This is a genomic window from Sulfurimonas sp., assembly GCF_023229025.1.
In the GTDB taxonomy this organism is placed as follows: Bacteria; Campylobacterota; Campylobacteria; order Campylobacterales; family Sulfurimonadaceae; genus Sulfurimonas.
On record NZ_JALOAA010000015.1, the window covers coordinates 1 to 51,351 of the forward strand.

The 51,351-nt window shown below is 36.5% G+C and carries 57 protein-coding genes and 1 pseudogene; 39 read left to right on the forward strand and 19 right to left on the reverse strand.

Annotated elements, in window-relative coordinates; genetic code table 11:
• Positions 1–353 (forward strand): annotated as a pseudogene (locus M0Q20_RS05165) (bifunctional phosphoribosylaminoimidazolecarboxamide formyltransferase/IMP cyclohydrolase PurH); the annotation flags it as partial.
• Between the two features lie 91 nt (positions 354–444).
• On the opposite strand, the gene M0Q20_RS05170 reads toward M0Q20_RS05165, so the two are convergent.
• Entirely contained in the window at positions 445–648 is a 204-nt protein-coding gene (locus tag M0Q20_RS05170) for a hypothetical protein (RefSeq protein WP_295059104.1), read from the reverse strand.
• Between the two features lie 127 nt (positions 649–775).
• Between M0Q20_RS05170 and htpX the strand changes: the two genes are divergently transcribed.
• The 3 genes from htpX (at position 776) to M0Q20_RS05185 (ending at position 3,052) form a co-directional block, all read left to right on the forward strand.
• Complete coding sequence (gene htpX / locus M0Q20_RS05175) at positions 776–1,651, forward strand: protease HtpX (RefSeq protein ID WP_295059105.1); 876 nt, start codon at positions 776–778, stop codon at positions 1,649–1,651.
• 78 nt (positions 1,652–1,729) lie between these two features.
• Positions 1,730–2,626 (forward strand): J domain-containing protein, encoded by an 897-nt coding sequence (locus M0Q20_RS05180; RefSeq protein ID WP_295059106.1) that lies wholly within the window; start codon positions 1,730–1,732, stop codon positions 2,624–2,626.
• A 48-nt stretch (positions 2,627–2,674) separates the two neighbouring features.
• A complete protein-coding gene (locus tag M0Q20_RS05185; protein ID WP_295059107.1) occupies positions 2,675–3,052 on the forward strand; it encodes a helix-turn-helix transcriptional regulator in 378 nt (125 codons plus the stop codon).
• Between the two features lie 12 nt (positions 3,053–3,064).
• Here M0Q20_RS05185 and murA read toward each other — a convergent pair whose 3' ends face one another.
• Complete coding sequence (gene murA, locus M0Q20_RS05190) at positions 3,065–4,342, reverse strand: UDP-N-acetylglucosamine 1-carboxyvinyltransferase (RefSeq protein WP_295059108.1); 1,278 nt, start codon at positions 4,340–4,342, stop codon at positions 3,065–3,067.
• 86 nt (positions 4,343–4,428) lie between these two features.
• Here murA and M0Q20_RS05195 point away from each other — a divergent pair, with 86 nt between their 5' ends.
• The 11 genes from M0Q20_RS05195 to M0Q20_RS05245 all read left to right on the forward strand — a co-directional run bounded on the left by M0Q20_RS05195 (position 4,429) and on the right by M0Q20_RS05245 (position 11,998).
• Entirely contained in the window at positions 4,429–4,857 is a 429-nt protein-coding gene (locus M0Q20_RS05195; protein ID WP_295059109.1) for a hypothetical protein, read from the forward strand.
• Entirely contained in the window at positions 4,850–5,389 is a 540-nt protein-coding gene (locus tag M0Q20_RS05200) for a hypothetical protein (RefSeq protein WP_295059110.1), read from the forward strand. Before M0Q20_RS05195 ends, M0Q20_RS05200 begins: the two co-directional genes overlap by 8 nt.
• Positions 5,383–6,102, forward strand: a complete 720-nt coding sequence (locus tag M0Q20_RS05205; protein WP_295059111.1) for an exonuclease domain-containing protein — start codon at positions 5,383–5,385, stop codon at positions 6,100–6,102. Before M0Q20_RS05200 ends, M0Q20_RS05205 begins: the two co-directional genes overlap by 7 nt.
• Before the next feature lie 35 nt (positions 6,103–6,137).
• The gene (locus M0Q20_RS05210) at positions 6,138–6,503 is read left to right on the forward strand and encodes a hypothetical protein (RefSeq protein WP_295059112.1); all 366 of its coding nucleotides are present in this window, start codon (positions 6,138–6,140) and stop codon (positions 6,501–6,503) included.
• Positions 6,493–7,083 (forward strand): 16S rRNA (guanine(966)-N(2))-methyltransferase RsmD, encoded by a 591-nt coding sequence (gene rsmD, locus M0Q20_RS05215; RefSeq protein ID WP_295059113.1) that lies wholly within the window; start codon positions 6,493–6,495, stop codon positions 7,081–7,083. Before M0Q20_RS05210 ends, rsmD begins: the two co-directional genes overlap by 11 nt.
• A 46-nt stretch (positions 7,084–7,129) precedes the next feature.
• Complete coding sequence (locus tag M0Q20_RS05220; protein WP_295059114.1) at positions 7,130–8,173, forward strand: flagellar basal body P-ring protein FlgI; 1,044 nt, start codon at positions 7,130–7,132, stop codon at positions 8,171–8,173.
• 17 nt (positions 8,174–8,190) lie between these two features.
• Positions 8,191–8,475: a rod-binding protein gene (locus tag M0Q20_RS05225; protein WP_295059115.1), complete on the forward strand. Its 285-nt coding sequence runs from the start codon at positions 8,191–8,193 to the stop codon at positions 8,473–8,475.
• A gap of 166 nt (positions 8,476–8,641) precedes the next feature.
• The gene (locus M0Q20_RS05230; RefSeq protein ID WP_295059116.1) at positions 8,642–8,851 is read left to right on the forward strand and encodes a flagellar biosynthesis anti-sigma factor FlgM; all 210 of its coding nucleotides are present in this window, start codon (positions 8,642–8,644) and stop codon (positions 8,849–8,851) included.
• 31 nt (positions 8,852–8,882) lie between these two features.
• A complete protein-coding gene (locus tag M0Q20_RS05235) occupies positions 8,883–9,311 on the forward strand; it encodes a hypothetical protein (protein ID WP_295059117.1) in 429 nt (142 codons plus the stop codon).
• Position 9,312: 1 nt separating this feature from the next.
• Positions 9,313–11,196 (forward strand): flagellar hook-associated protein FlgK, encoded by a 1,884-nt coding sequence (flgK, locus tag M0Q20_RS05240; protein WP_295059118.1) that lies wholly within the window; start codon positions 9,313–9,315, stop codon positions 11,194–11,196.
• Between the two features lie 7 nt (positions 11,197–11,203).
• On the forward strand, positions 11,204–11,998 hold the full coding sequence (locus M0Q20_RS05245) for an ABC transporter permease (protein ID WP_295059119.1): 795 nt from the start codon (positions 11,204–11,206) through the stop codon (positions 11,996–11,998).
• On the opposite strand, the gene trpA is transcribed toward M0Q20_RS05245, so the two are convergent.
• Positions 11,995–12,735, reverse strand: a complete 741-nt coding sequence (gene trpA / locus M0Q20_RS05250) for a tryptophan synthase subunit alpha (protein ID WP_295059120.1) — start codon at positions 12,733–12,735, stop codon at positions 11,995–11,997. The genes M0Q20_RS05245 and trpA overlap by 4 nt on opposite strands.
• Complete coding sequence (locus M0Q20_RS05255) at positions 12,732–13,136, reverse strand: Hpt domain-containing protein (RefSeq protein WP_295059121.1); 405 nt, start codon at positions 13,134–13,136, stop codon at positions 12,732–12,734. The genes trpA and M0Q20_RS05255 overlap by 4 nt, the downstream gene beginning before the upstream one ends.
• Positions 13,137–13,216: 80 nt before the next feature.
• On the opposite strand from M0Q20_RS05255, the gene panB reads away from it, so the two are divergent.
• Genes panB through M0Q20_RS05270 form a run of 3 tightly spaced genes read left to right on the forward strand, consistent with a single transcriptional unit; the run spans position 13,217 to position 16,070 of the window.
• Complete coding sequence (panB, locus tag M0Q20_RS05260) at positions 13,217–14,008, forward strand: 3-methyl-2-oxobutanoate hydroxymethyltransferase (protein WP_295059122.1); 792 nt, start codon at positions 13,217–13,219, stop codon at positions 14,006–14,008.
• 8 nt (positions 14,009–14,016) lie between these two features.
• Positions 14,017–15,030: a Holliday junction branch migration DNA helicase RuvB gene (ruvB, locus tag M0Q20_RS05265; protein WP_295059123.1), complete on the forward strand. Its 1,014-nt coding sequence runs from the start codon at positions 14,017–14,019 to the stop codon at positions 15,028–15,030.
• Positions 15,027–16,070: an AI-2E family transporter gene (locus tag M0Q20_RS05270; protein ID WP_295059124.1), complete on the forward strand. Its 1,044-nt coding sequence runs from the start codon at positions 15,027–15,029 to the stop codon at positions 16,068–16,070. Before ruvB ends, M0Q20_RS05270 begins: the two co-directional genes overlap by 4 nt.
• A 3-nt stretch (positions 16,071–16,073) precedes the next feature.
• Here M0Q20_RS05270 and M0Q20_RS05275 read toward each other — a convergent pair whose 3' ends face one another.
• Positions 16,074–16,958, reverse strand: a complete 885-nt coding sequence (locus tag M0Q20_RS05275; protein ID WP_295059125.1) for a lipid A biosynthesis lauroyl acyltransferase — start codon at positions 16,956–16,958, stop codon at positions 16,074–16,076.
• Positions 16,959–17,057: 99 nt separating this feature from the next.
• On the opposite strand from M0Q20_RS05275, the gene M0Q20_RS05280 reads away from it, so the two are divergent.
• The 7 genes from M0Q20_RS05280 to M0Q20_RS05310 all read left to right on the forward strand — a co-directional run bounded on the left by M0Q20_RS05280 (position 17,058) and on the right by M0Q20_RS05310 (position 23,342).
• Positions 17,058–17,963, forward strand: coding sequence for a PDC sensor domain-containing protein (locus M0Q20_RS05280; RefSeq protein WP_295059126.1), 906 nt, complete (start codon positions 17,058–17,060; stop codon positions 17,961–17,963).
• A complete protein-coding gene (hisH, locus tag M0Q20_RS05285; protein ID WP_295059127.1) occupies positions 17,960–18,571 on the forward strand; it encodes an imidazole glycerol phosphate synthase subunit HisH in 612 nt (203 codons plus the stop codon). Before M0Q20_RS05280 ends, hisH begins: the two co-directional genes overlap by 4 nt.
• A 103-nt stretch (positions 18,572–18,674) precedes the next feature.
• On the forward strand, positions 18,675–19,385 hold the full coding sequence (hisA, locus tag M0Q20_RS05290) for a 1-(5-phosphoribosyl)-5-[(5-phosphoribosylamino)methylideneamino]imidazole-4-carboxamide isomerase (RefSeq protein ID WP_295059128.1): 711 nt from the start codon (positions 18,675–18,677) through the stop codon (positions 19,383–19,385).
• A 79-nt stretch (positions 19,386–19,464) separates the two neighbouring features.
• A complete protein-coding gene (locus tag M0Q20_RS05295; RefSeq protein WP_295059129.1) occupies positions 19,465–19,839 on the forward strand; it encodes a response regulator in 375 nt (124 codons plus the stop codon).
• Positions 19,839–20,672 (forward strand): 50S ribosomal protein L11 methyltransferase, encoded by an 834-nt coding sequence (locus tag M0Q20_RS05300; RefSeq protein WP_295059130.1) that lies wholly within the window; start codon positions 19,839–19,841, stop codon positions 20,670–20,672. Before M0Q20_RS05295 ends, M0Q20_RS05300 begins: the two co-directional genes overlap by 1 nt.
• Before the next feature lie 2 nt (positions 20,673–20,674).
• Positions 20,675–22,681 carry an ATP-dependent zinc metalloprotease FtsH gene (gene ftsH, locus M0Q20_RS05305; RefSeq protein WP_295059131.1) on the forward strand — a complete coding sequence of 669 codons (2,007 nt, stop codon included), beginning with the start codon at positions 20,675–20,677 and terminating at the stop codon, positions 22,679–22,681.
• Complete coding sequence (locus tag M0Q20_RS05310) at positions 22,671–23,342, forward strand: phosphatidylserine decarboxylase (protein ID WP_295059132.1); 672 nt, start codon at positions 22,671–22,673, stop codon at positions 23,340–23,342. Before ftsH ends, M0Q20_RS05310 begins: the two co-directional genes overlap by 11 nt.
• Positions 23,343–23,347: 5 nt before the next feature.
• Here M0Q20_RS05310 and M0Q20_RS05315 read toward each other — a convergent pair whose 3' ends face one another.
• Together M0Q20_RS05315 and serS are read right to left on the reverse strand one after the other, a co-directional pair.
• Positions 23,348–25,681: a hypothetical protein gene (locus M0Q20_RS05315; protein WP_295059133.1), complete on the reverse strand. Its 2,334-nt coding sequence runs from the start codon at positions 25,679–25,681 to the stop codon at positions 23,348–23,350.
• Between the two features lie 50 nt (positions 25,682–25,731).
• Entirely contained in the window at positions 25,732–26,979 is a 1,248-nt protein-coding gene (gene serS / locus M0Q20_RS05320; RefSeq protein WP_295059134.1) for a serine--tRNA ligase, read from the reverse strand.
• 115 nt (positions 26,980–27,094) lie between these two features.
• Between serS and M0Q20_RS05325 the strand changes: the two genes are divergently transcribed.
• Positions 27,095–29,188: a GGDEF and EAL domain-containing protein gene (locus M0Q20_RS05325; RefSeq protein WP_295059135.1), complete on the forward strand. Its 2,094-nt coding sequence runs from the start codon at positions 27,095–27,097 to the stop codon at positions 29,186–29,188.
• Position 29,189: 1 nt separating this feature from the next.
• On the opposite strand, the gene M0Q20_RS05330 is transcribed toward M0Q20_RS05325, so the two are convergent.
• On the reverse strand, positions 29,190–30,101 hold the full coding sequence (locus M0Q20_RS05330; protein ID WP_295059136.1) for a methylenetetrahydrofolate reductase: 912 nt from the start codon (positions 30,099–30,101) through the stop codon (positions 29,190–29,192).
• Positions 30,102–30,154: 53 nt separating this feature from the next.
• On the opposite strand from M0Q20_RS05330, the gene serB reads away from it, so the two are divergent.
• Together serB and M0Q20_RS05340 are read left to right on the forward strand one after the other, a co-directional pair.
• Entirely contained in the window at positions 30,155–30,778 is a 624-nt protein-coding gene (serB, locus tag M0Q20_RS05335) for a phosphoserine phosphatase SerB (RefSeq protein ID WP_295059137.1), read from the forward strand.
• The gene (locus M0Q20_RS05340) at positions 30,778–31,098 is read left to right on the forward strand and encodes a hypothetical protein (RefSeq protein WP_295059138.1); all 321 of its coding nucleotides are present in this window, start codon (positions 30,778–30,780) and stop codon (positions 31,096–31,098) included. The genes serB and M0Q20_RS05340 overlap by 1 nt, the downstream gene beginning before the upstream one ends.
• Here M0Q20_RS05340 and M0Q20_RS05345 read toward each other — a convergent pair.
• The 4 genes from M0Q20_RS05345 to rpsF all read right to left on the reverse strand — a co-directional run bounded on the left by M0Q20_RS05345 (position 31,095) and on the right by rpsF (position 34,180).
• Positions 31,095–32,816: an OmpA family protein gene (locus M0Q20_RS05345; protein ID WP_295059139.1), complete on the reverse strand. Its 1,722-nt coding sequence runs from the start codon at positions 32,814–32,816 to the stop codon at positions 31,095–31,097. The genes M0Q20_RS05340 and M0Q20_RS05345 overlap by 4 nt on opposite strands.
• 108 nt (positions 32,817–32,924) lie before the next feature.
• Positions 32,925–33,188, reverse strand: coding sequence for a 30S ribosomal protein S18 (gene rpsR, locus M0Q20_RS05350; protein ID WP_295059140.1), 264 nt, complete (start codon positions 33,186–33,188; stop codon positions 32,925–32,927).
• A gap of 27 nt (positions 33,189–33,215) precedes the next feature.
• Entirely contained in the window at positions 33,216–33,731 is a 516-nt protein-coding gene (locus M0Q20_RS05355; protein ID WP_295059141.1) for a single-stranded DNA-binding protein, read from the reverse strand.
• Between the two features lie 32 nt (positions 33,732–33,763).
• The gene (rpsF, locus tag M0Q20_RS05360; protein WP_295059142.1) at positions 33,764–34,180 is read right to left on the reverse strand and encodes a 30S ribosomal protein S6; all 417 of its coding nucleotides are present in this window, start codon (positions 34,178–34,180) and stop codon (positions 33,764–33,766) included.
• Positions 34,181–34,440: 260 nt separating this feature from the next.
• Here rpsF and M0Q20_RS05365 point away from each other — a divergent pair, with 260 nt between their 5' ends.
• The 4 genes from M0Q20_RS05365 (at position 34,441) to M0Q20_RS05380 (ending at position 38,928) form a co-directional block, all read left to right on the forward strand.
• Entirely contained in the window at positions 34,441–35,448 is a 1,008-nt protein-coding gene (locus tag M0Q20_RS05365) for a divergent polysaccharide deacetylase family protein (protein ID WP_295059143.1), read from the forward strand.
• Positions 35,449–35,478: 30 nt separating this feature from the next.
• A complete protein-coding gene (locus M0Q20_RS05370) occupies positions 35,479–36,255 on the forward strand; it encodes a DNA-processing protein DprA (RefSeq protein ID WP_295059144.1) in 777 nt (258 codons plus the stop codon).
• Between the two features lie 130 nt (positions 36,256–36,385).
• Complete coding sequence (locus M0Q20_RS05375; protein ID WP_295059145.1) at positions 36,386–38,080, forward strand: 2-oxoacid:acceptor oxidoreductase subunit alpha; 1,695 nt, start codon at positions 36,386–36,388, stop codon at positions 38,078–38,080.
• Entirely contained in the window at positions 38,077–38,928 is an 852-nt protein-coding gene (locus M0Q20_RS05380) for a thiamine pyrophosphate-dependent enzyme (protein ID WP_295059146.1), read from the forward strand. The genes M0Q20_RS05375 and M0Q20_RS05380 overlap by 4 nt, the downstream gene beginning before the upstream one ends.
• An 8-nt stretch (positions 38,929–38,936) precedes the next feature.
• Here M0Q20_RS05380 and queA read toward each other — a convergent pair whose 3' ends face one another.
• The 4 genes from queA to hemW are packed head-to-tail and all read right to left on the reverse strand — an operon-like array spanning position 38,937 to position 42,301.
• The gene (gene queA, locus M0Q20_RS05385) at positions 38,937–39,974 is read right to left on the reverse strand and encodes a tRNA preQ1(34) S-adenosylmethionine ribosyltransferase-isomerase QueA (protein ID WP_295059147.1); all 1,038 of its coding nucleotides are present in this window, start codon (positions 39,972–39,974) and stop codon (positions 38,937–38,939) included.
• Positions 39,967–40,779, reverse strand: a complete 813-nt coding sequence (gene tatC, locus M0Q20_RS05390; RefSeq protein ID WP_295059160.1) for a twin-arginine translocase subunit TatC — start codon at positions 40,777–40,779, stop codon at positions 39,967–39,969. The genes queA and tatC overlap by 8 nt, the downstream gene beginning before the upstream one ends.
• Positions 40,772–41,194 (reverse strand): Sec-independent protein translocase protein TatB, encoded by a 423-nt coding sequence (tatB, locus tag M0Q20_RS05395; protein ID WP_295059148.1) that lies wholly within the window; start codon positions 41,192–41,194, stop codon positions 40,772–40,774. Before tatB ends, tatC begins: the two co-directional genes overlap by 8 nt.
• Before the next feature lie 54 nt (positions 41,195–41,248).
• Positions 41,249–42,301, reverse strand: coding sequence for a radical SAM family heme chaperone HemW (gene hemW / locus M0Q20_RS05400; protein ID WP_295059149.1), 1,053 nt, complete (start codon positions 42,299–42,301; stop codon positions 41,249–41,251).
• A gap of 137 nt (positions 42,302–42,438) precedes the next feature.
• Here hemW and M0Q20_RS05405 point away from each other — a divergent pair, with 137 nt between their 5' ends.
• Positions 42,439–43,797, forward strand: a complete 1,359-nt coding sequence (locus M0Q20_RS05405) for an EAL domain-containing protein (protein ID WP_295059150.1) — start codon at positions 42,439–42,441, stop codon at positions 43,795–43,797.
• Between the two features lie 22 nt (positions 43,798–43,819).
• On the opposite strand, the gene M0Q20_RS05410 is transcribed toward M0Q20_RS05405, so the two are convergent.
• Together M0Q20_RS05410 and M0Q20_RS05415 are read right to left on the reverse strand one after the other, a co-directional pair.
• On the reverse strand, positions 43,820–44,935 hold the full coding sequence (locus M0Q20_RS05410) for a methyl-accepting chemotaxis protein (RefSeq protein ID WP_295059151.1): 1,116 nt from the start codon (positions 44,933–44,935) through the stop codon (positions 43,820–43,822).
• An 11-nt stretch (positions 44,936–44,946) separates the two neighbouring features.
• On the reverse strand, positions 44,947–45,330 hold the full coding sequence (locus M0Q20_RS05415) for a PAS domain-containing protein (protein ID WP_295059152.1): 384 nt from the start codon (positions 45,328–45,330) through the stop codon (positions 44,947–44,949).
• Positions 45,331–45,583: 253 nt separating this feature from the next.
• Between M0Q20_RS05415 and M0Q20_RS05420 the strand changes: the two genes are divergently transcribed.
• The 6 genes from M0Q20_RS05420 to M0Q20_RS05445 are packed head-to-tail and all read left to right on the forward strand — an operon-like array spanning position 45,584 to position 50,963.
• Positions 45,584–46,054, forward strand: coding sequence for an RNA pyrophosphohydrolase (locus M0Q20_RS05420; RefSeq protein ID WP_295059153.1), 471 nt, complete (start codon positions 45,584–45,586; stop codon positions 46,052–46,054).
• Positions 46,055–47,266, forward strand: coding sequence for an aspartate kinase (locus M0Q20_RS05425; RefSeq protein ID WP_295059154.1), 1,212 nt, complete (start codon positions 46,055–46,057; stop codon positions 47,264–47,266). It abuts the gene before it with no gap.
• Between the two features lie 40 nt (positions 47,267–47,306).
• The gene (locus M0Q20_RS05430; RefSeq protein WP_295059155.1) at positions 47,307–47,864 is read left to right on the forward strand and encodes a HobA family DNA replication regulator; all 558 of its coding nucleotides are present in this window, start codon (positions 47,307–47,309) and stop codon (positions 47,862–47,864) included.
• Positions 47,851–48,477: a DNA polymerase III subunit delta' gene (locus tag M0Q20_RS05435; RefSeq protein WP_295059156.1), complete on the forward strand. Its 627-nt coding sequence runs from the start codon at positions 47,851–47,853 to the stop codon at positions 48,475–48,477. Before M0Q20_RS05430 ends, M0Q20_RS05435 begins: the two co-directional genes overlap by 14 nt.
• Positions 48,467–49,609, forward strand: a complete 1,143-nt coding sequence (gene folP / locus M0Q20_RS05440) for a dihydropteroate synthase (RefSeq protein ID WP_295059157.1) — start codon at positions 48,467–48,469, stop codon at positions 49,607–49,609. The genes M0Q20_RS05435 and folP overlap by 11 nt, the downstream gene beginning before the upstream one ends.
• Positions 49,610–49,634: 25 nt before the next feature.
• Positions 49,635–50,963: a GGDEF domain-containing protein gene (locus tag M0Q20_RS05445; RefSeq protein ID WP_295059158.1), complete on the forward strand. Its 1,329-nt coding sequence runs from the start codon at positions 49,635–49,637 to the stop codon at positions 50,961–50,963.
• A gap of 53 nt (positions 50,964–51,016) precedes the next feature.
• On the opposite strand, the gene M0Q20_RS05450 is transcribed toward M0Q20_RS05445, so the two are convergent.
• The coding region (locus M0Q20_RS05450) for an Hsp70 family protein (protein ID WP_295059159.1) at positions 51,017–51,351 on the reverse strand (335 nt) is incomplete at its 5' end.

The window sequence follows — 51,351 nt, forward strand, 5'->3', positions numbered from 1 at the left end:
AGAAAAAAGATATGGAGATAGCTTACAAAGTGGCATCTCTTACAAAATCAAACTGCGTTGTATATGTTAAAAACTCTGCTATGGTAGCAGTTGGAATGGGCATGACAAGCCGTGTTGATGCTTCACAGTGCGCCTTGAAAAAAGCTAAAGAGATGGGGCTTGACGTAACGGGTGCCGCACTTGCAAGCGAAGCGTTCTTTCCATTTCGTGATAGCATAGATGCAGCTGCAGAAGCGGGCGTAAAAAGCGTAATAGAGCCAGGCGGAAGTATCCGTGATGACGAGATTATAGAGGCTGCAAACGAGTTTGGCATGAGCTTGTATTTCTCTGAAGTTCGCCATTTTCTACATTAAATATATCTCTAAGTCAAGCACTCTGCTTGACTCTTTAAAGACAAACAAAGCGTATGCAAAAAGCATAGACTCTCTTAAGAATATTAAAAAATTATTTTTCTTTGCTTTCTTCTTCTTGAAATAAATTCCAAAACCATACACTAGGTGCTAATACTGTTTCGATGACCGCACTTACGACCGTTGCAGGAGCATAATAAAATGTTGATGATGCTGTGCCATCTTTTCCCATCTCTTTTACAAATGAAGTTGTAGCCGAATAATATTTAATTTTATCGGCATTAACCGTACTGCTCAATAGTAACCCCACAACCAATAAAAACATTATCTTCCTCATAGCAACTCCATGTAATAATTTTGAGATTATTCTACCATATTATTTACTTATATATCTTAAAATTCTTAAAATTTTAAAGGGGAAAACAATGTTTAAAAGAATAGGGCTTTTTTTGCTCACAAACTTGGGGATAATAATTGTTTTAGGTGTTGTTGTCAATATTTTCGGACTGAACAATTTTTTAAATGAAAACGGACTGGATTTAGTTTCTCTTTTTGTTTTCTCTCTGGTAGTAGGCTTCACAGGCTCAATAATCTCACTTCTTATGTCAAAAAAAATGGCCAAGATGGCGGTGGGAGCGAGAGTTATAATAAATCCAACAAATCAGGAAGAGCTGTGGTTAATGGAGAGCGTTGCCAAGATGTCTGCAAAAGCCGGCATAAAGATGCCAGAAGTAGCGATATTTGAAGATATGAGTCCAAACGCTTTTGCAACAGGAGCTTTTAAAAATGATGCTTTAGTTGCGGTAAGCCGCGGGCTTTTAGGAAGCATGAATAAAAAAGAGGTCGAGGCGGTACTTGGACACGAGATAGGTCACGTTGCAAACGGAGATATGGTAACTCTTACCCTTCTGCAAGGTGTTGTCAATACTTTTGTGGTATTTTTTGCCCGTATTATAGGCTATGTGATTGACAGAGTAATTCTGAAAAACAGAAGCGAAGGAGTAGGCATCGGCTATATGGTTGCAACTATTTTAGCTGAGATAGTATTGGGTGTGCTAGCCATGATGATAGTGATGGCTTTTTCTAGGTATAGAGAGTATAGAGCTGATGAGGCAGGCGCATATCTCTCAACTCGTGATAATATGATAGCCGCGCTTCAAGCACTTGCACGCTCGAAGCAGAAGCCGCATCTTCCGGAGTCAATAAAGGCTTTTGGAATTAATGGTAAAGGGCTCGTGGCACTTTTTAGTACGCATCCTCCACTTGAGGATAGAATAGAGAAGCTAAAAAGAGTGCAATAAAGTTGATTGACTTCCACTCAACTCTTATGATATAATTTTGCTTAAATAAACAGTAATATAAATTTTAGGAAAAAAATAATGAGTAAATCTTTATACGAAACATTAGAGATCTCTGAAGGTGCAAGTGAAGCAGAGATAAAAAAGGCGTACAGAAAATTAGCAAGAAAGTATCATCCTGACGTAAACAAAGAAAAAGATGCGGAAGATAAATTTAAAGAGATTAATGCCGCATATGAGATTTTAAGCGATAAAGAAAAGAAGGCGCAGTATGACATGCATGGGGATAACATGTTTGGCGGGCAGAATTTCCATGACTTTTCGCAATCTTACGGTGGGGGGCAAGCTGATTTAGATGAAATCCTAAGAAGTATGTTCTCAGGCGGCGGTGGATTTGGAAGCAGTGGATTTGGCGGCGGCGGATTTAGTAGTAGAGGTTTTGGCGGCGGCGGTTTTTCGCACCAAGAACAGCCAAATCTTGATATAGAGACAAGCGTTACTATACCCTTTAGTGTCTCGATTTTAGGCGGTTCACACTCTGTTTCGATTAATGCGGATAGATTTGACATTAAAATTCCGGCAGGCGTGAAAAGCGGTGAGAAGATGCGCGTTAAAGGAAAAGGGCATGCGCAGGGTGGAAGAGCAGGCGATCTCTTTTTAAAGATAAATGTTGCTCCGAGTCCGGAATATATTAGAGAAGATGACGATTTGATTAAAAAGTTTGATCTGCCTCTTTATGCGGCGCTTTTTGGCGATAAAGTCTCTATAAAGACTTTGGATAAAGAGATTAAATTAAAAATTCCACAAAATACTAAAAACACTCAGAGATTTCGCGTAAAAGAGATGGGTGCGATGAATCGTAAGACAAAAGTGCGTGGAGATTTATATCTTGAAGCCAATATAGTTCTACCAAAGGTTGAAGATTTGGATGAAAAATTGATAGAATTAATGAAAGAGAAGTTGCCTAAAGATATATAGGCTCATGAGCAGTAATTTTCTGCAAAATAAAATTAAGGAGAAGAAAAGATGATACATCCGTACGACGAACCTGTTTATTTGATTAGTATTGTTGCGAAAGTTTTAGATATACATCCGCAAACTCTAAGGCAGTATGAGAGAGAAAATCTTATAACTCCATCAAGATCAAATGGTAGGATAAGGCTATACTCTCAAAAAGATATAGATAGGATTAAGTTGATTTTGAGGTTGACTCGTGAACTTGGGGTAAACTTGGCAGGGGTTGATATCATTTTAAGATTAAAAGAGAATGTTGATAATATGGAGCAAGATATCATAGATCTTAAAAATGAGGTTTTAAAAGCTAAAAACTCTCAAACAGTCTCTAGTGATAAAGCGTTAGTAACTAAAAAAAGTCTCTATGAGATGATAATTTTTGAAGATTAACTATTTTGTAGACTATTTCTCTTTAAGTCTTTTTATATCTGCTCCAACATTTTGAAGTTTCTTCTCTAGAGAGTCATAGCCTCTATCAAGATGATAAATACGATGTACATCAGTTACCCCATCTGCAACAAGTCCAGCTAAAACAAGTGCACTTGAGGCTCTTAAATCAGTTGCCATAACATCTGTACCGCTTAATTTTGACCTTCCGTTTACGGTTGCTATATTTGCATTTAGTGTTATATCTGCACCCATTCGTTGAAGTTCGCTTACATGCATAAACCTGTTTTCAAAAAGCCTCTCTTCTATGATAGAAGTGCCATTTGCTTGTGTTGCTAGTGCTAAAAATTGAGCCTGCATATCTGTTGGAAATGCCGGATACTCTTGGGTTACTATTTTGACCGGTTTTATAATTTCTGAGGGGTGTATAGTTATCTTATTCTGAGTTATTGTAAATTTACTTCCCATCTCTTGGAGTTTAGATAAAACAGCATCAAGGTGTTTGGCATTTACATCTTTTAGTGTTAACTCTGACCTAGTTATTGCAGCTGCACAGAGATAAGTTCCCGCTTCGATGCGATCAGGGATAACATTAAACTCATCAATATGTAGAAGTTTTCCGGCACTTCCATGAATTTTTAAAACAGCAGTAGCAATTCCCTCTATCCTTATGCCGTTCTTATTTAGAATCTCACAAAGTTGAACGACCTCAGGCTCTCTTGCTGCATTTGTAATTGTAGTTACTCCATCTGCAAGAGCTGCCGCCATTATTATATTTGCAGTACCCGTAACGGTTATTTTGTCAAAAATAATATCACATCCCTTTAGACCTTGCGGGGCAGTTGCATGTATATAACCGGCTTCAATATTAATTATAGCGCCCATCTGTTCTAGTGCTTTTAAGTGCAAATCAACTGGACGTTGTCCTATAGCACAACCTCCCGGAAGTGAGACTTCGCAATGCCCAAACCTAGCTAAAATAGGACCTAGAACAAGGATAGATGCACGCATAGTTTTTACTATGTCATATGTTGCTTTTGTCTGAGTCAGAGTTGTTGTGTCAACTGTTGTTACATTCTCTTCTTGGCTCCATGATGATGAACACTTCGCGCCTAAGTTCGAGAGAAGCTTCAATAGAGTATTTATATCCGCAACATGTGGAAGGTTTTTTATAGTTACACTGTTTTTAGCTAATATTGTCATAGCTATCAGCGGAAGGGAAGCATTTTTAGCACCGGAAATTTTTATCTCTCCACTTAGAGAGGCAACTTTTTTAATCTGTAAGTAATCCATAATAATCTTTTTGTTTTAAATGTGAAATTGTATCTAAAATAGTTTTGCTTTTTGGTATAATCACTTAAGTAGAGCTAGGAGTAGTGATGAGTACAGCTTTAGATAGATTAAAAAGTATTACAAATAAAATCTCTAGTTATGAACGTGCTAGAAAAGATAATTTGCTTCTTTTGCAAAATCTCTATAATGAGCTTGGAATAAATGAGAAAGTTGATGTTTTTAGCGACCTATTTAATTTTAAAGCAATAAACCTCTCCGGAGCTTCACTCCTTAGCGAAAATCTCGGTGAGATTAAAAAAGACAAGTATATGCAGATACTCGCAATTGGCTACGATAAAGAAGCAGTTGTAAAGAGTAAAAATATATCTTTGGGCTACTTTGGAAAAGCTCAAAACGTTGATGAGAAGTTAAAGAACAAAATAGTAGAGTTTATTATCCGTTTTAGGTTTGAAAAGAGCTTTATGACGCTTGAACACTACTACTCCATGCTGGAGTCTTTTAAAGCAAATGAGTAAATTCTACCTTCTACTTTGGCTTATATGGGCATCTCGCCTTACATTTTTTAGTATTTTTTTTGCTGCACTTCTCTCATCTTTAGTAACTATATTTATATATTTTTATAGAGGTATGCCAGAGCTTAGTAGTGAGGTTTACGGTGCACTTTTTGATATTTTTTTATTTTGGTTCCCTATTTTTTGGTCTTTAACAATTCTGCTGACTCTCTTTAGAGGCTTAAAATATATTTTTAATATCTGCTTGGGAGGTTTTGAGCTTAAGCTTTTGACATGTGACGGTAAGAGCGAGATAGAGCAGATAGGTTATGGGGATTTAGTAAAAGTTTGGAGAAAATGGCTCATGTTAATAGTGTGGCTGGTAGGTTCTATTATGATTTTAGCACTTATCTATACAAACCTTTTAACATCATACAGTGGAGTGTTTGAGTGGTTTAACATCTACTGGCTCTACGGTTTCATACTTCTAAGCGGATACTTCTCATTTATCATCATGAGTTCTAAATGTGACAAAATAAAGATTGTTGCATGTTGATATTTTTGGATTTAGAGACAACAGGCTTAGACAGCAGCGACAAAATCTGCTCTATAGGCATAATCGGAGTTCAAAATACTCAAACTACCTCAATATATGAACTTCTAAACGAAGGTAAAAAAATCTCATCTAAAGCTTCAAGCATAAATCATATTACAAATGAGATGATTAAAGGCAAGCCCATGCTAAAACAGAGCAATGCATGGAGATTTCTACAAGAGTTTAATAATGAAAACTCGACAATAGTTGCGCATAAGGCAGGCTTTGATCTTGCTATGCTTCAAGCCTCAGGGTTTACATGGCATGGTAAAATAGTTGATACGCTTAGAGTTACAAAGCATCTTATTGCTGAGTGTGAGCAGTTCTCTTTGCAGTTTTTAAGATATGAGTTAAAACTCTATAGGCATGAGCAAAAAGAGGCTTTGGCTTGCTCCATAGATGAAACTGCTATAGTTGCACACAGTGCACTTGGTGACGCTCTTGTTGTCAAGCTTCTTTACCAGTACCTCTTAGAGATAAAGGATAAAGAGAGATTAATTGAATTAACGCAAAAATATGTAGTGATGCAAAAGTTTGATTTTGGAAAATATAGCGGTCGATATATTGAGGAGATAAGCATGGTTGACAGGGGTTATCTGGAGTGGATGCTTTTAAATATTGCCGACTTGGATGAAGATTTGAGATATACACTTAAAAGATATTTACATGATTGATGTGTTATACTTCAATCAAAAAACAAAGGAGTGTTTTGAGAGTAGCCGTTGAGTGCAAATCCCCTTTAATGCAAAGGTCATTAGAACTATTTTTAGGTAAGTACCTTACTCCCGTCAAAAATTGTGATATTCTTATTAGGGATGCAAAATGTTTTGAAGATGAGAGATGTTTTTATATCTCAAGCGATAAAGAGGCGGATTTAGTTAAACCTTTTTCAAAGTCTCAACTGATTTTAGCGCTTGAAAAAAGATATAAAGAGATGAATATATCAGAGACCAAAGAGAGTGTTTTAGAAGAGGAAACTATTGATTTTGAAATTTTAGAAAAACGTATTGAACAATTAAGTAAAGAGTATCAGGCAAATATTTTAAAAGCAGTGCGCGCATTTTATGAAAAGTAAAGTAATAAATAAAAAAATAATATCGGGAAAATTTAAAAACAAAACTCTAAAACTCCCCTCAAAAACAACTACAAGAAGCTCAAAGGCGATAGTGCTTGAGTCCTTTTTTAACACTCTGCAGTTTGAGATAATTGACTCTACTTTTGTAGAACTCTTCTCGGGTAGCGGCTCTATCGGGCTAGAAGCACTTAGTCGGGGTGCAAAAAAGATTATATTTATGGAGCGTGACCGCCAAGCCCTAAAGATTTTAAAAGAGAACATCGCTCAAACCGACCCCTCTTTATGCGAGATATATAGCGGTGATACATTTTCAAATATCACAAGTGTCGTAAAGTCACTGCAGAAAAAAAATGAGCAGGCTTATTTTTACATTGACCCGCCATTTAATATAAGAGAGGGGATGGAGGATATTTATGATAAAACTATCTCTTTGATAGCCTCTTTGCCAAGCGAGTGTGTAAAGCTTATAATAATTGAGCACATGAGCGGTTTAGAAATTCCTGAAAATATTGGTACCTATAGAATAAAAAAATCTAAAAAATTTGGAAACACCTCTCTGACCTATCTTCAAAGTGAATAAAGTGGAATAAATATTGCTTTAACATCGTTATATTGAAGGATTAGCGATGAGAACGATTATTTTATTTCTACTAACTGCTACTATTATCTATGCTGCTAAGATAAGTGATGTAGCAAGCATTGTTGGAGTTAGAGATAACCACCTTATTGGCTACTCGCTTGTTGTAGGTCTGAAGAAAACAGGTGATGGCACAACTTCAAAATTTACTCTTCAATCAATTGCAAATATGCTAAAAGCTATGAATATAGATATGAACTCTATTGATATAAAATCAAAGAACGTAGCAGCAGTAGTTGTAACGGCAGAACTTGCTCCTTTTGCTAGACAGGGAGATAAGATAGATATAACAGTCTCATCCATCGGTGATGCAAAATCTTTAGAGGGTGGAACACTTCTTATGACCCCTCTTAAAGGGGTTGACGGTAAAATTTATGCACTTGCTCAGGGTGCTATTAGTATAGGTGGAAAAAACTCTCAGGGTGCAAGGGAATCGCATCCGACAGTGGGTTTGATTTATGACGGTGGTCTGGTTGAGAGAGAGATAAGTATAGATCTCTATAATCAAGAGCATGTGACACTATCATTAAGAGATGCCGATTTCAAAAATAGCGTTACGATCCAAAAAACCTTAAATGAGATTTATAGTACTCAGGTTGCGGTAGCTATGGATTCTAAAACAGTAAGGCTAAGAAAACCTAAAAACAGAAGTATGATAGAGTTTTTAGCAGAAGTTCAAGAGATAGACATGGACTATAATGTAAAAGATAGAATAGTCATAAATGAGAGAACCGGGACAATTATTTCCGGAGTCGGTATAGAGATAAAACCAATTGTTATGACGCATGGCGATATAACAATAAAAATCACAGAACAAGATGACTTAAGCAGACCGGCAGGCTCTATAGGTGTGGATGAGAACATGGTAATTGGGCTTAATGAAAATGAGCTATATACAAAAACCGGAACTACGACAGTAGCAAACCTAGTTCGCTCTTTGCAAAAACTTGGAGCCACGCCAAAAGATATTATCTCAATTATAGAAGCAATTAAGAGCGCAGGTAGTATATCTGCCGAGTTAAAGTTAATCTAATGTATGGAGCAGACATCATGAATATAGATACACAGTTTCTTGCACAACAGCATCAACTTCCTAAGATTGACCCAAAAGCTGAAGATGCAAAATTAAGAGAACAGACGGATGCTTTTGAATCTGTCATTTTAAAGATGTTGATGGATGATGCGATGAAGGATGAAAAAAATCTTTTTTCACAGACGAACGACCCAGGTGACAAGATATATAAATCCATGTATAGGGAGGAGCTCGCAAAGGCAAGTGCCGGAGGATTTGGATTTTCTCAAATGCTTTATGATTTTTTGAGCCAAAAGCAGTAGGCTTTCTTTAGAAAAGTAGCGAAAGCGGTTTTGCAAAGCAAAAACTTTCTTCAGAAAAGCAGTAGGCTTTCTTTAGATAAAGTAGCAAAAAAAACTAATATTTTATCTTGTTTTGCCGATATAGTTAGTAGAGAATTATATTTAAAATAGGATAAAAGGATAGATTATGATTTCACAAGTTAATGCAGCAGGTGTTCGTACCGCTTATGCCAATGATTTTGGAGAGAGCAAAGAAGTTTCGAAAAAAGAGAAAACAACAATTTCGCAACAGGGTGATACAAGTAAAGTTGAACGGATAAAAGAGGCTCTTGAGTCCGGTGAATATAAAATAGACCTACAAGCTCTCTCAGAGAAAATAGCTCAAGAGCTGATATAGGTTTTTAAACAAAAAGAGTGAGGAGTATGACATGTTGTCTTACCATTTAAAAAGTGCTATAGGTGATTTAAGAGATTTAGTAAAAATTACGGAATCTGATATAGAAGATATACAGATAGCAAGTCATAATCCTCAATTTGACAGATTAAAGCTAAAAGAGGAGAAGCTTAAGAGCTTTGAGTCAAAAAAAGCAATGATTGACCATGAAATATCTGCTCTTATTCGTCTAAACCCTGAAGCTGAGTTGCCTGCACTATTAAATGAGGAGCAGCATCTTATGTTAAATGAGTTAAAAGTAGAACTCTCAAATCTTCATAACACAAATAAAAAATATGCAAAATTAGTATTGGCAGTTAGTAATTTATACAATACATTTTTAGAAAATTTAATTCCTACTGAGATGCAAGGTTACAATAAAGTCGCCTCAAAAGATTCGACTATATTGAAAGTGAGAGTTTAAAATGGGATCAATATTTAATACATTAAACATTGGCTACAGCGGTCTAGCGGCTGCTCAAGTCGGAGTAGATACTACCAGTCATAATATAACAAATGCAGAGAGTGAAGGTTACACAAGGCAAAGAGTAGTTACAGCCGCAGCAACTCCAATTCACTCCTCTTACGGAAATCTAGGAAACGGTACTCAGATAACAGATATTTCAAGAGTATTTGATAGTTTTGTTTATGATAGATATACAGGTATATCTGCAGATAAAGAGTACTCTGATTTTACAAAATCTACTCTTGAAGAGCTATCTACCTACTTTCCGGAAATTGATGATGTTGGAATAAAATCTGATTTAAGAGAGTACTACAATATGTGGCAAACATTTTCAGATAATCCTGATAATGATGCTATTAAGTTAGCACTTGCAAAGCAGACTGAAACACTCTCAAGTAGTATAACTAGCGTACAAAATAAAATTGTTAATCTCCAAAAAAGCACTAATGATCAACTAACTGCAAATGTAAAAGAGGTAAACACACTTGCTGAGGAGTTGGCAAATGTAAATAAATCCATAGAGGTTGCAGAAGCGGGTGGCGCATATACTGCAAATGATTTAAGAGATAAAAGAAGTTCACTTGAGATGAGCTTAGCAAAACTAATTGGTGCAGAGTCAAATAGCGGTGAGATAAAATCAAATGTCGTAGTCGATAGCTCATCAAATGAGAAATATAGTAGTTATACACTAAGCGTAAACGGATTTAATATAGTAGATGGAGGCTCATTTCATCCTATTCATATATCTAATGATAATAATCCAAACGGCTTTTATGAACTCTCTTATGAGAGACAAGACGGCGTGTTAATACCGATGAATGAGAGCATTAATGGCGGTAGAATAGGTGCTATCTTAGACTTAAGAGGAGATAAGAGAGGGGATGATTTATCCGGTGCTCCAAGTAATGGTGTATTGCAAAAGGTCATAGACCAGATGGACTCTTTTGCTTCAACGTTAATAGAGTCAACAAATAATCTATACGCCTCTAGTGTTACAACCAAGATGGAGTCCAATTCACTTGATATTAACAATACTCAATCATTAGTAAACTCATCCCTTAACATCAAAGAGGGTTCATTTGATGTACTAATGTATGATATTGATGGAAATATAACCGCAAGAAGAACAATAGATATAAATAGTGCTACATCAATGGCAGGAGCTGTGGGTTCTAACTCAATAGAGGGGCAGTTAAAAGCACAAGGCGATGACAACAGTGATGGAAATGCTAATAACGACATTGATGATTTTATACAGTTTAATTGGGCAACATATCCAGATGGCAGCAATGCAGTAGAGTTCATTATGGACCCTGCTTATGCGGCTAAAGGGTATACTTTTTCAATTGAAGATAATTTAAAAAATGAAGATTTTGATTCAGGTACAAACTTTGCAGGAGCTCTTGGACTAAATAGATTTTTTGATGGAAGCAATGCAAAAGATATAGATCTTAATTTTAAACTAAAAGAGAGTCCTACTGAAATATCAGCCGGTAGATCATCGGTTACCGGAGATAATCAACTCTCCCTTGATATGATTCAGCAACAGTTTGAGACATATGACTTTGAAGTTGGGAGTGCAACATATAACTCTACCGTTTATGGAATGTTTGATGTTATCGCGACTGAAGTCGGAGTAAATACTAATCAAGCAATAATTAATAATGAAACAATAACCGCGCAGTACAATGCGATAGAGTTAGAGTACTCCTCTATCTCAAAAGTTAGTATAGATGAAGAGTTGACAAATCTAATAAAGTATCAAACATCTTATAGCGCAGCTTCAAAGATAATTACTACTGTTGATCAGATGATGCAGACACTACTTGGAATGAAACAGTAGCCTATAAATGCCTAAATTTAGTATATTTATACTCTTTTTTGTCTTTGTATTTTCATTTTTTGGTTCACTTTTTTACTCTGCTGATGCCTATTTACTAAATAGCAATGCTATTTTACTACCGCCTTCCGCAGAGAATTTGCTGGGTACCGATAGGCTGGGTAGAGATATTTTAGCACGCTTAATTGAGGGTGGAAAAGTATCACTTCTTATTGGAGTCGGGAGTGCGTTTATTGCCTCAATGATTGGACTTTTTTTAGGCTCAATGGCTGGATATTTTCGTGGAACTATTGATAAAGGTTTTGTTGTTTTAGTAGATTTATTTTTGACTTTCCCTACATTTTTTCTTCTTTTAGCTCTTGTTAGTTATGTTAATGCTTCTGCTTGGGTTTTGATTGTAATTATATCTATAACAGGATGGATGACTACCGCAAGGCTAATACGCTCTGAGAGTTTTCAAATAACATCGCAACCCTATATAAAAATATTAAATGTTGCAAAAGTAAGCAGATTAAAGATACTTTTTAAATATTATGCTCCTCTGCTTGCTCCTATATACTTTGTGAGCTTTACATTCGGTGTAGGAGGCGCAATTTTAGCAGAATCGGGGCTTAGCTTTTTAGGGTTAGGAATTGTTGCACCGCAGATGAGTTGGGGTACGATACTTAGCAGCGGTAAAGATGTTGTAGAGATTGCATGGTGGGTTAGTTTCTTCCCGGGACTTATGATATTTTTGGTTACATTTTCTTTAATAAATATCTCAAACTATCTTCAACAAATAACAAACAAAAAAGAGATAAATTAGCTATTTATTTCACTTTTTATTATTTTTGCAAGTTCGTTACAGCTTTGTATCTTCTGTGTGTAGTTTAAATCATCATTGAGCAGTATCTCAACAAAAGCACTACCGACTATTACTCCATCAGCTCCTTTTACTTTCTCTTTTGCAGTTTTTTGGTTCACGCCAAATCCGACATAAATAGGTGTCTTTGAGTACTCTTTTATAGAACTTAGTGTTGGTTGAAGATCTTCAGATACTCCTGAGCCTGTTATCCCTGCATAAGCTACCATGTATATAAACTTTTTTGAATTCTCAACTATTGTTTTAATTCTCTGTGGAGTGTCTGTCGGTGCAACAAAGCTGATGTTAGATAGATTGCTCGAGTCAAATAGTTTCTTATAAGCCAGAGTCTCTTCATGTGGGAGATCGGGGATTATAAAACCGCTTATGCCAATCTTTTTTGCAAGAGGAATTAGATTATTTAAATCTTGCTGATAAAAACTATTAAAATACCCCATCCATAAGGTATCAACTTTTGGGGCAATCTCTTTAGATATCTCTAAGAGATGTTTAAATTTAAAGCCAAGCTCAAGTGCTTTATAGTTTGCTTTTTCTATTAGCGGACCATCGGCTACGGGGTCAGAAAAAGGCACTCCTAGCTCTACGGCATCAACGCCACTCTCGCCAAGAGAGAGTGCCAAATCAGTACTAAAGGATTTTTCCGGATAACCGGATGTTATATATGCCACTAATTTTTTCAACTGCTCTCCAAATCTGGTAATTTAAGTAAAGAATATTTTATATGTGTCAAATCGTTATCATATTTTAGGTCATCTCTCCAGATTGCAAACATATCACTAATGCTAAGAAGCCAGTTTATAGTCTCTTCATTAACGCTTTTGTGCCTCGTTCTGATTGTCTCAAGAGTATCCTCTACAAAAGCCGAGAGTTTTGACATCTGTGTGATTTTTAAGTAGCTTGAAGCGGATTTGATATTATGAAATACACGAAAGAGCTCATTTATACTTATCTTATACATATCTTTTTTTGACAAATCTATAATCATGACCTCCATGTAGTCAACCATCATGGAGTAGTGGTCTAGAAACTCATCGACTATCTCATAATCAAAGTTGGAATCTAAATCACTTCTTACACCCATACAATATTTCTCCTATATGGCTAAAATTATAGCAATAATTAGTTAAAATACTTTTTATTATTTAAAGAAAGAGTTTTAAGATGACTAAGAAAATGACAATTACTTCTATCAAAAAAACAAAGGGTGTTACCCCTTTGGTTATGATAACGGCTTATGACGCGCTCTTTGCAAAGCTTATGGAACCAAGTTGCGATATGATTTTAGTCGGAGATAGTCTCAATATGAGCTTTGCCGGTAAAGCTGATACACTAAGTGCAACACTTGAGCAGATGATATATCACACTAATGCGGTTGCAATGGGTGCTAAAGATAGTTTTATCATCTGTGATATGCCTTTTGGAACATATATAAACTCTGATGAAGCTCTTAAAAATTCGATAAAAGTTTTTCAGCAAACTCCTGCTTCTGCCGTGAAAATAGAGGGTGGAGAGGATAAGGCTCACATCATAAAACATTTATGCTCAAACTCTATAGCAGTATGTGGACACATAGGACTGCTACCGCAAACTGTTCGTCTAGAAGGGGGCTATAAAGTCAAAGGTAAGACCCAAGAGGAGAGGGAGCAGCTCATAAGGGATGCCAAAGCCGTAGAGAGTGCAGGTGCTTTTTGCATGGTTATTGAGGGCGTAAAGGCTGATGTTGCCAAAGAAGTTGCAGATAGCGTAAATATACCGGTTATAGGGATTGGAGCGGGGAGAGATGTTGATGGGCAAGTTCTCGTGTTTTCCGATATGCTAGGACTATTTGAGGAGTTTACGCCTAAGTTTGTAAAGAAGTATATGGATGGAGCATCTTTAGTCAAAAGCGCATTAAAGAGTTACTCTGATGAGGTTAAAACTAAAGAGTTTCCTCAAGATATACACACTTATTAAGAGCCGACATGGAAAGATTGGTTGAGATAGAAAAATTTGATGCGGATGAGAGCAGTGAGATAACGCTGCGTCCGAGTGCATGGAGTGAATATATCGGGCAGGAGCAGATTAAAAAAAATCTCGGTGTTTTTATACAAGCAAGCAAAAAGAGAGATGAAGCACTTGACCATGTCCTTTTTTACGGACCCCCAGGTCTTGGAAAAACTACCTTAGCTCTTATTATTGCAAATGAGATGAATACAAACATCAAAGTAACAGCTGCTCCCATGATAGAAAAAAGCGGCGATTTAGCAGCACTGCTGACAAACCTTGAAGAGGGAGATATACTCTTTATAGATGAGATTCATCGTCTCTCTCCGGCTGTTGAAGAGATACTTTACTCCTCAATGGAAGATTTCCGCATTGATATCATTATCGGAAGCGGTCCAGCTGCACAAACCGTAAAAATAGACCTTCCACGCTTTACTCTAATCGGTGCTACGACAAGAGCCGGAATGCTTTCTAATCCACTTAGAGATAGATTTGGTATGAATTTTAGAATGCAGTTTTATTCATCTGAGGAGCTTGCAAAAATAATTCTGCAGGCTTCGGTAAAGTTAGATAAAGAGATAGAGCATGAAGCTTGTATAGAGATAGCAAAAAGAAGCAGAGGAACGCCGCGTATAGCCTTAAGACTTCTTCGCCGTGTTAGAGATTTTGCGGATGTGGCAAATGAAAATAGTATAGCACATGCAAGAACAGAGTATGCGCTTAAAGAGCTTGGCATAAACTCGCATGGCTTTGATGAGATGGATATTAAGCTTCTAAATCTTCTTATCGGAGCAAACGGAAGAGCCATGGGACTTAGTACGATAGCAGCCGCACTTAGCGAAGATGAGGGAACGGTAGAGGATGTTTTAGAGCCGTACCTGATTGCAAACGGTTACTTAGAGAGGACCGCAAAGGGCAGAGTAGCAACTAGAAATACTTATGAGATACTAAATGTCCAAGTTCCGACAAATGACGAAGGGAGTCTATTTTGAAACCGCAATATTTTGTAGCTATACTTTTTGCAACATCTCTTTACTGGATGTATCTTCTGTATGCTCCGTTTTTATTAGGCATGATTATTGCAGCTCTGCTGGCAATCTCAACATCAAATATTCAGAATTTTTTTGAAAAACTACTAAAATCAAAGTTTTTTGCGGCATTAATCTCAAGTTTTTTATTGGCAGTTCTATTCTTTGTACCGCTTGGGTACTTCTTGGCAACATTGACTATAAAGTTAAATAGTATGGACCCGATTGTTTTTAGAAATATAGAGATTTTTATTAAAGAGTTTTTGCAAAATCCTCCAGAATATTTATCATTTTTAAAGCCATATACCGATGATTTGATGAAGGATATAAGCGTAAACTCTATGGCTACTTACGCGCTCTCATTTACAGGAAACATAGGCTCTTTAAGTGCAGGGTACCTTAAAAATTCACTTTTAGTGATAGTATTTTACTTTTTTGCTCAGTATAACGGCGGTTTTGTTGTTGATTTTTTAAAAAGAGTTGTACAGATGTCGGTTGAGGAGACAACGCTCCTTGCAAGAGAGCTCTCATCAGTCATGAGCGTTGTGTTTTACTCAATAATTGTCAACGCAATGTTTCAGGGGATACTCTTTGGGGTTGCTATATCTTTTATGGGATACAATGGACTTCTCTTTGGAATAATGTATGGATTTGCTTCACTCGTTCCCGTTGTCGGGGGAGCTCTTATGTGGCTTCCGTTTATGCTTTATGAATTTTCTGCAGGAAATAGTTCTAGTGCCATATTTATTGCACTTTATTCTGTAATAGTAATATCTGTAATTGCAGATACTTTTATAAAACCTTTAATCATTAAAGAGATAAACCTTAGGCTTTTAGATGAGGATGATGCCAAGATGAATGAGCTTATAATCTTCTTTGCTATTATTGCAGGACTTACGACTTTTGGATTTTGGGGAATGATTCTAGGACCTGCGATTACAGCATTTTTTCTTACAATATTGAAGCTCTTTGAGGCAAGAACAAAAGAGTGTGGATCTACTTAAAATCTATTTTTTATATATTTGGGGATAATTGCTCTTAAATCTTCTATGTATCCAAAACCAGTATTTTGGTTCATCTGTTATTATCTTGGTGAGCCAGTCAGCTTGAAGTTGCGTTGCTTTTAAAATATCTGCCTTCTCATCTTGCGTGTTCTCTACCTTTATCTCATCGAAAAACTCTAGAGTGTAACTCTCCTCATCATCGGTTTTTATACTAACAGGAATAATCGCGGCGCCGTACTTTCTTGCCAAGTATGCAGGAGTAGCTGTCTGGTGAACTTTTTTATCAAAAAATGTAACCTCAAGACCTTCTCTTTTATTTATCGCAGTATCTATTAAAATTCCGCTAGCTTCCTTGTTTTTTGTCACTCTTATAAGTGATTTTATAACATTTGACTTCTCTAAAGATTTATTGTTGAATTTGCCACGAGACTCTAAAACCCAAGCTTGATAATCTAGATTTTTCATCTTTTTAAAAACTGCATAAACAGGTTCAATAAAATTTCCAATCGCTGCAGCTCCCAACTCCCAAGCACAATAATGGGATGTTACATATATAATGGCACGTCCTTGTTTGTGAGCTTTTTCTACAGCTTGAATATTTTTGATAGTTACTTTATCCTCAAGCTCTGTTTTGCTCATATATCTAATTTCCATTAAATGTAAAAAGTTAAGTAGAAGATTTCTAAAGCTATATTTAACAATCTTTTTTTTCTCTTTATGCGTAAGTTTATCACCAAAGATAAAATCTAAATTTGTAAAACCGATATTTCTGTATCTTGATGAGAGGTAGTATGCGATATTTGCCAAGAAAACAAAAAAACTTTTTCTTATTCTCTTTGGAAGCAGCATCAAAAATTTTTCAAATAGTAAAAAAACCTTAAAACCCATTATAAAAAAACTCCAACTTTATTTAAGGCGGATTATATCAAAATGTAACAATGCCTTTGGTATAATTGCGTCCATTATCTAAATAAGGCAAGAAAATAAATGGTTATATCTGATATACAAAATTTTTCTCAAGGTCGTACTAAAGCAAGAGCCTACTTCTGTTATCTCTTTTCAAAAAATATTCAAAATAGACTCCCTTCACCCTCAGTAGAGTCCATAATGCCTAGACTCTTAAAGATAAAGGCAGATTTGGAGAATTGTGACGGAGTTTATCTTCTTGATCATCGAGGAGTTCAAGTCTCCCCTACATTTATATCCGGAGGTCAGATTGATAAGGATGTAGGGAGAATTAGATCTGACCGTGCCTACTACTACCGAGCGGTAAAAGAGTCCAGATGTACCATAACAGACCCATATCCCTCGCTTATCACCGGTGATTTGTGTGTAACTGCGTCACAACCCGTGTACGATAGTCAAGGGGAGTTAAAATATGTTGCATGTCTGGATATGCCACTTGATGAAGTTATAAAAATATCTAGATCGAGCAAATATGATAAATTTTTCATGTCTCTTTTTAGATACTCTTATGCGGTGTTCTCATTTGCACTTATAGCAGTTGCTTTGCTTCTTTTTCTAAAAGGAGTGCAGAGTTTCTTTGTATATGAGATATCGCCTGAGCATTTTAAGATAAAAGATGTATTTGAAGCAACAATTTTAATTACACTCGCGCTAGCAATATTTGATTTGGCAAAAACTCTTATAGAGGAAGAGATATTGGGTAGAAGCAAGCAAAGTAGTATATCCGGTCCGCATAAAACTATGGTTAGGTTTTTAGGCTCAATTATAATAGCCCTTTCGATAGAAGCGCTTATGCTGGTATTTAAGTTTGCGATTACAGACCCGGAAAAGATACTATATGCCATGTATATAGTTGGAGGGGTTTCGATGCTCTTGGTAACATTGGCGATATATATAAAATTTACAAAATTAAAGATTGATGAATGATAGGAATTGTTGACTATAACATGGGAAACCTTGCAAGTGTTCAAAATGCTTGTGCAAAAGTTGGAGCTAAGAGTGTTGTTGAGAGCAATCCTCTAAAGTTCAAAGAGTATGATAAGTTAATTCTACCTGGGGTGGGAGCTTTTGGTGATGCTATGGAGCACTTACGTAGCCGAGATATGATTGATGCTATTAAAGAGTTTGCAGCCTCTTCAAAGCCGATACTTGGAGTATGTCTAGGTATGCAGCTTCTGTTTGAGAGTAGCGAAGAGTTTGGAGACAATGAAGGATTGGGGCTTATTAAAGGAAGAGTTGTTGCATTTGATAAGTCTAAATTCAAAGAGCCGTTAAAAGTTCCACACATGGGCTGGAACAGGATGTTTACAAAAGAACATCCACTCTTTATAGGCTTAGACAAGGAGCATTATCTCTATTTTGTCCACTCTTATCATGTGGTGTGTCAAAATGAGGAGGATGTTATAGGCAAGACAATATATGGATATGAGTTTGCATCTGCTGTTGCTCATAAAAATATTATGGGAATTCAGCCACACCCTGAAAAAAGCCACAGAAACGGGCTTAAAATATTAGAAAACTTTACAAGGCTATAATAGATACGCTATCGGAAGTAATTCCGCTAGCTACGTTAACACTAAGTTCTCTTCAGCAGAGGGCTCACGCCACTTGTGGCTTATAATTAAAGGATTTATTTACATGACTTTATACCCAGCGATTGATTTAAAAGACGGAAAGGCGGTAAGACTAACAAAGGGTCTTATGGATAGTGCAAAGATATACTCCGATGAGCCTTGGATGCTTGTTAAAAAGTTTGAAGAGATGGGTGCTGAGTGGGTACACTTAGTCGATTTAAACGGTGCATTTGCCGGTGAGCCCAAAAACTTGGATCAGATTATAAAAATAAGAGAAAACTGCAGTGTAAAGCTTGAACTAGGTGGCGGGATTCGTGATGAAGAAACAATTAAGAAGATGCTTGATATTGGGATAGATAGAGTTATTTTAGGCTCAATCGCAGTAAAGAATCCACAGTTTGTAAAAGATATGGCGGCTAAATATCCTGTTGCTGTCGGAATTGATGCTATTGACGGTTTTGTAGCAGTTGAGGGATGGGGTGAAGTCAGCTCGATGCTCGCGACTGATTTGGCGCGTGAATTTGCAAATGCCGGAGTTGAAGCAATTATATGCACGGATGTAAGTAAAGATGGCACACTTAGCGGTGTGAATGTAGAGTTTACGGTAGAGATTGCAAAAGCAAGCGGAATTAGTACAATTGCAAGTGGCGGTGTTAAAGATGAGAGTGATATCCAAGCTCTTATAGCAACAAATATAGTAGATGGAGTAATAATAGGAAAGGCCTATTATGAAGGAACGCTCGATTTAGAAAAAATGTTTAAACTCCTTAGCTAAAGTACTTCTTAATCATAAAATTAATAAAATTTAGGTATTATTACTAATTAATTTGCAAATTTTATAAAAAGGATTCTCCTTGAAACTACTTGTTGTCGACGATAGTTCCACAATGCGTCGTATTATTAAAAATACGCTAGCAAGACTTGGTCATAAAGATGTTCTAGAGGGGGCTGACGGTGCTGAAGGATGGAGTGTTTTAAATGCAAATCCTGATGTAGATATGCTTATAACTGATTGGAATATGCCTGAGATGAATGGTCTTGAGCTTGTCAAGAAAGTACGTGCCGATGAGAGATTTGTAGACTTACCTATAATTATGGTAACAACAGAGGGTGGTAAAACAGAGGTTATAACTGCACTCAAAGCCGGTGTTAACAACTATATTGTAAAACCGTTTACGCCACAGGTTTTAAAAGAGAAACTTGGCGCCGTTATGGGTATAGAGGTGTAATGCAAGAGCATTACTTTGAGTTAAAAGTCACTGTATCTTCTCATCACTCCCTCTTCTTAGATTTTTTAACAGATACTTTACCTATAGGTTTTGAAGAGACTGATAATGGCTTTATTATAAGAAGTGAAGATAACCTTGAGACTATTATATGGGGTTTAGAGCAGTTTGGTGAAGCTCTTTCAAAAGCGCTTGGCGAAAATATAGACGTTGAGTGTACGCAAACAAAGCTCAAGAACAGTGACTGGGTAGAGATTTATCAAAAGAGCATAGAGCCGCTTGTTATTGATAAGTTTTATATTCATCCCACATGGAATGCACCACATGATGAATTAATCAATATAGAAATAGATCCCGCTTTAGCTTTTGGCACAGGTCATCATCCAACAACGGCAACCTCACTAAGAGCAGTAGCAAAATATGTAAAAAAAGGTGATTTGGTTCTAGATGTAGGGTGTGGAAGCGGTATTTTAGGCATAGGAGCTATAAAACTCGGTGCAGTTGTCGATGCTTGCGATACCGACATAGTATGCGTAGAAAACAGCGAGCTAAATGCCAAATTAAACTCTGTAAAGTTTGAAAATTTATGGGAAGGCTCATGTAGCCAGACAAAAAAAAGTTACGATGTCGTTGTAGCAAATATAGTCGCAGATGTACTCACTTTTATAGCAAATGATTTAAAAAGTGTTTTAAAAGAGGGTGGAGTTCTTATACTCTCGGGAATATTAGATAAATATGAGTCAAAAGTTTTAAAATTTTACCAAGATTTTGAAATCTTAGAAAAAATAACCCAAGATGAGTGGGTTACATTAATACTAAAACAAGGTAGAAAATAGAAATGCAGAACAAAAATAATAAAAACGATGATAATAATTTTTTCAATAAAAATCCACTTGTAACATTTGCAGTTTTCTCAGTAGTAATTATTTTGCTTTTCAAAGCACTTATTGGAGAAAATAGCGGTACAGACGGAATTGCTGCCGGCAATAAAAAAGTACAGCAGATTAGTTATTCGGAGCTTAAATCATTAATAGAGTCAAAAGGCGTAAAAAAGGTCGAGATAGGTCAGAGCTATATAAAAGCATTCGGGAGCGATAATTCAACACTCTATACTACAAGAATAGTCCCTAGTGATACAAGGCTAACAGAAGAGCTAGATAAACAAAACATTGAATATACGGGCTTTAGTGAAACAAACTGGTTTACTGAGATGTTTGGCTGGCTCTTTCCGTTTCTGATTATTATAGCAATATGGATGTTTTTTGCAGGACGAATGCAAAAGAGCATGGGCAGTGGAATTTTGGGAATGGGCGGCTCTAAGAAGATGATTAATTCAGAGAAGCCAAAAACAAAATTTGATGACGTTGCAGGTGTAGAAGAGGCAAAAGAGGAAGTTCAAGAGATTGTAGACTTCTTAAAGTACCCCGGTCGTTATGTAGAAATCGGTGCAAAAATTCCAAAAGGTGTTTTGTTAGTCGGTAGCCCCGGTACCGGAAAAACTCTTTTGGCAAAAGCTGTTGCAGGTGAAGCGGATGTACCGTTTTTCTCAGTAACGGGATCTAGTTTTATAGAGATGTTTGTCGGTGTGGGAGCAGCCCGTGTTAGAGATCTGTTTGAACAGGCAAAAAAAGATGCACCGAGTATAATATTTATAGATGAGATAGACGCTATTGGTAAAAGTCGTGCAGCAGGTGCTCAAATGGGCGGCAATGATGAGAGAGAGCAAACTTTAAATCAGCTACTTGCAGAGATGGATGGTTTTGGAACAGACACCCCTGTTATTATCCTAGCTGCTACAAACAGACCTGAAATACTTGATCAAGCGCTTTTGAGACCGGGACGTTTTGACAGACAGGTACTTGTGGATAAACCTGACTTTGAAGGTCGTGTTAAAATTCTCAATGTTCATGTCAGAGGCGTTAAGATGGATAAGGATGTAGATCTTGAAGAGATAGCTCGCCTTACTGCAGGCTTGGCGGGAGCTGATTTAGCAAATATTGTTAATGAAGGAGCTCTTTTAGCAGGTAGAAAAAGTCAAAAAACAGTTACGCAAAAAGATCTTTATGAGTCAGTTGAGCGTGCTTTAGCAGGTCTTGCTAAAAAATCTCGAAGAATTAACCCTAAAGAGAAGAAGATTGTCGCTTATCATGAAAGTGGACACGCTCTGATAGCTGAGACAACTATAGGAGCTAAGAAGGTATCAAAAGTATCTATTGTTCCTCGTGGATTAGCAGCACTCGGTTACACTCTAAATACACCAGAAGAGAACAAATTTATGATGCAACGTCATGAGCTTTGGGCAGAAGTAGATGTTCTTCTTGGCGGTCGTGCAGCAGAAGAGGTTTTTATAGGTGAAATCTCAACAGGGGCAGGTAACGACTTAGAAAGAGCAACAGATATCGTCAAATCTATGGTTCAAACTTACGGGATGAGTGATGTTGCAGGTTTAATGGTTCTAGAAAAAACTAGACACTCATTCTTAGGTGGCGGAGCTCAGGCTGCAAAAGATTATAGCGATAAAACAGCTGAAGGAATGGATGAGTTTATCAGGTCATCACTCCAAGAGAGATATGAATTTGTCGTGGGTAGATTAGAAGAGTATAGAGGTGCTATTGAAGAGATGGTCAAGCTTCTTTATAAAAAAGAGAACATAACCGGAGAAGAGGTTAGGGATATAATCATAAATTTTGAAGAAAAAAACGGCATGGAGTCTAAAGTAAATCTTGTTGTCGATGAGATAGAAGAAGAGCTTAAAGCTGATGCAAAAATGGCTAAAGAAGAGAAAGAGGAAAAGCAAAAAGAAGATAAGCAAAAAGAGGAAAAAGGGGATCTAGATGAAGAGTAATCTTTTACCAATAGCCAAAGAGGGGTGGAGTTATCTAGCAGCTTCACTCTTTTTTTTAGTAGTTTTTACGATATTTGATTTTAGTTTTTTACAATTTTTAGCTTTTTTGGTTACGCTGTTTTTTATTTTTATTTTTAGAAATCCTGAAAGAGAGAGCATGCTTTATCAAGAAAATAGCGTGGTAAGCCCAGTTGATGGTGTAGTAAGATCAATTGAAGAGCTTGAAGATGAGAATAGCTATGCATATAAAGTGGAGGTAGAGGGCAGTTACTTAAATGTGGCTCTGCTTAGAGCTCCTTTTACTTCATCTCTAAAGCAAAAAGAGTTACGAAGAGGTGCTAGAATATCTCCTCTTGCTGCTCTCTCAAAAGATATTAATGAAAATGTTAAATTAGTTTTTATGGATACAAAGTCATCAAATAAGATAAAAGTTGTTCATAGATTAAAACAGAGTATAAAAGGCATCGATGTAGATATAATTGAGGGTCAAAACTTAATGCAAGGTTCAAGATATGGGGTTGTGGTAAACGGAATCACAGAGTTGTATCTGCCACATAATTTTAGATTAAATATCGGTATAGGCAATGAGCTTAGGGCATCAGAGTCTCTTGTGGGCTATTTTACAAATGATACTAAAAAGAGTTCACCGACTAAGAAGTAAAATCTCTACTTCTGAGTTTTTTCAAACATTAACGCATCTGTATCTATACTAAAATTAAAATATTCAGAGTTAAAACTATTTTTATTTATCCTTGAGAGCTGAATTACGGCTCCCTTGTTGTTTTTTACTTCAAGATACAGAAGGCCGAGTGCGTATCTACTCTCCAAGAAGCTTGGATTTTTTAGTTTTGAGAGCTCTAGTAGAGCAATTGCATTAGCATGATGCTCTGCCGCAGTTGAAGCGGCTGCTCCTAAGAAGAGTGTTTGAGAATCTCTTACCTTAAGATTATCGATAAGATTATTATAAAGAGAGTAGGACTCTTCAAAAGCACCGTCATAAAGTGAAGCAAGAGCCAAAGCACTTGTCAGCTCATGGGTATTTTCAGTCGTCGATTCCAGCACGCTTTTTAGCTGTTCTCTTAAAAAGTAGAGCCTGCCGATAATTAAATTTTGTTGAATATATAGATACCTTGAGATATGTGCACCAAAGTATAAATCGTTAAAGTTTAAATCCTGCACCTTTAAATAATTCATTACCTCTTTTGCATACGCTTTTTGCTCTAGCTTATTAAAGTGAGCATCAATATACATCATATGCGGAACTATCTCATTTGGTAACATTACTGTTAGTTGCTTGGCTGATTTTTGTGCAGCGTCATGGTTATTCTGCTTTAGAGCAATGATAATATCAAGTGCCATATATAAAGGACGCTGTTTATACTCTCTATCAAGCCAATCGTTTAACAAAGCTGTGTTTCCTTGGGCGATAAAAAGAAGCGTGTTGTATAGATCCATCTCTTCTGAGAACTCTTCAAGAGCGACAGCCTCTTTTATGATGGATAGAAGTTTGGCATTTTCGTTATCAATTAACTGAGAAGTCATAATAGCATATATTCCGGAGAGGTAGTTCTTTGCATCAAGATTGTAAGAGCGTAAAAAGTGCTTATACGCATCAGGCATGTTGCCCATTTGAGCATATGTAAGAGCAAGGTTGTAGTGTAAAATTGAGTGTTTTGGTTGAACCTCTACTAATTTTTGTAGCATCTCATTAGCTTCTCTTAGTCTAAAAGAGAGAGCTTTTTTAATTGCATTTACTATACCGATATTTACGCTTGATGAAGAGGAGCTTTTTAGAAGGTACTCTTTTGCAGAGTCTATATTGTCAATATATATATTTGCATTTCCTTTTCGTATATAGCTTATTGTCTGATTTGCGTTAAATATTTTGTAAGGCGAAAAGTAGAATATCTTTTGATAATCAATCTTTTTACTATTGATAGTGATGTTTCTGTATCGATCTTGAGCCCGATTGGGATCAAATAACGACTCCTTTAGTTTAACTCTGATAGGGTATGGCTTATAGACCTCTTCTCCAAACATATCTGTTATATTTTCTATATTTTTAGCCCCTTCTTGAATTTGACCGGACTTTAGATTTACATACCCAAGAGCAAGTTGAGATTTTACCGGCTCTATACCTTTTGTAATGGCATTTTGAAAATAGTTTTTTGCTAGTGTAAGATCTCCGACTCTTCCATAAAGAAGCCCTAGGCTAAAATCATCAAGAGCTTGAGAATTGCTTTCCATACTTTCTATTGCACTATAATCATTATCAAAAAGAGCATTGATTCTAGCACTAAGACTATTTTGAACTCTCAAATACTCCTTTGAAGTCGGGTTTTTGAGTGCACTTAGAGCTTCTAAATAGTTACCCTTGTAGTAGTTAATTAGGGCGTAGTAGTAAGAGTACAGAGGTGATTGCCTCTCCTGAGGCAGGTATGCATGAGCTAAATCTATATAGTATCTAAAGCTCTCTTCGTTTTGAAGATGCAGGGAAGATACGGCTGCATTAATTGCGCTTACGCATCTTTTTTCATTGTTTTGTATCGCTTTTTTAAAGGAGTCAAGCGCAGTTTCATACTGAGCATCTTTTAGTTGTGCGACTCCCAAATTATATGCAGAGACAGCCTCGCTATAGTGAGCTATCTTTTCATAAAGAGCAAGAGCTTCAGTTTTTGAGCCGGTTGAGTAGAGATAGTCGGCCTTTGCTATCATATTTTCAATTCTACTAGGCTCTACGGGTTCTGAAGGTAGCTTTTCAAGCCTTTCATCTATATAGCCCATAGAAGTATCCATAGGTCTTTTTTCATCACTCTTTAGCGTAAACATAAGCAGTGCAATAATTAATAAAAGAGCGGCACCGATACCAATTAAAACAAACTTCTTTTTAGTTGCGGCAGATGAACTTTCGTCTATTATTGATGAGTTTGAAGTAACGGTATCATAAGCAGCGTCGCTGTCTTCAATGATTATTATCTCTTCTTCTAGTGCATCAGCCATTATCTACCTTGCTATCGTTTCTTTTTTAAAGCAAAAAAAGTACCATTATATCAGTTTATATACGGCTCCAAGACCTTAGGAATCGTTATGCTTCCATCCTCGTTTTGAAAGTTCTCCATAATTGCGACCATAGTTCTACCCACGGCAAGTGATGAGCCGTTTAGGGTGTGAACAAAAGAGTTTTTATTTTCATCTTTGTATCTTATCTTTGCGCGTCTAGCCTGAAACTCTCTTGTGTTTGAGACTGAACTTATCTCTCTATATGAGTTTTGTCCCGGAAGCCAAACTTCTAAATCTACTGTTTTTGCCGCACCAAAACCTAAGTCTCCACCGCATAACATTACAAGGCGATGAGGGAGTTCTAATGCGCTAAGAAGATCTGAGGCAGTTTGAACCATCTCATCAAAAACTTTATCGCTATCTTGCGGTTTTGTTATAGATACAAGTTCGACTTTATGAAATTGATGTTGACGTATCATGCCTCTCGTATCGCGTCCTGCCGCACCTGCCTCTTTTCTAAAACAAGAGGTGTAAGCCGTCATTTTTATGGGTAGTTGGCTTGGGGATAGTATCTCATCTTGGTAGAGGTTAGTAACCGGAACCTCTGCGGTAGGGATTAAAAAAAGCTCTTGATTCTCTATTTTGTAGAGGTCATCTTCAAACTTTGGAAGTTGTCCCGTGCCCTCTAGTGCGGCTCTGTTTACGATAGAGGGTACACTGACTTCTTGAAATCCACGTTTTGAGTTAAAATTTAGCATGAAGTTAATTAGTGCACGTTCGAGTTTTGCGCCCATTCCAAAAGAGACGCTAAATCGGCTAGTAGCTAGTTTTACACCGCGCTCAAAGTCTATCCAACCATTTTGCTCTGCTAGCTCCCAATGCTCTTTTGGAGTAAAATTAAACTCTCTTGGGGTTAAAATTTTCTTAAGTTCTACGTTGCTACATTCATCTTCACCCTCTGGAACATCGTCGTCGGGTATGTTTGGAATTGACATGGCAAGGGATTCAAGCTCATCTTGTTTTGTGCGTTGTGCTTCAAGAGCTTCGGCTATTTTTATCTTATTGGCATCAACTCTCTCTTTTAACTCGCTAATATCCTTACCCTCTTTTTTATAAATGCCAAACTCTCTGCTCATACTGTTTTGAGCAGCTTGAAGTGTTTCATAATTAGCTTTTGCGCTCTTTAACTCCTCATTTTTTCTCTTTAGCAAATCAAGGAGTTTAATGTCAACACCTTTTTTAAGAAGCTTGTCACTAACGCTCCCAAAATCTTTTTGTAGTAGTTTTAAATCAATCATAATCATTCCATTAAATAAGTGGTGCAATTATAACAAAATAAACTATCTTAAGCATACTATGAAACTAGTATGATAAAATATAATATCTCATAGATATTGATAGGAAGTTTATTATATGCAATCAGCATTTAGCAAAAACGAACTTTATTGTAAAAAATTATATGGTGGTTTACTGCAGGCTCAAGCACTTGCAAAAATCGGGCATTGGGAGCTTGATCTTGTAAATAACTCCCTGTACTGGTCTGATGAAGTTTACCGCATATTCGGACTTGAGCCTCAAGAGTTTGATGCAACTTATGAGGCTTTTTTAAGCTTTGTGCATCCAGAGGATGTTGAGAGCGTAAAGAGTGCTTATGCACTATCTATTAAAAATAAACAGGGCTATTATATTGAACATCGAATTGTGCGAAAAAACGATGAAATCGGGTTTGTAGAGGAGAGATGCGAGCACGATTTTGACAGCCATGGCAATATTATAAAATCTATCGGTACAGTTCATGACATAACTAAAAGAAAAAGCGCAGAAAATGAACTCATACTTGCATCTGCAGTTTTTGAGAAGATGAGTGACGGTGTTTTAATTACTGATGATAAACAGCGAATTATTGCTATAAACAGTGCATATAGTGCTATGACAGGCTATAAGATAGAAGATATCAAAGGAAAAACTCCAAATACCTTTAGCTCAGGTTGGCATGATAACGAATTTTATAAAAATTTATGGAAGCAACTCAATGAAAAACATCACTATAGTGGAGAGATTAAAGATAGAAGAAAAAATGGAGAGTTTTTTAGTGCAGATATAAGCATTACAGCTCTACATGATGAAAATGGTAGATTAACAAATTATATATCAATAGTTAACGATATAAGCGATAAAAAACACAAAGAGACTCTTATACATAATCTCGCATATTTTGATTCGCTTACTGACCTTCCAAATAGAATACTGTTTCAAGAACGTGTTATGAATAAAATACCTGCGCTAAAGAGAAGCGGTGCGAAGATGGCGCTGCTTTTTATAGATATGGATAATTTTAAAAGTATTAACGACTCATTTGATCACTTTATGGGCGATAAGTTTTTAATAGAAGTTGCAAAATCAATTCAAGAGCTTATTCGCGAAGAGGACACATTAGCTAGACTTGGTGGAGATGAGTTTACTATAATATTAGAAGAGGTAAAATCAATATCGGATGCGGCGTATGTTGCAGAAAAAATAATAAATAAATTTAAAAGTCCGGTTATTATAAACGGTTTAGAACTTTATACCGGTGTGAGTATCGGCATAAGCATTTACCCCGATGACGGAGAGAGTTATGAAGAGCTTGTAAAGGCTGCCGACACAGCTATGTATCAAGTAAAAGAGAGTGGAAAAAATAGTTATAAGTTTTTTACAAAAGCGATGAATGATAAAATAAGAGAGAGGTCTCTTATTGAAAATGGACTGCGTAGCGCTATAAGTGAAGGAGAACTATTCTTAGAGTATCAGCCAAAAATAAACCTTAAGACAAAAAGTGTTTATGGTATGGAGGCTTTAGTACGCTGGAATCATCAAGATATAGGGCTTATAAGACCGGATAAATTTATTGGCATATCAGAGGAGACGGGACAGATATGTCAAATAGGCTTATGGGTTGCAAAACAGGCTTTAAAAGATACAAAAGCACTTCATGATGAGGGTAATTTGCTTACGGTATCTATCAACGTATCTAATAAACAGCTAAGTGACAGCTCTTTTATCGATGATTTTTGTGCTATTGTAGGTGAGGTAGGAGTAGATAGAAGATATGTGGAGCTTGAAATTACAGAGAGCCATATTATGAAAGATCTTGATAAATCTCTCTCAATATTAAATATACTCCACTCAAAAGGCCTAAACCTCTCAATTGATGATTTTGGAACAGGTTACTCATCACTTAGCTATCTTAAAAAATTGCCCGCGCAAACAATAAAGATAGACCGCAGCTTTGTTCTTGATATAGACAAAGATGAGGATGACCGCTCAATCGTTGCTACCATTATAGCCATGGCAGATGCACTAGGTAAAGATGTTATAGCGGAGGGGTCTGAGACTAAAGAGCATATAGAGGCATTGGAGTTATTAAACTGCAATCAAGTACAAGGGTACTATTTTAGTAAACCGCTAAAAATAGATAAATTTAGAGAGTTTATACGTAACTTTAAGGGTGAGCCGGCATCTACATAAATTATGAGAGTATGTTTTTGGCTAGCTCAAAGTGGTTTGCAGTCATGAGATGAAGTTTTGGATGAAGCACTTTTAGTTCATCAAAGAGCTTTTTACTAAGCTCAAATCCGACTCTATACTCTTCTTTAGCACCTTTTTCATTTGCAACTCTAAGTGCTTCTATCCACTCATCGGGTACATTTATCCCCGGTACATGTGCAGATAAAAACTGTGCTGTACGAAGTTTTGTAATTGGAAAAATTCCTAATATTAGTTCGGCGCTTTTGTTATCTGTACGGCATTGGCTGTTTGCGCTCTCTTTAAGCTCAAGCAGAAGTTCTGCACTTTGAAGATCATAAACAGGCTGCGTAATAATCCCAAGCGCACCGTGTTGTATCTTTTTTAGCATCTTTTTTTGAAGAGTTTTTGGGTTTTTTGCATAAGAGTTTACAACTGCAAAGGGGTAAATCTCTTGTGGCTTGTGTGCCAATGGTTTACCGGCATAATCAATACTGCTGTTAAAACATAAAATAATATCAAGTAAAAGGGAGCTATCTGCTTCAAAAACACCCTTTGTGTGCGGTTGATCGGATATTGTTGCAGGATCACCCGTTAGTGCTAAAATAGCTCTTATGTCTACTTCATTTGCCCCAAGAAGGTCAGATTGCAGAGCTATTTTATTTCTATCACGCATGCTCATCGTAGCAATTACGGGTTTGTTAAATCTCTCTTGAAGCATCTTTGCCGCAAAAAGAGAGTTATATTTTAGTTTTGCCAGAGGGTTATCTGTAGTTGTAAATCCATCTACAAGCTTGTCAAGTCCAAGATTCGCAATTGTCTCTATGATAGGTAAAAACTGAGGCGAGTGTCCCGGAGTAGTCTCTAATGTGATATAAGTATCGTTTTTTAGTTTATTTATAAGTTCATTAAACAAAAAGCATCCTAAATGGTATAATTGCGCAATTATAACTAAAGAGAGAAGAATATATGCTAAAACTAGCTGTTTTTGACTTTGACTCTACGCTGATGGACGGCGAGACGATAGATTTTTTTGCAGAAGAACTAGGACTTGGTGAACAGGTAAGTAAAATAACAGAGGCTGCTATGAGCGGTGAGCTTGATTTTTTTGAATCACTACAGCAGAGAGTCGGACTTTTAAAAGGGTTAGAGTATAGCGTGGTAGAGAGGATTAGTCAAAATCTGCCTTACATGAAGGGAGCCAAAGAGACTATTGCGGAGCTAAAGAGCCAAGGTATGAAAGTGGTCTGTTTTAGCGGCGGGTTTAGAAATGCAACCGGATATGCAAAAAATATTTTAGGATATGATGCAGATTTCTCAAATGTACTGCATCATAAAAACCAGATACTTACGGGTCTTGTCGGAGGAGATATGATGTTTAACTACTCAAAAGGGGATATGCTCATTCGTCTGCAGGGTCTGCTAGGAGTTAGTGAAGCTGAAACTTTAGTCTGTGGAGATGGAGCAAACGACCTCTCTATGTTTGCACATGCAGGAACAAGAGTCGCTTTTTGCGCAAGAGAGATTTTACGCAAAGAAGCAAATATAGTAGTCGATACAAAAGACTTAACACAGATATTAGGGAAGATTTAATGCTAAAAAACAGTGTCTGGAGACAGTATAACAGTGAGAACAATTTTAGGGAGATGCTCTCTAAATTTTGCAGATTAAATCTTGTAGATATTATAGAAGATGACAAAGCTCTCTACGCGGTGCTTAAGGCAAAGCTTACGAAAAAAGAGTTGAAGCTTTTTGCTATGGATAGCGCGTCTATAAGCGATGAGGAGATAAAGAGTGAATTTTCATATAGTGATGAAGAGCTCGAAAATGCAAAATATAAGCTATATAAAAAACTAAAACAAGATAAAGTTAGATTAGAGTTTAGAGAGGTAAATACTCAAGAGCTTGATTAGTTTTCAGATAAGAGAAGAGCCTTAAACGAGATTCTTCTTGATTTCTCCTTGTCCTCAACTTCATTTAACATGACTTTTTTAGAAAAACTAAGACCGCTCCCCTTTAGCACTTGGGCTAACCACCTTTTTGTTTTTTCATCTTGATTTTTAAATATATAGCTAAGTGTTGCAAATGAGCGGTTCATAGATAAGCGTTCATTGTTAATGTAACTGCTTGAGAAGTCATCAGTTCCCCATTCGCTTGAAGTGTGCCCGTTAATCTCCAATGTTTTAATCTGCTCTTTGTTTTTGTATAAAAACGCTAAGAGTTTATCTCCAAAGAGCTTTAAGAACTTCTTTTGCTCTTTTGTTAATATATATTCGCCAACCTTAAAGTAGAGATTTCTATCATTAAAACTTATTGATAAATCCTCTTTTATAATTATCTTATCTGCTTTAATCTCATCCTTAAACAACTCCGTAAGTTGAGTGTAAAAGTTTGTTGATTTATCTGATATTTGTGCCATAGAGAGATCTCTGTTTAGTTTTACCAGCCACATATTGGTCTCTTGAGACTCCTTGTTGGTATGTACCCCAACAGCAGCAATTTGAGAGTTATGAAGTATGCTAAGAGCACTTAGGGAGTCATACTCATTGGAGCCGTAATGCTCTTGAGAGAGCATAGAGAATTTACTATTAAGCAGCATGGCAAGCCCATCAGTATCATATAGGTCTTGAACATAGCCAACCCCTGCAATCTTGCCATCTGCAAACTCTTTTATATCTTTTAAAGCGCTAGAGTAAGTTGTGTAAACTGTTTTGTCTTGTAAAATATTTTTCGCTAAATCAACCCTAAGGAGTCTAATCTGCTCCTTATTCATCTCATCTTTTTGTGAGAGTGACACAATAAAATTATTTTCTCTTGATTTTATAACTCTGTGCGGAGTTATAACCTTATCATCCACAATCTCTCTAAGCCAAATCTTATCGCCAAGCTCCGTTACTCTTAAGAGAACTGCTCCTACTTTTGTATCTATACTTTTTTTACCAAGAACTATGATTGAGCCATCATCTGCCTCTGTGGCATCAATACCGTAATCATCATAATTTGAGCCATATTTTTTACTCCAAAGCATTGTGCCGTTATCAGAAAATCTTGCTAGATATATATCATTTAGGCCAAGACCGTTTTCAAAGATATTTTGGCTATAGGCTCTTGAAGTCGCAGATGAGCCAATTGCTAAAACTCCTCCATCGCGCAATATAATAATTTTGCTTATTTTATCACTCATGGGAGTCCCAAATTTCTTAAGAAATATTTTACTTCCATCAGAGCCTAACTTTAGAATCAATAATGAGCCATCAAGAGTTTGACCACCTATTAAGTAGCCATTTTGAGGAGTTTTTAAGATAGTGACGGCTTCGCTGAAACTTGCTAGATTAATGGACTCTCTAAGTGTTATATCTGCATGATTATCTATTTTTACAAGGTGTATCTGTGAGCCGTGAACATTAGATAGAGATGAGAGGTAATCAAAAGCGTTTGTATAGGTTTTAGAGCTTTGAGAGCGGCTCTGTTTATACTCTTTGATAAATCCAACTGCGCTAATTGAGCGGTCGTAATCTTCTGTTACGTCAACTAGGGCGTTGTTAAATTTTTCATCTATTATAATTGAAAAATCTGCTGTTTTTGCATAAATAAAAGAGGTTAGTAGGATAATTGTTAGGATATAGCGCATTTTACTACTTTTTACTCTTTGTGTAGCAAAAAATATTCCTAAATTAAGTGTGAGTTGTTTTTTAAGGAGAGCATTTTTATAAAAAGTGGTGCAAAAGCACCAAAGAACCTATTTTAGGTTCTCAAATGGTGCAGTTACAACTGCTTTACGAGTTACGGTATATGGAACTAATGCCGCAGCTCTAGCTCTTTTTATAACTGTTGAGATCATATCTTGGTGGCGTTTACAGTTACCTGTTAGACGGCGAGGCATGATTTTATATCTTTCTGAAAGAGAGAAGCGAAGTGCTCCTACATCTTTATAATCCATGAAGTCAACTTTTGCTTCACAGTACTTACAGTATCTTTTTTTATACTTTCTTCTTTCTGCCATGGTATTTCCTTTTGTTATATATTATTTCTAAAACGGAATTTCATCTTCATCAATATCGATCTCTGGAATAGAACTGCTTTGTGGCATCTGCTTATTTTGTGAATAAGGTTGTTGCGAGGTAGCTGGTTTTTGATAGCTTTGAGGCTTCTGTTGAGAATACCCGCCTTGCTCTGAAGCTTGACCCTGTCCGGCAGGATTGCCGCCACTGCTTTGGTTATCACCTTTTGAGTCTAGCATCTGCATAGTCTCTACAACAACAGAGTGCTTAGAGCGTTTCTGTCCGTTTTGATCTACCCATTGATCAAAGTTAAGTCTACCCTCTACTAGGATTTTACTCCCTTTACGAAGATATTGGTTGGCAATCTCTGCACTTCTTGCAAAAAATGTAATATCTACAAAACATACTTCCTCTCTCTTTTCACCGTTAACGGTAAATTTACGGCTCGTTGCAATTGCAGTGTTTGCTATTGCCATTCCGCCTTGAGAGTATCTAAGTTCAATATCCCTTGTTAGGTTTCCAACCAAAATAACTTTGTTATACATGAATTTTCCTTCTTTGTTTAGGCTTTAGCCAATTACTCTGCTGCAGCTTCAGCCACTTCTTCTGTAGCTGCTTCAACAGTTTCTGCTTTAGCTTCTGCTTCCGGTAAAGAGGTTTTTTTATTAGCTTTTTGAACTAACTGATTCCAAGCTGCTACTTCACGGTTTGTATCATACTTGATAGTTACAAAACGAAGAAGCTCTTCATTGATACGAAAACGTCTCTCAATTTCACTAATTGCTGATGGAGCAGCTGAATAATAGATAACATGGAAATAACCACGCTCATTTTTATCAATTTGGTATGCTAACTTTCTCATACCCATTGTATCTCTAGCAGCAATTTCGCCACCGTTAGAAGTGATAGTCTCTTCGATAGCGTTGATGCTAGCTTGTATCTCTTCTGCTGTTAATGTCGGTTTTACGATTACTAAGTTTTCGTAATTTCTCATAGAGTATAATCTCCCTTTGGTATTTTGTCTATCACTTAAAATTAGTGTAAGACTATTGTTTCCCCTTCGGATGTGTATATATCGAAAATAAAAATCGATACAAAGAGAAAGGAACGCGGGATTATACAAAAATTATACTTAAAAAAAACAATGCTTTACTATTTAGAACTATTTTGAGTTTGAATATGTCAATTTGAAATATATTATTTCTATTTTAATTTTTTAGGATATAGTTTTATTCAGTAATTAACGGAGAAGATATGCCAAGAAGAAAAAAAACAAGTTCTAAAAAGCAGCCAAAAACTTTAATAAATATAGTTTGGATTTTAGCCCTTGTAGCAGCTACTTTAGGTTCGTTTATAGCTGGTTACTATATAGGGTATGAGAGTGCAGAAAAAGATGTAATAAAAAAAGAGAAGGCAAAAGAGCAAAAGAGAGCCTCTATGCTTAAAAAACTAGAAGATGCAACTCTTAAAACAAAAGAGGCAGATATTAACGAGAGACTCAAAGAGGTGTTGAAAAAAAAGAGAGCGGGTGAGTATGAAGACGCTTCTCATGAGATTGAAGGCGAACTTCTTCCAAGCCCGCCAAAGAGAGAGGTAACTAAGAGCTCTATAAAACCAAAATTAGCGATTATTATAGATGATGTAAGCGTAAAATCGCATGTAAATGCTATAAAAAGTCTTAACCTGCCAATTACAATGTCCTTTTTGCCGCCGAGCAAGTATAGACCAAACTCTCATGTTTTGGCATCTAAAGAGAGTTTTTATATGGTTCATCTTCCAATGGAAGCAAAAAACTTTACAAAAGAGGAGCCTTTTACTCTAAAAGTGAGTGACTCTCAAGAGATAATTACACAAAGAATTGCTGATATAAAAAAGCTTTTTCCTAAAGTAAAACATATAAACAATCATACCGGCAGTAAGTTTACATCTGATGAAAATGCTGTAAAGCGGCTTATATATGCACTTGAGAAGCAGAGCATAAACTTTATAGATAGCAGAACAATCGCTTCGACAAAAGTTCCGGCAGTAATGAAAAACTATAAAAAAAAGTACATCTCTAGAGATGTTTTTTTAGATCATGAGTTTGATAAAGAGTATGTTAAAGGGCAGATAAAACAGGCAGTCGAATATGCAAAAGCGCATGGAAGCGCAATTGCTATAGGGCATCCACACTCAAACACTATATTAGCCATCAATGAATCAAAGAAACTTTTTGCAGATATAGAGTTAGTTTTAGTAGATAAGCTCTACGTGGATGAGTAGATTTTAACAGAGTGTAATTATTGGCAAAAAATGATTGAAACAATAAATTTTCATATTACAGAGCTTGATGCCATGAAGAGATATCCAAAAGAGATATTTTATATAGGAGCCACAGAGCTACTAAAAAGACCAAAAATCTCCATAGTAGGCAGTCGTAAACCAAATCAATATGCAAGAGAGTTAACACATGAGATTGCATCTAAATTGTCACAAGCGGGAGTCTGTATAGTCAGCGGAGGTGCTATCGGCGTGGATGCTATATGTCATAAAGCCGCCGGAGCAAACAACACAATAATGGTTGCAGGAACAGGGCTTGATAAGAGATATCCGGCAATAAATAAAAATATAATTGAAGATATAGAAAAAGAGGGATTAGTTCTAAGTCAATTTCAAGCAAATGTACCATCTTATAAATATAACTTTCCTCTTCGTAACGAGCTGCTTGTTGCTTTGGGAGATATCTTAATTGTAACCTATGCAGATATAAATTCGGGAACCATGAGAAGCGTGCAAGATGCTTTGAAGATGAAAAAAGAGATATATGTGTTACCGCATAGGATTGGGGAGAGCGAAGGTACAAATAAGCTTCTAAACAAAGGGCTTGCAAAAGCTATATATGATGTAGATGAGTTTGTTGCAAGGTTTGGAGATTTAAAGCAAGAGAGTATTATAAAAGATGAGTTTTTAGAGTATTGTAAAACAAATCCAACTTATGATGAAGCTATAGCAAAATTTTCCGCTAAGGTTTTTGAGTATGAGTTGGGAGGGAAAATCACTATAAAAAATGCAAAGATTCAAGTTCTTTAGTAGTTAATAGTTTTATATAGCAATCTGTTTTATAAGTTAAAGTTATTTATTAATATAGCATTATTATCTATATATAATTTTTTTTCAGATAGTGTCATTATAGTAACCTAGTTAGCCAAAGGATATTAACATGACAGTAGAGCAAGTTAAGCGATACAACGGGAGCATATCTATCTTAATAGGCGGTGCGGCAGGAATGGGTATTGCCACACTAGAGAGCATACTTAACAACGCATTTAAAAAGAGCGGCTTTTATGTTTATTCAACAAAAGAGTTTATGTCTCGGGTAAGAGGCGGAAGCAATACTACACTAATTAGAATTTCAGACACTCCCATAGAAGCACCATGTTGGAGTGTTGACATATCCATCGCTTTAGATGCGCTTGCTTTAAAGCACATGCAGGGCAGATGTCATAAAGATACATTAATCTTCGCAGATGAAGCATTTGGCGAGGGTAACGCCATTTTAGTTGCAATGAAAGAGAGTGCAAAAAAGTTTGGTAACGCAAAATATGCAAATACCTATATTGCAGGTATGCTTTTTGGAGTACTTAGTATTGATAAAAGTTTTTTACTCCAAAGTATTGCAGAACACTTTAAAGGTGATGAAGTCAACAAAGAGGTTGCGGAGTTTGGTTATGAAGTGGGTGTAAAATTAGAAAACAAGAGTAAGTTTAAGTTACCCAAAGTTGATATAGAGGGTTTGAAAAAGTTCCACCAGATGGATGGAACAACTGCATCAGGGTTTGGTTTTTTAGCAGGCGGATGTAACATGCTAACTGCCTATCCCATGTCCCCATCAACCGGAGTACTAAACTTTATGGCAGCTATGTCAAAAGAGTTTGATATAGCAGTAGAGCAGAGTGAAGATGAGATAGCATCCTTACATATGGTGCTTGGCGGTTGGTACGCAGGTGCAAGAGCTATGACTACAACATCCGGCGGTGGTTTTGCTCTTATGGGTGAGGCTTTGAGTTTATCTGGCATGACAGAGACTCCTGCGGTGATATATCTAGCTCAAAGACCCGGACCTGCTACCGGACTTCCTACAAGAAGTGAACAGGGCGATTTAAACTTGGCTGTTTACTCAGGACACGGTCCGTTTCCTCGCGTGGTTTTAGCACCTAGTTGTTTAAAAGAGTGCATAAACTACGGTTATCTTGCGTTTGAGTTAGCTGATCGTTTTGGGATTCCTGCTATTTTTCTAAGTGACCAATACTTGGCTGATTCAATCTCTATGATAGAGGATGTTGATTTTGCATCTTACGAGCAGCGCAGATATATTGTAAAGACGCAAGAGGGCTATGAGCGATATGCGGATACAAAAGATGGAATAAGTCCAAGAGGAATTCCCGGATTTGGAGATGGGCTTATATGCTCTGTAGGTGATGAGCATGATGAGAGAGGACAGATTACGGAAGATTACAATATGCGCGAGCGGATGGTTGCAAAAAGAGCTCGAAAAAACAACGAACTTATAAAAGAGGCAATCCCACCCGAAGTATATGGAGAGGGCGATATTGCAATTGTCGGTTGGGGCTCAACTAAAGGCAGCATTTCAGAAGCCTTACAAAACTTGAACAATCCAGATTTGGCGCAAGTGCATTTTGCATGGGTTTATCCGCTCTCAAAGGAGCAGTTAAGTGTTCTTGGAAACTTCTCTCACATCATTGTAGTAGAGAACAATGCCGATGGTGCTTTTGCAAATCAATTAAGACTTCATGATATAAAAATTTACAATCAGATTTTACAATCAAACGGTTTTAATTTTTTTGCAGATCAACTAACTCTAATGATAGAAGAGTCGATTAAGGAGATATTATGAGCAATCTATTTGATAAGAGAGATGTTGATGTCGCTTGGTGCCCTGGTTGTGGTAACTTTGGTATTTTAAAGCTTGTAAAAGAGGTCTTAGAAGAGCTTGAAATAAAAAAGAATAGTCTTGTCAATGTCTCAGGAATCGGTCAGGCGGCAAAGACTCCCTACTATATAGATACAAATATGTTTGGTGTACTTCACGGCAGAGCACTTCCCGTTGCAACCGGTATCAAACTCAGCAATGAAAATCTGTGCGTAGTTGCAGAGGGTGGAGACGGTGATATGTACGGTGAGGGCGGTAATCACTTTATTCATACTATAAGAAGAAATATCGATATTGTTCATATAGTTCACAATAACATGGTGTATGGTCTAACAAAAGGGCAGGCATCGCCTACAAGTCAGAAGGGCTTTGTAACAGGTGTGCAGGTCGATGGAGTTATAAATGAGCCGTTTAATCCCTTGGCAGTTGCCTTGTCTTTAAAGGCAGGATTTGTCTCACGCATAAATATCGGCAATATAAAACATGCAAAAGAGGTTCTAAAAGAGGCTTTTTTATATAAGGGCTATGCACTTGTTGACATCTTGCAGCCTTGCGTGACATTTAATAAAATAAACACATATGATTGGTTTAGTGAAAATAGCTATGTTTTAGATGACTCTTATGATGCTAGTGACTTTGAACAAGCTGTAAAAAAATCTTTTGAGACAATTCCTATGCCTATAGGCGTTCTATATAAAAATAAAAATAGCGCGGTAACGTTTGAAGAGGCTAAAAGGGGTAGAGATGCAAAGCCGCTTCACTCTGTCACTCATGATATGGCTAAGATTCAACGCTTGTTTGAGAGCTATTAAGAGAGAACTTACAAGATAAGCATAGCGTCGCCGTAGGAGTAGAATCTATACTCATTCTCAATTGCCGCTTTGTATAGTTCTTGAGTTTTCTCTAAGCCCACAAAGGATGCGACAAGCATAAGAAGCGTTGACTTTGGAAGATGAAAGTTGGTAAGCAGATGATTTACTCTAAGCGGTCTGTTGTTTGGATGCAAAAATAGATTTGCTTCCCCTTTTTGTGTCTTGCTTCTTGCATAAAACTCTATTGTCCTTGTAGAGGTTGTTCCGACACTCAAAAGAGGGATACCGGAGTCTATTATTTTTTTGGCACTATCTGAGATAGCATAATACTCTGAGTGCATAGGATGCTCTGTAATGGTGTCGCACTCAATCGGTTTAAACGTGCCACTTCCTACATGCAGAGTTACAAAGGCATGAACAAAGTTTTTGCATACTCTCTCATGCTGCTCTTTTGTAAAATGAAGAGATGCGGTTGGAGCTGCAACTGCACCCTCTTTTTTAGCAAATACGCTCTGGTACTCGCTCTCATCCTCTCTGTTATCTTCTCTTTGTATATATGGAGGGAGCGGAACATGCCCAATTTTGTCTAGAATTGGAAGAAGTTCTTCAAAACGTAAAAGCCTTCCGTTACTAAAAAAGTTTACTACTCTACTTCCATCATCTAGCAGCTCTTTTACCTCCGCTACTAAATCCTCTTTAAAATCTTTTGTAAAAAGTATCTTTAGAGCAGTTTTTACTTTTCCTCTTATATATACATTTATGTCATGAGCATTAATGGCTCTGTTTAGAAGAAGCTCAATCTTTCCACCACTCTCTTTTTTGCCAAAAAGCCTCGCTTTTATAACTTTAGTATCATTAAATATAAGTGCACAATTTTGTGGAATAAATTTCTCTAAGTCAGAAAATTTAACATGAGAAATCTTATCTTTTTCTCTATCGTAGACAAGAAGTTTTGCACTATCTCTAGGAGTTGTTGGATGTGTAGCTATGAGCTTCTTAGGAAGAGTAAAGTCATAGCTTGAGGTTAAAAGCTCTCTGTTATTCACTATCTTTGTTTATCGCTTTTATCTCATCTAGTAGATTAATATCCTCATCATCCTCTTCTTCCTCAAGCGGAGGAGCAGGGTTGACCATTTTAACAATTAAGATAGAGACTCCATAGAGTATCACAAGAGGTCCTGCCATGAGAAGCTGTGTTAGGACATCGGGAGGAGTAAGAAGTGCTGCTATTATAAATATAAGTACAACAGCGTACTTAAAAAACTCTCTCATCTGCCTATCATCAACCATTCCTAAAAGCGCTAAAAAGTAGGCAAAAACTGGAAGCTCAAATGCTATTCCAAAGCCAAACATAATTTTTGTGAAAAAGCCTACATATGCCTCTATATTTATAAGTGGAGTAAACTTGAAGCTACCAAAAGTAATAAGAAAGTCAAAACCAAAAGGGGTAACTATATAGTATGCAAATAAAACCCCAACAGTAAACATCGTAGTTCCGCCAAGAATAAAAGGGATAACCATCTTTTTTTCATTAGCATAAAGAGCCGGTGCTACAAATGCCCATATTTGGCTAAGAATAATCGGCAAAGCTCCAAGAATTGCAGCAAAAAAGGAGACTTTTAGAGCTACGAAGAATGCCCCGCCTACTTGGGTTGTAGTTACCATTCCATCGGCCGCATGAAGTGACTTTTTGCCGACTTCAAGCAGAGCTACGTTTAAGGGCTCAACAATCCACGCTAAAAGCGCCTCATGAAAGTAAAACATAACAAAAAACATAACTATCAGAGAAGCTACTGAAATAGCAAGCCTTTTTCTAAGCTCTATTAAGTGTGGTTTTATCTCATCAAACATTTTTGCCATCTTCTTCTATTTTATCTGCACTTTGGCTCTTTTTCTTCTTAGCCAATGTTACCTCTTGTCGGTTCTCTTGGGGTTGCTCTTTTTTTGCTCCGTCAAAAAGCTCCTCATACGTAAAAGAGTCATCCTCTAAAGTTGTAAGTTTTGCTGCCATTTTTTTAATATCGGTTGCACTCTTTACTTGAGTTGATGCATCCTGAAGCTCTTTTTTATATGCTAAAGCCTCATCTTTCATGCTCTTAACATTTATCTCTTCTTCAAATGATTGCTTCATGTTGCTGATAGTATTTTTTGTATTTCTAAAAAATTTTGCTATCTCAACCATAGTGCTTGGAAGTTTATCAGGACCAAGGAATAAGATGGCCATAACAGCAATAATAAGTATCTCAGTAAAACCCATACCAAACATAAAAAATCCTCAAAATAATTATAAAGAGAAGATTCTATCTAAAGAATAATTAAATTATGATATAAAAAGGGCAATCTCATCTGCTAAAAGGTACTCTTTATTATAAAAAGTATCATTTTTAGTTATTAACTTTCTCTCTTGTACTAAAAATTCAGCTTTTTTTATCTCATTTGGATTTAGTATATTTTTAGGCACTCCGATAGATGAGCGTAAGCCTAAGAATATCTGCTCTACTCTTTTTTCATTTTGCTCTAGAAATTCTGTTTTTATATCTAGTGGGTTTTTAATATAGTTCTCAATATCAGTTGTCGGATAGTATCTCTGCATACCGAGTTTGCCGACAGCCCCGCTTCCTAAGCCTATGTAATCTTTGTAACTCCAGTAACCAAGATTGTGTGTGCTCTTATATCTGCCAAAGTTACTTATCTCATACTGCTCAAATCCAAAATCGGCAATCTCCTTAAATAACCATGAGGTAAGCTTTAATCTCTCATTTGACATATGCGGCTTACTCTCAAAGGGTGTACCCTCTTCAATGGTTAAGGCATAGGCACTTAGATGGTTTATTGGCAAGGAGAAGGCGGTTTGTAAATCACTCTCTAAAAGCTCTTTTGTGTCGCCTAGCGTTGCATATATAAGATCAAGTGAGATGTTTTCAAATCCAACTTTTTTTGCATTTAAGAGTGCCTCTTTTGCTTGAGTAGCGCTGTGTGCACGATTTAGAAGTTTTAGTTTTGTATCATTAAAACTCTGCACGCCAAAGCTTATTCGATTGACTCCGAGTTTGCGCATCCCCTCAAGCCACGCTTGTGTTGCACTGTTTGGATTTGCTTCACTAGTTATCTCAATATCTTCTTTTAGATATGGACGTAAACTTTCAAAGATTTTTTCATAAAGTTTTGGTTCAACGGTAGATGGGGTTCCGCCTCCGATAAAAACAGACTCTATCTCTTTTGAGGAGATTTTAAACCTCTCTAGCTCAAATGAAAGCTGTTTCTCAAGAGCGAGCATGTAGTGCTCCTTTAGATGAAACTTATCTACATAGGAGTTAAATGCGCAGTAGTAACATTTAGAGTCACAAAAGGGGATATGTATATAAAGTAGCAAATTTTTCTCCAAATCTATAGGAGGAATTATAGCTATATTTTCTCTTTACTCCATTTTAATTAACATAAATTAAAGAATTGTGCGTTAAAGTAACATAAAATATTTTTATGCTTAAGATGAAGGGTTGTGTCTTAGAGATGAATGAAATACAGAGCCATATGCTACTTATATCAGATTTATACAATAGTTGTGATGATAAGCAAAAAGACTCTATTATAGCTGACTTAAAAGCTATTTTAAGCTCTCAAGATAGAGCTGATTCTAATTTAAACCCAAACAGAATAGATACGCTTACGGGTCTGCTAAATAGAGACTCTTTAATAAGAGATATCTCTTTGCTTCAAGACGAAGCAATGTTGGTAATATTGCATATAAATCAGATAGAAGCTATAAAGCAGCTCTATGGTTTTAGTATGGTTGAGGAGATAATCTTAAACAAAGCGCAGAGTCTAAAAGAGCTTGTTAAAGATAGTGATGTTTTTTTATACAGCATAAATTTTCAGAAGTTTGCTCTGTTGGTAAAAAATAGAAAACTCTTCGATAAGTACATCTCAATTTTAAAATTTTCAATTTTTAACAATATTGATAGTTTTACATACTCTAGCAGCACGGGAACAGAGATAATGTCTGATTTTACTGCAGGAATATCTTGTGGAACAGAGCATCTCCATCATGAAGCAAATGTGGCTCTTCAAGAGGCAATGCTCTCGAAACTAAGTCACAAGATATATGATAGAAACCCCGAATATATTCGTTTGAAAAAATCGACACTAGATAAGTATCAAGTTTATAAAGATGCTCTTCATAACGGTTATATAGTTCCATATTTTCAACCCATTATAGACACAAGAGACGGTTCGGTAATGAAGTACGAAGCTTTGGCAAGACTTCAGCTTCCGGATGGAAGAGTTATTGCACCAAATGATTTTTTAGATACTGCAAAAGAGGATAAAACTTTTGAATTTTTTACAAGACAGATGATGCAAAAAGTTTTTAATATATATGACAAAACTTATGTGGAGATATCTATTAACTTAACGTATGAAAATATAAAATCTCAAAGTATGCAGGAGTATATAAAAAACAGACTGCAGAAGTACGGCGGCGATAGAATTACGTTTGAAATAGTTGAGACAGAAGAGATAGAAGATTATGAAGTAGTAGAGAGATTTATTTCAATGATCAAAGAGCATGGGTGTAAAATATCAATAGATGATTTTGGAAGCGGATACTCTAACTTTACAAACTTAATAAAACTAAATATTGATTTTATTAAAATTGACGGCATGCTTATAACAAAACTGCTGTGTGATGAGAAGGTAAGGCTTATGGTCAAGGGACTTGTAGAGTTTGCAAAAAATATAAAGATTAAAACAGTTGCGGAGTTTGTCTGTTCACAGGAGATATCTGAGTGCGTAAAAGAGCTCGGAGTAGACTATTTTCAAGGCTACTACCATGGAGAGCCAAAAGATGCAAAGTTTTACGGACTTGTATAAACTTTAGCGCTCTTTTGGAGCTCTATTTTGAGAGATTGCTTAAGGTATCTATAATTTCATCCATTTTATCGCTAATTAGACCGACTTCACTTGATATATCATTGACATCGCTTGCATTTTTGTTAAGCGCATCAGAGCTATCAGAGATAGATTGAATTAAAACATTAGTAGTTGCAGAGGTCTCGGCGAGACTCTTTTGAGTCCTCTCTGCAAGCTTACGAACCTCATCTGCAACGACAGCAAATCCGCGTCCATGTTCACCTGCTCGTGCCGCTTCAATTGCAGCGTTTAGCGCCAAGAGGTTGGTCTGCTCTGCAATATCACCTATTGTTGCCAATATTGTTTTTGTTTCATTTGCGTTTACAACCAGTGTTTGAAGACTCTCTACCATATCATTCTCTTTGTGAGCGATATTGTGAATCCTCTCAACTGCATTGCCTATCATCTCTTTTAGCTCTTTGATTGTAGTGTTTGTGATTGTTGAAATAGTTTCATTGAGTCTGTTTGAGGAGTCAACTATTGTTTTTTGACTCTCCTGATTTTTCTGCTCCATGCTCTCAAGAGACTCTCCAAGAGCATTTATGTTATTTAGCAAGTCTGCCATTTTTGCCTCTACATTTATTTCGCTTCTTGTAGAAAAAGAGCCTTCAGAGAACTTCTGTAGTGTTGCTATAGCGTTGTCTATATTTTTCTCTGAGGCGATAAGCATATTATTAAGGCTATTTCTAAGAACATGAACATACGGGGTCTTTGAATCAGAACCGATTCTGCAAGAGTAGTGCCCTTTAGCAACCTTGTCTGTAAGCAGAACCATCTCTCCGGCAACTTTTGTATCATCTAATACAGACTTTTGATAGGTTGTTACTATCTTGTTGAAGTTTTTTTCAGCTTCATCGGTTGTATTTTCATCTACTTGAATTTTATTTCTTTTAAACTCCATCATCTCAATTAGCTCTAATCTTTTTTTGTTTAAAACCTGAGACTCGTTACTGCTGTTTTGCATGTTAAATATCAACGTAATTGTCATAGTGATAACTGCTAGCAACAGATGTACTATGTTTGATTCTACCAAAAAGAGTGAGCCTATTAAGGTTGAAAAAGCTACGATAATGACTATATTTTTTAACTTATTATTCATTTTAAAATTTCCTATCTTAATGTTTTGTAGAGAGCCTCGGCCTCTTCTATCTCTTGTTGTGATGCTTTTCTTCTACATGAGAGGTATGTCTGCTCTTTTCTAGTTATATCATACATAGGGTAGACAGTTGCAAAAACCCAGTAAAATCCGCCGCCTTTAGCCCTGTTTTTTACATATCCTGACCAGATTTTATCGTTTTTTATAGCATCCCATAAATCTTTAAATGCAGCTTTTGGCATATCCTTGTGGCGGACAATATTGTGCGGTTTTCCTACTAGTTCATCAATGCTGTAACCGGAAATTGCACAAAAATCATCATTAGCAAAAATTATAATGCCTTTTGCATCTGTTTGAGAAACTAAAAAATCATCATTTTTTAAAACATACTCTTTCATTGCTTGCCTTTTCTTAATTTTGTCATAAAGCTGACATAACTGTAACGAAATATAAGTTAATCGTAGATAAAGAGCTTATAATTCTTTTCATATTTGCTTATAATGTCTTTATATTAAAAATTGTTTTATTAGTAGTTTTGTCGATTTGGATATGCATATCATATAGTAAATTAGTTTATTTTAATAGCATATTTTGTATAATCGCACCAATATAACAACTAAGAGCTTTTGAAGCTGCTTGCTAAGTGAAATAATGAGAAAAAAAGATTTATATCGTCCCAATGTTGCTATGATAATAGTCTCAAGTTTCTATCCACAGAAAAAAGAGATTTTTTTAGCACATAGAAATGATTTAAAAAATGTTTGGCAGTTTCCCCAAGGCGGTATAGATGAGGGTGAAGAGGTAAGGGAGGCTCTTTTTAGGGAGCTTTTAGAGGAGATAGGTACTGATAGCGTAGAGATAATTGCAGAGTTTCCTGAATGGATATCTTACGATTTTCCCTCTAGAATTGCCGAGAATATGAAACCTTTTATTGGACAAAAGCAGAAATATTTTTTAGTCAAACTACAAGAAGAAGCGGTAATAAATATAAATACGCAAGAGCCTGAGTTTAGTGATTACAAATTTGTATCAACAGAGGAAGCTCTAAATTTGAGTGCTAGTTTTAAAAAAGATGTTTATGAGAGTGTTATAAGTTATTTTAAAAAAGAGGGATTGTTGTAGATGTTGATAGTTCAAAAGTTCGGCGGAACAAGTGTTGGTGACTTAGATCGCATTCAAAATGTAGCAAAACGTGTAAGTGCTGTAAAAAAAGCAGGAAACGATGTTATTGTCGTTGTATCTGCTATGAGCGGTGAAACAAATAAGCTTCTCTCATATGCGGAGCACTTCTCAAAAGCTCCTGTAAAAGCTGAGATGGATATGTTGTTAAGCTCCGGCGAGAGAGTAACGGCTTCACTTCTGGCAATAGCACTTAGTGAACTGGGGCATAATGCGGTCTCTATGACAGGCAGAAAAGCCGGTATTGTAACTAATAATATTCACACGAAAGCTAGAATCGAAGAGATTAATCCGCTTATCATGCAAGAGGCTATTAAAGAGGGAAAAATTATTGTAGTTGCAGGTTTTCAAGGGGTATCGCAAGATGGAAACGTAACTACATTAGGACGTGGCGGAAGCGACCTCTCTGCAGTCGCAATTGCAGGAGCGCTAAAGGCTGATTTGTGTGAGATTTATACGGATGTCAGTGGGATATTTACGACAGATCCTAGAATTGAGCCAAAAGCAAAAAAGCTTGATATGATTTCGTATGATGAGATGCTAGAGCTTGCCTCTTTGGGTGCGAAAGTGCTTCAAAATCGTTCGGTAGAGTTGGCAAAGAAGTTAAATGTAAATCTAGTAACAAGAACAAGCTTCTCAGATGAAGAGGGAACATTAATAACTAAGGAAGAAAATATTATGGAAAAACCGTTAGTAAGTGGAATCGCACTTGATAAAAATCAAGCTCGTATATCTTTAGTAGGTGTAAAAGATAGACCTGGAATAGCATCTGATATATTCACTAAGCTCTCAAACAACAATGTTAATGTTGACATGATAATTCAAAATGTCGGGCATGACGGTAGAGCAAACATAGACTTTACTGTTCCCGTAAATGATATAGATGATGCAAAGGAAGTTGTGGAGACATTTGTTAAAGAGTCTGAAATTGATAAAGTCTCTTATGATGAGAATATCTGCAAAGTCTCAATAGTCGGAGTAGGTATGAAGTCTCACACAGGAGTTGCCGCAAAAGCATTCTCAATGATGGCAAAAGAGAATATAAATATAAATATGATTTCAACATCAGAGATAAAAGTCTCTATGGTTATAGATGAGAAGTATGCAGAGTTGGCAGTTAGAAGCCTTCATGCGGCATACGAATTAGATAAGTAATGTATAACCATATTTTCGCCAGAGGCGAAGTTTTAGTGGTATGAGAAATATGTCTGATTTTGCGCAGTGGAGCTTGGATGCTATAAGAGAAGAGGGCGGCTGTTTTAGCTGGCTTGAAGAGCAGAGATTTGATTGGACGACTACAACTGCGCAAGCACTTGAGCAGATACTTGAGGGCAAAACAATTATCTTGATAACTGATGAGAGGAGAAGGTGGCTAGAGACATATATCCTTGATAATTTAAACAACACCAAGATGGATCGCCCTCTACTTCCTATAATTAGCATAGATAGCATGTATAAACATTATAATAACGTAAGTGGCGGAGAGATGCTTGATGTTATTGAGGATATGGTATCTTTAGCACACAGAGATGACTACTTCTATTGGTATATAGGAAAAGGTGAAGATAAAAGAGCAGATCTTGCAAAGAGAAGAGATACTAGTTATTTTTGGGTTTTTGATGAAGATTATATTAATGCATTTAACCTGAAATCTTATGATAAACAACTAGATATAAAACTTCTTCAACTATATAACCTCTTTAACGCATCTTTAAATGCAGCTATGTTTGGAGAAGTAGATGTCGGTTCATGATAGCAAAAAGAGCTATATCCTAATTTCAACAGATATAGAGTCAGAGTTTAATAGAGTAAAAGATGAGCTAAAACCAAACAGAGTTGTTGGTTTTATAGAAGATGAGTTTAAGATTGAACATGCAAAAGCCGTTGTTGCAGAGGCATATATTAGTGAATCAGAGACAAAATATATAATTCTAGGAGCGAATAGTTTCAACACAATATCCCAAAACGCACTTTTAAAACTTTTAGAAGAGCCTCCTAAAAATATAGAGCTTATAATTATATCCCCAAATAAATCAAACCTACTCCCTACCGTACGCTCAAGAATGCCGATTGTAAAGGGCGAAAAAACAGCTCTAATTACAGAGATTAACCTTAATTTGTCTCGTATAAACTATGAAGAGGTTTTTGAGTTTTTAAAAACAAACGCAAGAGTAAAAAAGAGTGAGGCAAAGACGATTGTAGAGGGGTTGTACTATAAGGCGACCGTCATTGAAAAACTAGCACTGAGCTCTTTTACGCTTCAAAATTTTGATAAAGCCTACAGATTGTTAGAGCTAAACTCAAGACCTCAGAGTGTTTTGGCAATGTTAGTTATGAGTTTTGCGGGAGAAAAAAATGCAAATTGAACTTTTATCAAATAGTATAGATAAACATAAATATTTAAAAAAGCTCGGTGTAGATAGCGGCGGCATAGCCATCTTAGCATCAAAAGCAACACACCATACCATCTATATTAGAAGCCTACATGTAGGTGCGGCAAATATTTTAAAACAAGATGCCATCAGTGTTGGAGCAGATTTGGCTGTTCCGCGCGGAACAGTTACTGCGATGAGCTCGCATGTTGATTGTATATTGATAGCCACGTCAAGACAGCTGCTAGCACTTAGCAAGAAAGAGTTGGCGCAGCCGTTTGGATTAAAAGAGGTGGCAAAGAAGCTTCAAGAGATATTGAAGATTAGGAGAGCTGAGCGGGTTGAGGTAATGGGAATTATCAATGCAAATGAGGATAGTTTCTTTCCTGAATCAAGATTTAGTGCAAATGAAGTTGTTGAAGCTGTAGAGAAGATGATAGATGATGGTGCTGACATTATAGATATTGGAGTAGTTTCATCCGCCCCAAATGCTTTGCATGTAGGAAAGGATGAGGAGCTTGCAAGAGTAAAGCCTGTACTTGAAGCTATAAAAAAAGCAAGACTCTATAATAAGATAAAGTTTAGCATAGATAGCTATGAGCCTGAGGTAATAACATGTGCTCTAAAGAGTGGATTTGAGATTGTAAACGATATCACAGGGCTTGCAAATGATGAGATCTCAAAGCTTTGTGCAAGTAATAACTCTATGGCAGTAATTATGCATATGCAGGGGAGTCCCCAAACAATGCAAAATGAGCCAAAGTACGAAAATATCTTAAGCGATATATACTCATTTTTTGAGCAAAGAGTAGCAAGAGCAGAGTTTTTAAACGTTAAACATATAGCGCTTGATGTCGGAATTGGGTTTGGTAAAACTGTTGAAGACAATCTTATGCTTATAAAGCATTTAGGACATTTTTCAACACTCGGCAAGCCTCTGCTTGTAGGTGTCTCAAGAAAATCAATGATAGATAAAATTTCTCCGTCATCAGCGCAGGAGAGATTGGCCGGAACACTAGCACTAAATCTAGAGGCTGTAAAAAACGGAGCTTCAATAATACGTGTTCATGACGTCAAAGAGCATGTGCAGGCACTAAAGATATATGAGGCATTAAATAGGGTATAAAAAATAGGGGGGGGGGAGACAAGCTATGGTATTTCCAAAAGTAGGAAATATAGCAACGACTTCGGTCGTTACGATAGGAATTAACAGCTCAATATCTGATGCTGTAAAAAAGATGTTTAGCAGTGAGCATAGAAATATAGTAGTCACTGAGGGAAACACTTTTCGCATAATGAGAGTAACTGATATTTTAAATATGAAAGCAAGAGGCGTAAATCTTGAGAGCTCTTTAAAGGATAGTAATTTGCCGGTAATTCCGGTAGTAAATAAAGAGAAAACAGTCTTATATACAATGGAGTATTTAAACTCTGAAACAGAGTATGTGTGTGCGGTAAAGGATGACGGTTCACTATATGGGTTAATCTCTCATACAGACATTATAAGCAGTATAGATCCCGATACCTTGATGGACAACTTCTGTCTTGTTGACTTTTTAAAACTAGGAAAAAGGTCAAAGTGGATAAAGAAAGATTTAAAAACAGCAGAGTTGCTTTGTGAAATGGCAAAAGATTCATTTGAGAGCGTAATAGTTGTAGAGGATTTAAAACCCATAGGTATATTTACTACCAAAGATGTTATTAGGGTTGTTGAAAAAAATGAAGATTTGAATCTGCCTATTAGTAGATATATGTCCTCTCCTGTTGAGACAATAGGAAAGAACTCATCTGTTAAAGAGGCTATAGAGTTTTTAAAAAAGAAGCACTACAAGAGAGTAATAGTTGTAAATGATGACGGCAAAATGTCCGGTGTTGTCTCGCAAAAAGAGCTTATCGCTACTACATACTCAAGATGGGCAGCATTAACAAAAGAGTACCAAAAAGAGCTAGATGACATAAATAGCGCGCTTATAAGTAAAAATATTAAGTATGAGGAGATGGCATCGAGAGACCCTCTGACAAACCTCTATAATAGATATAAATTTTTAAAACTTTATGAATCATCCCATAAAACAATGCTTGAGAGAGATAATGATATGTCCCTGATTATGGTTGATATAGATTACTTTAAAAAGATAAATGATACGTATGGGCATAATGTCGGTGATAGGGTTATAGTAGAAGTTTCAAAAACATTACAAGATAGTTTGAGAAACATAGATATGGTTTGTAGATGGGGTGGGGAGGAGTTTGTTATTCTTCTGCCTGCCGTAAATATAGACAATACTCTTTTAATTGCAGAGAAACTAAGAAGCAATATAGAGAGGCTTAGAGTAGAGGGTGCCAATGAAGTAACCGCAAGCTTTGGGGTCTCAAGTGTTAAGAGAGATGATGATATAAGTAGTGTTGTAAATAGAGCAGATGTTGCGCTATATTTGGCAAAATCCTCTGGAAGGAACTGTGTAAAAAAAGCAGATTAAAAAATTATTTTTAGATTTGGTTTGCGCACACTTAGCGCAAACCCATATAGAGACTATTCGATTTCAGCGTCAATGACATCTTCGTCATTTTTCTTCTTCTTAGTATCAGCCTCACCGCCTGCTTCATCGCCTTGCTCTTTTTTGTACATCTGCTCAGCCATTTTGTGACTCGCTTCCGTTAGAGCTTTTACTTTTTCTTCGATTTGCTCTTTTGTAGCATTTTCATCTTTTAGCGTATCTTTAAGTTCGGTTATAGCCGACTCTATTTTTGCTTTCTCTTCAGCTTCAATCTTATCGCCCATCTCATTTAGAGACTTCTCAGTTTGAGCAATAAGTGCATCTGCTTGATTTTTAAGCTCAACTAGCTCTTTTCTTGCAGAGTCTTCTG

Bases quoted from the DNA above. Each gene is read 5' to 3' on its own strand.
- htpX (WP_295059105.1), top strand. From the start codon at position 776: ATGTTTAAAAGAATAGGGCTTTTTTTGCTCACAAACTTGGGGATAATA.
- M0Q20_RS05180 (WP_295059106.1), top strand. From the start codon at position 1,730: ATGAGTAAATCTTTATACGAAACATTAGAGATCTCTGAAGGTGCAAGT.
- M0Q20_RS05185 (WP_295059107.1), top strand. From the start codon at position 2,675: ATGATACATCCGTACGACGAACCTGTTTATTTGATTAGTATTGTTGCG.
- murA (WP_295059108.1), bottom strand. From the start codon at position 4,342: ATGGATTACTTACAGATTAAAAAAGTTGCCTCTCTAAGTGGAGAGATA.
- M0Q20_RS05195 (WP_295059109.1), top strand. From the start codon at position 4,429: ATGAGTACAGCTTTAGATAGATTAAAAAGTATTACAAATAAAATCTCT.
- M0Q20_RS05200 (WP_295059110.1), top strand. From the start codon at position 4,850: ATGAGTAAATTCTACCTTCTACTTTGGCTTATATGGGCATCTCGCCTT.
- M0Q20_RS05205 (WP_295059111.1), top strand. From the start codon at position 5,383: ATGTTGATATTTTTGGATTTAGAGACAACAGGCTTAGACAGCAGCGAC.
- rsmD (WP_295059113.1), top strand. From the start codon at position 6,493: ATGAAAAGTAAAGTAATAAATAAAAAAATAATATCGGGAAAATTTAAA.
- M0Q20_RS05220 (WP_295059114.1), top strand. From the start codon at position 7,130: ATGAGAACGATTATTTTATTTCTACTAACTGCTACTATTATCTATGCT.
- M0Q20_RS05225 (WP_295059115.1), top strand. From the start codon at position 8,191: ATGAATATAGATACACAGTTTCTTGCACAACAGCATCAACTTCCTAAG.
- M0Q20_RS05230 (WP_295059116.1), top strand. From the start codon at position 8,642: ATGATTTCACAAGTTAATGCAGCAGGTGTTCGTACCGCTTATGCCAAT.
- M0Q20_RS05235 (WP_295059117.1), top strand. From the start codon at position 8,883: ATGTTGTCTTACCATTTAAAAAGTGCTATAGGTGATTTAAGAGATTTA.
- flgK (WP_295059118.1), top strand. From the start codon at position 9,313: ATGGGATCAATATTTAATACATTAAACATTGGCTACAGCGGTCTAGCG.
- M0Q20_RS05245 (WP_295059119.1), top strand. From the start codon at position 11,204: ATGCCTAAATTTAGTATATTTATACTCTTTTTTGTCTTTGTATTTTCA.
- M0Q20_RS05255 (WP_295059121.1), bottom strand. From the start codon at position 13,136: ATGGGTGTAAGAAGTGATTTAGATTCCAACTTTGATTATGAGATAGTC.
- panB (WP_295059122.1), top strand. From the start codon at position 13,217: ATGACTAAGAAAATGACAATTACTTCTATCAAAAAAACAAAGGGTGTT.
- ruvB (WP_295059123.1), top strand. From the start codon at position 14,017: ATGGAAAGATTGGTTGAGATAGAAAAATTTGATGCGGATGAGAGCAGT.
- M0Q20_RS05275 (WP_295059125.1), bottom strand. From the start codon at position 16,958: ATGGGTTTTAAGGTTTTTTTACTATTTGAAAAATTTTTGATGCTGCTT.
- M0Q20_RS05280 (WP_295059126.1), top strand. From the start codon at position 17,058: ATGGTTATATCTGATATACAAAATTTTTCTCAAGGTCGTACTAAAGCA.
- hisH (WP_295059127.1), top strand. From the start codon at position 17,960: ATGATAGGAATTGTTGACTATAACATGGGAAACCTTGCAAGTGTTCAA.
- hisA (WP_295059128.1), top strand. From the start codon at position 18,675: ATGACTTTATACCCAGCGATTGATTTAAAAGACGGAAAGGCGGTAAGA.
- M0Q20_RS05300 (WP_295059130.1), top strand. From the start codon at position 19,839: ATGCAAGAGCATTACTTTGAGTTAAAAGTCACTGTATCTTCTCATCAC.
- ftsH (WP_295059131.1), top strand. From the start codon at position 20,675: ATGCAGAACAAAAATAATAAAAACGATGATAATAATTTTTTCAATAAA.
- M0Q20_RS05310 (WP_295059132.1), top strand. From the start codon at position 22,671: ATGAAGAGTAATCTTTTACCAATAGCCAAAGAGGGGTGGAGTTATCTA.
- M0Q20_RS05315 (WP_295059133.1), bottom strand. From the start codon at position 25,681: ATGGCTGATGCACTAGAAGAAGAGATAATAATCATTGAAGACAGCGAC.
- serS (WP_295059134.1), bottom strand. From the start codon at position 26,979: ATGATTGATTTAAAACTACTACAAAAAGATTTTGGGAGCGTTAGTGAC.
- M0Q20_RS05325 (WP_295059135.1), top strand. From the start codon at position 27,095: ATGCAATCAGCATTTAGCAAAAACGAACTTTATTGTAAAAAATTATAT.
- serB (WP_295059137.1), top strand. From the start codon at position 30,155: ATGCTAAAACTAGCTGTTTTTGACTTTGACTCTACGCTGATGGACGGC.
- M0Q20_RS05340 (WP_295059138.1), top strand. From the start codon at position 30,778: ATGCTAAAAAACAGTGTCTGGAGACAGTATAACAGTGAGAACAATTTT.
- M0Q20_RS05345 (WP_295059139.1), bottom strand. From the start codon at position 32,816: ATGCGCTATATCCTAACAATTATCCTACTAACCTCTTTTATTTATGCA.
- rpsR (WP_295059140.1), bottom strand. From the start codon at position 33,188: ATGGCAGAAAGAAGAAAGTATAAAAAAAGATACTGTAAGTACTGTGAA.
- M0Q20_RS05355 (WP_295059141.1), bottom strand. From the start codon at position 33,731: ATGTATAACAAAGTTATTTTGGTTGGAAACCTAACAAGGGATATTGAA.
- rpsF (WP_295059142.1), bottom strand. From the start codon at position 34,180: ATGAGAAATTACGAAAACTTAGTAATCGTAAAACCGACATTAACAGCA.
- M0Q20_RS05365 (WP_295059143.1), top strand. From the start codon at position 34,441: ATGCCAAGAAGAAAAAAAACAAGTTCTAAAAAGCAGCCAAAAACTTTA.
- M0Q20_RS05370 (WP_295059144.1), top strand. From the start codon at position 35,479: ATGATTGAAACAATAAATTTTCATATTACAGAGCTTGATGCCATGAAG.
- M0Q20_RS05375 (WP_295059145.1), top strand. From the start codon at position 36,386: ATGACAGTAGAGCAAGTTAAGCGATACAACGGGAGCATATCTATCTTA.
- M0Q20_RS05380 (WP_295059146.1), top strand. From the start codon at position 38,077: ATGAGCAATCTATTTGATAAGAGAGATGTTGATGTCGCTTGGTGCCCT.
- tatC (WP_295059160.1), bottom strand. From the start codon at position 40,779: ATGTTTGATGAGATAAAACCACACTTAATAGAGCTTAGAAAAAGGCTT.
- tatB (WP_295059148.1), bottom strand. From the start codon at position 41,194: ATGTTTGGTATGGGTTTTACTGAGATACTTATTATTGCTGTTATGGCC.
- M0Q20_RS05405 (WP_295059150.1), top strand. From the start codon at position 42,439: ATGAATGAAATACAGAGCCATATGCTACTTATATCAGATTTATACAAT.
- M0Q20_RS05410 (WP_295059151.1), bottom strand. From the start codon at position 44,935: ATGAATAATAAGTTAAAAAATATAGTCATTATCGTAGCTTTTTCAACC.
- M0Q20_RS05415 (WP_295059152.1), bottom strand. From the start codon at position 45,330: ATGAAAGAGTATGTTTTAAAAAATGATGATTTTTTAGTTTCTCAAACA.
- M0Q20_RS05420 (WP_295059153.1), top strand. From the start codon at position 45,584: ATGAGAAAAAAAGATTTATATCGTCCCAATGTTGCTATGATAATAGTC.
- M0Q20_RS05425 (WP_295059154.1), top strand. From the start codon at position 46,055: ATGTTGATAGTTCAAAAGTTCGGCGGAACAAGTGTTGGTGACTTAGAT.
- M0Q20_RS05430 (WP_295059155.1), top strand. From the start codon at position 47,307: ATGAGAAATATGTCTGATTTTGCGCAGTGGAGCTTGGATGCTATAAGA.
- M0Q20_RS05435 (WP_295059156.1), top strand. From the start codon at position 47,851: ATGTCGGTTCATGATAGCAAAAAGAGCTATATCCTAATTTCAACAGAT.
- folP (WP_295059157.1), top strand. From the start codon at position 48,467: ATGCAAATTGAACTTTTATCAAATAGTATAGATAAACATAAATATTTA.
- M0Q20_RS05445 (WP_295059158.1), top strand. From the start codon at position 49,635: ATGGTATTTCCAAAAGTAGGAAATATAGCAACGACTTCGGTCGTTACG.